This window comes from Neisseria sp. P0009.S008 (genome assembly GCF_051958615.1).
GTDB lineage: Bacteria > Pseudomonadota > Gammaproteobacteria > Burkholderiales > Neisseriaceae > Neisseria > Neisseria subflava.
The window spans coordinates 1-57,671 of sequence record NZ_JBQCVG010000004.1; the positions used below are offsets into that span (position 1 = coordinate 1).

Below are 57,671 nucleotides of genomic sequence, written 5' to 3' on the forward strand. Positions count from 1 at the left end.
ACTTGGTAGCGGCGTGCCAGGGAGGTGACGCTTTCCTTCCCCTGCGTGTAGGCCAGCCAAATGGCTTGGCGGTGGTGAGGGGTGAGACGGGTGTTTTGGTGCATGTTCATGTTTCAGTATTCTCCTGGAAATACTGTAAACAACGCTACTAGTTTCTACACAATCATTTGGAAGTTGGGAAGGTATGCAGATCGCTGACCTGCGGAAGCTAACAGAATTCAAACAACTGACCAATGACCCGGCAGCTTATAAAGCATTAAGCAATGGTGGCGAAACCTTTGAACAATTGGCAGTACGTGCAATGGCCGCCCTTTACGATATCATTAAGGTACATCAATCGGGCGCTAATATTTTAGTGATATCGCATGGCCACACCTTGCGGCTTTTATTGTCCTTATTAGGCGGAGCGACTTTGGAAAACCATCGTGATGAGGGTAAATCCGTGTCATTATTGAATACTTCTATCAGTATTGTGAAATACGATAGTGAAAGTGGTTTTCATATTGAGCAGCTTAACAATGTGGCTCATTTACAATGATCACAATCTGTTACCTAATTCACACATCGACACACTGTTAGTCTGTTAGCTCAAGCCCCAATACGCTCGTTTTAAATCTACTCATTATTTTTTATTTTAAATCTCAACCAAAGCAGCGTCTTTTCTGTATTAATGCCTCTACCGTAACTTCTAAAAAACCGTTTGTACTTAACGATTTAAACAGTTTTTTAGTATCAATTTATTTATATTCCATGCTTTTAAATACGGTCAAATTTTCAGATGTTTTTGCAAATCAACTTTAAAATCCAACTGCTTGCCCCATCAAGCTCTGCCCGTACTTAACCCTGCCTTGCCGTTTTCCCACAAAGTTTTCAGTAAAACTTTCCACGCCGACAATTTAGGATTGGGCTGTTTGCCTTGTCCGATCAAGTCCATTTGCGTCATATACCAGTTCATTTCCAGCATCGCGCCCGCTTTTTTATCAACCAACGCTACGCCCGTTTGGATGCGGTCGGTCTGCACGGTTTGGTAAGTGCCGTTTTGCATTTTGTTTGCCAAATCAGGGACTAAGGCAAACGGGCGGGCGACGCCGACCAAATCCAAATGGCCGCTGGCGAGTGCATCTTCCATGGCGTTTTGCGAACGGAAGCCACCCGTAATAATCAACGGAGCTTGGCTGAATCTCTACCAACTTCTAATGTACCGTTAGTAATACTGACATTAGAGCTAATATCACTCATGTTTCTTGGTGCAAATAAAGTGGTGCCACTCCCTCTTTGAACAAAGTCAACAATCTTAGTAGTAGGGGAAGCTGAGGTCATTTCAGGCGTGAAGTTAAAATCATCTGTTTGTGCGAAATCAAATTTGACCTTTTGAGGATTCTCTTCAAGTTTAATTTTTTCTACATCAAACGTGCCTGCTTTGTTGTTATCACCAATTTAGATGTTGGTTGTACCATTTCCTACTCTTAATGTCCCCGCAGTAAGTTTACTTTCATCTGCAACTAATACATTAACAGTATTGGTTTTAGAGCTCCAATCACTTGCGGCAACACGAATTTCGGCGTTTTTCGGGTACTGAAGCAATGAACCTTTACCGGTAACTGAAATTACCGTATTGGTGACATCTTCCGGGGTATCACGAAGCCATCCCCAAAAGTGAGGTGTCGGTTCAGTCCCTTCAAATTCACCGATTACCTGCCCACCATTGGAAACATATAAATTACCACTACCAAAGTTACCGATATTCATTGGATTATTGGCATCACTGGTTACAATGAGTTTACTGCCTTGCCCGTCAACGACAACAGTTCCTTTAGACTGGCGATGGTTGGTTATATGTAATGTCCCTTGTATATTTACAACAGAGCCCCCATCAATTCTAAGATTACCTTCATTACCATTACCACTACCAACTTGAACTAAGCCGTTAACCGTATCTGGGTTTACTTTCCCAAGGGTTTCCGGAATTCCGTCATTAGTCCCTGACCAAGTAACGCTTGCATTCGCAGCCAATGGTGCGGCTAATAGAAGCAACGTAAGTTTATTAAGTTTAAATTTTATAGTTTTTTTTTCCTCTCTGTCTCAGAATTAAGACGGGGCGCGATCATATCACTTTTTTATTGCTGAAACAAATTAGCAACCATATTATAAGAACCAAAACATCTAATAAAAAACCACCTTCAGAAGAAGGTGGTTTTTGTTTTATATATTTGTTATTTGAATTACCAAGCGTAGCTATAACCTAACACGGCTTTCGCACCGGAACGGTTACCTTTATTGCCTAGAGAATGTTCTAAACGAAGATCTGCATGAATAGCGTGATTACCGAATGGTACATTTAAACCTGCACCACCTTCCAACCAAGTGCGGGAATAATTCTCGCCATATTTGGTATCACCGATTAAGACAGATTTTGCTTTAACAAAATCATGCCATACGTTTGCGACAAAATACACGTTTGGGTTACGTTGGAAGTCTTTGCTGTGGCTTAAACGCACACCAATACGTCCACGTAAGTTGTTGTCCGAACCTTGTGCAACATCACGAACTCCATCATGGAATGATTGAAGTTTTAAGCGTTGGTAAATCAATTGGGTTTGAGGTTCAATACGCCAGTTGGAGTTGCCCAATGCAAAGCTGTGACCACCCTCAACAGATAGTGCACCACTCCAACCATGTTGTCTTACTTCTGGATTAGATACAAAATTGTATTTGTTAGTTAAGTAAGAGAATTGCGCTACTGTGTCCACATAGGCATTATTTGGTGCACGGTATAAGTGATATACACCGATATTTGCTGCTGTTGTTTTACCTTTACCGGTATATTTATCAGCAGCCACAACGCCGTTTTCAGCACGATATTGGTCGTAGAAGCGACTATCTGCACGAGAATAAGCAAAATATACACCGCTTAGAGATTGTGGTACGCCATTTTGCATTTCGCTGCGGTTAAAGTCATAACCTACTTGTGCGACATATTGTGAACTATCAACGTCTAAACGGGAACGTCCCTCGGTTTCCAAGCGTTTACCGGGAACACGCGCAGGATTTGATGGCGGTTTTCATCACTCAACACGGTAAAAATGGGAATGCACTCGCGCATTAAATTCATGGTTTGTTGCGGCATATTCGGCTTCTTGAGTTTATATGTTTAAAAACTTAAACTCATTTTAAAGGGAATGAGGGGGAATGTCAAAGGGAATTTAAGAAGGTTTTTTAAATCAGGATTATTTAACCTTAGCTGCTTAAAAGAAAAGGCCGTCTGAAAGATTTTCAGACAGCCTTTAAACATTCATTAATATCACAACCTTAACAACATAAGCCTACAGTTGCTTTGCATGTTTCACACATTCTGTATCATCCAATGATATATTGCTTCAATTGCGTCATCTTCAACATTAAGTTTTGATAGGATTAAAATCAATACCCGTAATATAACGTTGTCCAGCATGAGCTTTAATGTGCACAACAATATCAATGGTCTGCCTAAGCAGGTTTTTAATAACTTCAAACTCCAGACCACTTCCTTCTGGTGATGCTTTTACCATTAATGCCAATTGATCCCATGTTTGTTCTGTGCTACCAGCATGGCAACTTGTAATAGATCCCGGGTGTCCAGATGCACAATTTCGAATAAAATAAAATGATTCGTCACCACGTAGCTCTGCTAGAATAATTCTATCCGGCTTCATACGCAGACAGGATTCCATACAACTTTTTGCCGTAATATTTGAACTACCTTGTCCACCTTTTGAGTAAAGCAAATGAACTACATTTTCATGAGGAATAAATAGCTCCCTAGCATCCTCAATGCTGATTAGTCTCTCACTTAAAGGAATGTGATTAACCAATGCTTTCATAAAAGTAGTCTTACCACTACCAGTTGCACCTGAAACGACTATATTCTTTTTATATTCAACGGCTTTTTTAAAAAATTCTTCGTAGTTCCGATTGTTCTTCAGTTCGACTAATTCCTTATCTTGAGGAGATAATTCTCCATTTAACTCAATAATCTGACTAAAAAAACCATCTTTACTATACTGACTTAAGCTTTTTGTATGTTTTGATGGCAAACGGATCGTAATTGAAGCTTTTCCTGAATCACAGGCAGGAGGAATCACAAATTGGGCACGTTGTCCTGTTGGAAATGTCAACGATACCATCGGCTCCGCTTCTGTAATTCGCTGACCAGTATTACTTTCATTAACAACAGCAGTACAGAACTGACGTGCCCTATCAAAGTTTAGCGTATTTACTTCTACCTTTTTCCATCCCTGAGAGGTTTCTAAAAATACCTCCCCTGGTCTATTAATACAAATCTCAGTCACATCAGGATCTTTTAAGAAAGAGGTAATTCCCAATACTTCATATTGATAATCTAAGAAATCCGCTGAAATTGTTGAGTTTAATTCATCCATAGTTAAAATAAATTGATTTAAAATATACAATTATAATGAAATTTAAAACTTGAGGAAGCTTTTTATTCAAGATTAAGAAACACCTATATTCCCCGCGCTTGTACTTGTGCCAACTGTTTTTGCTGTGTTTCTAATTCAAATTGCTGAGCTGTTTCTTGTACTTTGATAATACTCTCCTCTATCGGAGTAACCGCAGCTTTCTGCATATCCACAGAAGCAGTTCTTAATTCAGGAGCCTTGTCACCAATAAGAATCTGACCATTCTCTTTGATATTGATTAAAGAAGCCCCTCGCATCTTATTTGCATATCCTTCAGCAGCCAATGCCATAGCAATATTATCTAAGCTTCTTTCATCGTAGCTAATATCCTTTTTATTACAGAATTCAGTAAAAATTTGTTTACTTTGCTGATAGATATTTTGAGCATGTTGTGGGATAGCTTCCAACTTTAAAGGCTTCACAGATTGCATATTATCCCAATCGCCAGGAACAGGAGCATGCACTATGTTGCTCTTAGGTTGATGTAAAATCTTAGTACTCTCTATTCCTGTAGCAGAATGTACTCTAATACTATTACTATCTCTGACACCACTACTATATTGGCCTGTTTTCTTTTCTTGTAAATGAATGCCTAAATCCCCATTTTTGAAATTTTTAATTTTAAGACCATTTATATCTAATGTCCCCGTATTTCTATCCCATTCATATACCATTCCAGCACTACGGTAAACGAAACGGTTTGGTTGAGATAAATCACGTACACCACCCTGTAATATATAGCCATTCAATGATACTTCACCCTTGCCGTCTGAATCTCGGATAATATCTAAATTGTCAGCACGATATTTGTCATGTCCTTTACCACCAAACAATTTATCTCTTCCAGAATTACCGGCTAAAATATCATTACCATTACCACCAATTAATACATCATTACCACTACCGCCTAATAAAATATCATTTTGATTAGTACCTTTTAGAATATCATCTCCGGCATCTCCATACATATATGCCCCACTTTTTAAATAAGTCTTAGCCCTGCCTATTAATAAACTATCACGGCTATATGATCCATCAGCAACAATTTTATTGTTGCCCTTATTTCCAAAAGTGTCATAATTTGCCATATGTTTAACAAATACTTGTTTGGAATTAGGGCTTATGGATGCTTCTTTAAAGTCTTTGGAAAAATTAGTACGGGTATTCAGGAAATGTTCAATATCAGTTTCATAATAAGTCATTCTGATTGATCCAGTTCCATTACTTGGGTACATACCATACATATTCTGGCGAGCAATTAAATCTTTAACCTCTCCAAAACTCTTACCTTTAACGTATGGGTAAAGATCACCACTAATTCCTGTACTATATGCCCTACCATTATATCTTTTTTCGTAAGCAACCATACGCGCTTCGTTAAAGATCGCCTCAGCTTCTCCATAGCCTCGCGCTTGAGCATAAGCCTTAGCAGTATCATAATAACTAGCTGATTTAGCTTGATGTTTACCTAATGCATGTCCTACCTCATGAGACATTGTTCTAGCGGTAATATATCGGATATCTTGTTCAAAATGGATACTTTTATTTTTCGGATCATAATATGCTCCTTCACGATTTTTTGGAGCAGGTTTGATATGTCCCCCTTTACTAGCGAAATGGTTAATTTGCTCCACTAATTCTGAGTCTTGCTTAATTCTATCTAGTTCAGACATTTGATTATTGAATCTTATTTTATGAAAACCAAGTGTCATCAATTCTGCTTCTGCTCTTTTATTCAGTATAATCTTTGGCATCCTAAAACTCCTTATGGCATTGGGCTCATTTTAAGATTGCTACAAAACTCTAAAGCTAAAATTGCACCTCCCCCAGAATTAGTAGCAATTATTTCACGGCCTGATTCTCTCCAATAATAATCTAGTCTTTCTTTTATTGAATCATCATCTTTTCTTTTGGCTGAATACTCAAAATCTAAATACACCCCCTCAGGTATTTCATGTGTCATAGGCTTTGGAAAAAATTTAGGGAATGCATTTTCAGGAAATATGCTACCTATTTTATCTAGGTACTCTTTTGTTTGAGTAATATATAAACTAGATTTAAGTTCAGTATGCCTGAAAACGACATACATACCTATAGATGAATGAATATCTTGATTATGTTGCATATAATCATATGCCTCTATTACGGGTATTTGCCAAATCTCTTGTAATTCACTTGCGTACATCGTATAAAGGCAGTCATCTTTAAATGCCGTATCATACATCTGCTTAATTAGATCATCCCGATTTTCCACTTTGTGCAACATACTTCGGCAACGATTGCGCACTTGTTCCATAGTTATTTCCTTTTGTATATTCTGCATCTTGGAAGAATCCTTAATATTTTTATTACTAATCTGCGGAGTACAGGAGGTCACCAAGCATACAGTTAATATGGCTGTAATCGCTGATAGTTTCATATAAATTCCTTTTTAATCATTCTGGAAATTTAATTTTCAGACGGCCTTGAGCTTTTATTACTATTACCGTTTTCCTTTTAACGAGGCAACTTTCACTGCCTCCATCAGTCGTTTGGTAAATGTTCCATCTTGGTAATAACGGATTTTCCCCACTTGCGCCGGATGTGACATACCTTCGTAAAGGATAATTTCTTTATCTTGGCTCATTGCCTTTAACTCTTGCGGCAACATCAGTGCGCGACGCTCTTCGCTTTCTGAGACACTACGTTCACGTCCACGGCTGACATTTTTTCTTTTCACTGTGGTATAACCTAGCATTTCGGAGTATTCATTTGCATCCTGCTGTTCTCTAGGTGTATAGATGATTTGCAAAGCATGGTTAGTGATAATAGTACGCGCATATTCTTTGCCATAAACAGCATCTAGCTGGGCGACTGATTGGATAATCGGAAATAGGCGAATGTTGTAACCTGCCATATAGCTGACGGAATGAGCAATAATTTCAACTTTACCAATACTTGTGAATTCGTCCATTAACAACATACATTGGTGTTTCAAATCTGGGTTGTCCTGAGGCAGCTCTTTCGTATTTTGGTTGATAAGTTGAGAGAAAAAGAGGTTAACAATGACTCTTGACTCAGCAAGTTTGTTAGGAAGAATGCCGATATAAATAGTCATTTTCTTTTTACGTACGTCAGTCAACAGAAAATCATCAGCGGAAGTGGCGGCATCAATGACAGGATTAATCCACGGGTTGAGGGGTTCTTTAAATGTACCCATGATAGAACCGAAGGTTTCTTTTTCTTGAGAGATTAAACCGGAAAAAGCAGTTTTTGTAGCCTCGCTGAGGTATGGTTGTTGTGATAGAGATGTAAAGTATTCCTTGAGTTCTGTTCCATTACCTGATGAAAGACGGTATATTTTTCCTAATGTACAGGCCGGCTCATTTTCTTTGCCCACCACGGGAAAATCAGCCATTGCTTCATACTCATCAAAACAATAAAGTGAAAACGCCAAAAACGCATTTCTTGCCTGCGCTACCCAGAACTTATCACGACTATCCCCATCAGGATATAGCATTGCAGCTATCGACATTAAATCCGATACTCGCTGGTCAGGATCGGAAGAAACATAGGTAAACGGATTCCAACGGTGCGTCCTTCCATCTTCGGCAAACGGGTTGAACAAATAGACTTCCTGACCTAATACTTCTTTGCGGTAGCCACTAGTCAAATTGAAGTTCTCCTGTTTGATGTCCAAAACCACTACCGATCCTTTATAACTTAACAGGTTCGGAATAACGATACCGACACCTTTACCCGAACGTGTTGGCGCTGCCAACAATGCGAATTGCTGGCCATTGTAATGTAACAATTTGCCGTTGTATTTACCGACGACAATTGAAGTATCCGTTTGTTTGAAAAATCCTGCTTTTGTCAAATCAGCCATCCCGGCAAATCGTGCTTCTCCATGAAGACTTTGGGAAGCTGTACGCCAAATAGGAATTAAACCAAGCAGACCAATCAGAAAAGTAAAACCAAATCCAACAATTCCTGATGTTTTAATTTGTAGTGAATATTTGGCAACCTGAGGAATATCCAGCGTATTATAATATTTGAACCATGTTGTAAGTAGTAAGGGAGTTTTATCTAAGCCTAACCATTGCAGCAGGATAAAGCCTGAAAGGTAACAGCCTAATATGAAAGAAATTAATAGTAAAACTACCGTAATAATAGATTTGTTTTTTAGAGTCATTTCAATACCTGTAAGTCAAAGTAATAGATTATTTTAGCTTTCTAGTGAAGATATTAGTTTTCAGATAGCCTAAGGTTAAGGTGATGAGTGTATTATGAAATTTATCACTCTCTTTTAGTACTATCCTTGGCAGTTTCACTGTATGTTTGAACTAAATATTTTTTGCTTTTTTTGATAATACTCATGCACACTGCTCTATACAAACTCTTAGGGATACAGCTGGCAATAGAACTATAGATAATAGTAGGACGAGAGGCTTCATCAGCAATTATCCTTTATGATAAACACATAATGATTAGGCCGTCTGAAAAAACAGACGGCCCTTTAAAATTACTGCATAACCGAACTAAAATCAATGTCCTGGGCAGTATAAATATTAATCAAGGTCCCTTGGTTGATCGTTACTGTATTAGGACGAGCATTATTTCGCTCAAGCTGGCTGATAGCCTGTTGCTTCAATGTATTGGCTGTATCACTCTCGTAAGGATTAGTGGTAGTCGATGTGTTGGTTGTAACTGTTTGTCCTTGTGGACCATATTCAGTAGCAGCATATTTAAAAGCATCTGAAATCATACTAATCAATAAAGCCGATGCCAAACGTGATCCCCAATGAGACTTAAATTTACCAACATGGCCAGCCGCACCAAGATTATCTACTCCAGGGGATTCTAGTGTTACATCAACGCCTTCTGGTGTTATGATTCGATTCCAAATGACCTCCATCCGCGGGCCAGTAGGATTGCTGGAACCATATTGTCCCATTACTTTCGAACCTTTCGGCAACAAGAGATATTTTCCACTTGCAGAGTATACAGGCTCAGTGATGATACAAGATGTAAACCCTTTTACTTCAGAAACAATTTTAGTTTCTAATACACAGCGCAGATAAGTACCCTGTAGAAGTAATTTATCCCTGTTATGCATATAACGAACAGCATTAGTTTGAGCTGTACTTGCTCCCGACTCTTTCTGAGCAGCCTCTCCATCTTGAACAAATGCATTATTCATATTAGCATACATATCACCTGTTGGAATAATCGGCTGTATAGGAAGATTAGGAGTTGTAGGAGTTGTAGGAGTTGTAGGTGGCAAAGTCTCTACTACCGAAGGGATGGATACATTTATTGGTTTCGTAGTCGATGTATCCGTTTCTGATTCAGACTTTTTTTCTTCTAGCAGGTCAACAGGTTGTGTTTCAATAACTTGAGGTTCTGGAGCCGGTAGATCTGGCACTGTAACCACCTGAGGACGTTCTGGAGGAGGGGCTTCCTCAGAGCCACTAAATTGATGGTAGGCAAATGCACCTAGTCCAGCCAGCCCAAAACCCGCAGCTACAATAAATGCAATAGCTTTTTTGTTGACTGTACGATCAACGGGGGCATTTAGCTGAGGAGCATTCTCCTCAAGTCCCGCTAGTTGTTCTTGCTCGTATTGACTTGAATATAAGTTTTGTGATGATTCACTATCTTTGTGATATTCATTATTTAGCTTATCAGACATTCTTAATTTCTCCTTAATCCAACTACATCATTTCCATGTCTCAAAACTAAGAATGGATAAGTCCCATGGACAATAACTACACTACCCTCAACATTACTGTTTAAAACAAACTCGGTTCCTTTCTCAGATTTCCGGCCATAAATGGTAGGAAAATCACCTGTGAATTTACCCTTATTCAAGTGAACATAGGTAAATCTACCATCATCATAGACCTTTAAAGGAACTAGCCAACGAGATGTGTCACTTACAGCCACATCATAATTAGTATTGTAAGTTTTAGAAGAATCATATTTCAGGCTATAACCAGCCAAAGTACTAGCACGAAGACTAAAATCTGTAGAATCGGGATATCTGAATTTAACTTGATAATTTACCCCCTTGTCTGAGGCTTCTGCCAAATTACCAACAACATTTTTTAGAACTTTAAGCTCAAAAATATATTGGTGAGCCTGGGTACGAACAATAAGATTAGTATCAACTGCATCAGACTTTGGACGCAGATAAAATACATTCTCTCTACGTACCAAATCCCATCCACCGCTTAGGCCTGCACCAAAATCTTTAACCTTTTCACGAGAATCAAGTTCAATTTGTGTAACTACACCCTGTGCAGTATGAACTGGATATGTCATATTTTCTTGAAACGTATACTCTTGAATAGCTGCAGCATAGACGCTTCCTTGCAACAACCACGATACTGCTGTCGCTAAAAACATTTTTTTTAACATTATTAATTCCCACTTTCAACAGATATAGGAGAAGTACCAGAAACATTATTGTCTAAAGATGTAGGAGCTTCTGACTGAGGAGTACTTTGCATTTGTTGCTGAGACTGACTTTCAGACAATGCTCCTACGGAAAGATAATCCGAGGATAAATCTTGAATAGCTGATTCACTAGCATCAGGATCAACACGATAAGACAACACTTGGAATCCTAGAGGATTTTTTAACCTATACTTTTCATCCATCTTCAAATTACTGTTATAAGTGTAGGTCAGAGTAGCAACATTACTATCTATGAATCTTGATATACCAGTACTCTTATTCAATAAAAATCTTTGGAATCTGACTGTCGCACTGGCATCACGACCATCAGCCTTTCCGCTATTATTAAGAACGATACTCAAAATTTTAACGCGAATTGACTGAGTTGAGCCGTAAAGATTGAACGGGCTGTTAGGATTACTTTTATTCATTAGATTACGATAACTGTCAGACACACCTGCTACCGACATAGAATAAACTGTAGCCCAATCATTATCATAAATAATTTGGCTATCAAAAGATTCTCTAGCAATAATAAAGTGAGAAATATTACTCTTATTTACCGCCTCATTTTTAGTAATATCGAAATTATTCCAATTACCAGCCAACTTGGCAACTGTTGCCTGTCCTGTATAAATATCAGCCATGACAAGATAAGGTTCTTTTTCTTTCAACGGCAAGATATAAAATAACCCCCCGAGCAAGCACAAAGAAGAAAAAGTAGCAACACCGGCAACTACCCATGCCCTTTTCTCACTTTTCTTGCGGATATCGACTAGAGTCGTTTCGAAATCCAAAGATTTTTTGACAGCTTTTTGAATTTTATCATTGGTAGTATTTTTATTTGAGTTAAACATATATTCCCATTTTAGTTTTGAGATTTAACATCAGTTTTTACTGATTTCTCATGCTTTCTCTTTTCGCTGTTTTTTACAGCAGCCCCCATTTTTTTATGCGCCATAATGACACCATTCTGAATGTAGAAAACCATTCCACGATCCTCATAGAGTTTGGATAATTCACCTAACGCATTTTCAAGATTGGTATTTCGTACAGTCAATACCTTCTTATACAATGTAAAATCAAGCGTATGGTCATAAACGACAGGCATTTTTGCCTCTTCCCCCCAACGCTCTAGCAAACCTTTTACAGTCGTATCAAGTTGCGTCACCTGATAAACATGGGGCCTAACAAGAGGAATTTCAGTTACCTGATCTGGCAATTCATTTAATTGCTTCCATGACTTTGGAAAATCTGGAGCAGACTGGCTTGCGCAACCCACCACTAGCACGCCTACACCCACAGACAGCAACAACGTTCTTAAAAGAAACATACATAGCACCTTAATAAAACAACTGTAGTAACAACCAAAGCACCTTAACCAAAAGTTAAGAAAGACAATTTACGCTTGGTTATTTTTATTGATTAAAATCTTGTGAATTATTTTAATCTGTGCTAAATTTCGCGTCAATACAAATTCATATTTTCATCTCTACTATCATGTTTTTTTCCTGCACTGACTTAGCTGTTCCTCATGACGTCATGCATCATGTTGTGAGAGTTGAATCCTCAGGCAATCCATATGCCATAGGTGTTGTAGGTGGCCGACTACAAAGACAACCAAAAAATTTAGCTGAAGCAGTTGCTACTGCCAAGATGTTGGAACAAAAAGGATTTAACTTCTCCTTGGGACTAGCTCAAGTCAATCGATACAACTTGAAAAAATACGGATTGCATTCCTACGAACATGCGTTCCAAGTATGCCCAAACGTAAAGGCTGGCTCTCATATATTGCGAGAATGCTACAATCGTGCGAAAGACTGGGGAAAATCTTTCAGCTGCTATTATTCCGGCAACTTTGTAACAGGATATAAGCATGGATATGTGCAAAAAATTTTTTCATCCATGAGGCAAGGGAGAAAAACTCTTCCACAAAATGCTATCCCTGTCATCAGTAATACCTCAAATGCTCCTCGCACTATAGTACAAATGACAGCGCAACAGCCTAACCGCCAAAATTCGACAATCGCAACTAATCCACAATCATATCCGGTCACTGTCTCCAAAAACCGACATAACCTGCAAGACAATAACACTGCACCAAGCAATATTTATACAGATAGTGCAGCAGTCTTTTAGACAATACGATTTTTTTCCACATCAACCTGTAATAAACATAGGAAATTTCAAATGAAAAACACTCAGATCCAAAAAAAATCCCGCTTTACTGCTGAAAACGTTGCAACAGCAGCTTTTGTTGCTGCAGCATTTTTAGCGCCAGCTGTAGGTATGGCAGCCGATGATTTCACCTCAGCTTCTGGTGGTGCATGTAAATTTATTAAAAACATCCATACCGTATTGAACTTGATGTCTGTCGCTGTCGTAACCATCGCCATTATCTTTGCCGGTTATCAAATTGCTTTTGCTCACAAACGCATTTCCGACGTCGCACCTATTTTAATTGGTGGTGTGTTGATTGGTGCAGCTGGTCAAATCGCAAAAATGCTGGTTGGTAATGCAGACTCCTGCTCTGCAGGTACAACTTCAGCAATGATGCAAGTATTGCAATTCTTCGCATAATTATTCATTATGCAAAAAAACATCGTTTTTCGAGGATGTACTCGCCCGGCAACCTTTCTCGGCGTACCCTATATACCTTTCTTTATAGGAGCCGGTTCAGGATTATTAATGGGAATGTACTTCAATTTGTTTTTTTTGCTAACCATCCCATTCATCATTCTGATTATGAGGCAGATGGCCAAGCGAGATGACATGATTTTTCGTTTTTTAGGCTTACGTCTGAAATTCAGGCTTAAAGCCAGAAATCGAGAAGAGTTTCCTGACACATGGTGCTTCTCGCCTAACGAGTACCGCAACAATCCTCCCAAACAATGACAACAAAACGTCCGACAGATACTTTTGTCTGTCGGACAATTCCAACACAAAAAACAAATAAAATGTTTACTCCTGACGCATCAATCAGTCAATTCGTATCCCTCTCCACTCATGTCTCTCCAACCATTGTTAAAACCACTGGTGGAGATTACCTGACAACATGGCATCTATCTGGCCTTCCCTTCGTAGGTCGTGAAGAATGGGAGCTTGAGCACAAGCACAATACATTTAACCGTCTGCTCCAATCCTTGCGTGCACCCGACTACGTAAATGTCGCCTTTTGGGTACATGACATTCGACGTCATCGTAGTATCGATTTACGTCCTGAATTTCAAGAGTCTTTCAACCAAAGCCTCTCTAATCGTTATTTCTCTCGACTCTCCCAAGAAAAGCTCATGAATAACGAGCTTTACTTGACCATGATCTATCGCCCAGTTGTTGATGGCAAAAAATTCGTTGATAAATCGGGTAATATCGATCGTCTGAAGGCCGAGCAGGAACAAGCTATTGGTACACTTAACGAATTAGCAACCAACCTTGAGGCTGTTCTCAAAGACTACCATCCATACCGACTTGGTATGTATGAAGGTAAAAACGGGACTGTATTCTCTGAAACCCTCGAACTTTTCGGTTACATCCTTAACCGCATTAACGAGCCAGTTCCCGTACTACCAGCCCCAGTTTACAACTACTTACCCCTTAGTCGACATCTTTTTTCTGCCAAAACCGGCGACTATATCGTCCGTACTCCTGAGGGTAAAAACCACTATGGTGCCATACTCAACCTTAAAGAATATCCTGATGGTACCTACCCTGGGATACTGAATGGTCTCAAATATTTGGATGTTGAATACGTCATCACCCATAGCTTCAGCCCAATGAGCCGATACGATGCTATGAAAACTCTCGAGCGCACTCGTGGCATGATGATCTCTTCCGGCGACAAATCCTTTACCCAAATTGCAGAACTCGACCATGCAATGGACCAGCTCGCATCTGGCAATTTTGTTCTTGGTGGCTACCATTTTAGCCTTGCTATCTATGCCGACAGCCAAGAGCAACTTTCCCAAAACATTGCCTCTGCCCGAGCCGAACTTTCCAATGCAGGCTTTGTAACGACTAAAGAAGACTTGGCCGTCTGCGCCGCATATTATGCCCAGCTTCCAGGCAACTGGAACTACCGCACCCGCATTGCCAATCTCTCATCGTTAAATTTCTTGGGCCTCTGTCCTCTTCACAACTTTGCCGTTGGTAAACGTGAGGGCAACCCATGGGGGCAATGCGTTACCGTTCTTCAAACAACCAATGGTCAGCCCTACTACTTCAACTTCCATGCAACCCTTGAAGGTGAAGATTCTGAAGGTGAAAAAGCCATTGCCAACACCATGGTTATTGGTAAGTCTGGTACAGGTAAAACAGCTCTTATCAACTTCCTCCTTAGCCAGGTACAAAAATACGATCCCAAACCCACTATCTTCTTCTTCGATAAAGACCGTGGTGCCGAGATCTTTGTCAGAGCTTGCGGCGGTGCTTATATGGCGCTGGAAAGCGGTCAGCCTACCGGCTTCAACCCCTTCCAATGCGAAAATACAGAGGCAAATGTCCAATTCCTCTGTGGCCTTATGAAGCAATTAGGTGGCAAGGCGCACTATTCAGCAGCAGAAGACGACGACATCCTGCGCGCCGTCCGAGCCATGCTTGATACCCCACCAGCGCTGCGCAGTATTTCTAACTTCCAAAAATCGCTGCCCAATACCGGCGACGATTCCCTCTATGCCAATATCCGCAAATGGACTAGAGGAAACAGTCTCGGCTGGGTCTTTGATAACCCTCAGGACAAAATCGACTTCAGTGGTGCCAACATCATCGGCTTCGACTACACCGACGTGATTGAAAACCCACAGGTACGCGATCCAGTCATCGGTTATCTTATCCATCGAATGGAAGAGCTTATCGATGGTCGCCGCTTTATCTACATCATGGATGAATTCTGGAAAATTCTTGATGGCGAAGGCGGCTTGAAAGAGTTTGCCAAAAACAAACAAAAAACCATCCGTAAGCAAAACGGTATGGGTATCTTTGCCACCCAGTCACCAGAAGACGCCCTCAAAAGCGACATTTCCGCCGCTCTGATTGAGCAGACAGCTACCATGATACTGCTGCCAAATCCAAATGCAGATAAAAAAGATTACATCGATGGACTGAAGCTGACCGACTCAGAATTTCAAGTAGTCAAAAGCCTGGATGAGCGCAGCCGCTGCTTCTTGGTCAAACAAGGCCATGCGTCTGCAGTATGTCAACTTAACCTGCGTGGATTTGATGACGAATTGGCTGTTATCTCCGCCAGTACCGACAACATCGACATTATGGACGGCATCATTAAGCAAACAGCCGAACGTTTGGGCGTCGAAATCGATGCAGTAAGACCACAGGATTGGTTACAGACTTTCTACGAAGAGCGTAAGGGTTCCGGTAAGAAAGCTGCTGCGAATGTGATGCGTAATGCGGATTAAGCCAATTTGACTAAAAATGAGACAGGGTTGTCTAAAGACTGTAAGTCTTCAGGCAACCCTAAGACAGGAAATTTAAATATTTTAAAATTAACCGATTTAAAGAAAGATTGAATTGTAATGAAAACTAAAATGAAACGGATAATCGCCTCAGTTTTAGTGGGGGCGACAATGCTTACTTCCATGCCGATAGCTAATTCATATGTATTGCCTGTTATTGATGGGGCCAAAATGATGCAAGATGCTATTAACTGGGCGATGGATGCGGCAGACCGCGCCGTTACGCTATCCAACTGGGTCACTCAGCTGCAAAACTGGCGTACCCAGTTGCAACATTGGGTACGCGGTCAAATGGAACAGATTCCAGAATTGAAAGAGCTACTCGATAAAAAAGAAGAAAACGCAATTAAAAAAATGTTCCAAAACCGTAAGGATCGCTGTAATAGAATTGCTAATCAGACATCAAAAAATTTATGTATTAGTACAGTAACTCTTGAAGAGCGAAAATTTACGCTTCTACGAAAAATGGAAACAGAAATTAACCAAACTTTTTCGCAGATAAATGCCACCTCGATTAAAAAACAAAATTCCAATGCCCAAGGACAAAGTAATACGGCAGCCTCTGCCGAAGCCGAAGTCATCGCAAAATTGCAGCAGTTGGAAATCATATTGAAAAATTACCAATCGGCAATAAAATCTATCGACCAAATGCTTGATCAATACAAATGGGCAAGGGTAAATCTGACCAAAGACCAGCTCTCAGGCTCGAACCACAGCAACCTGACCAAAGCGTCAGCTTCGCTCGTTTTACAAAGTAAGGTAAAAAAATTCCACGATGAAGCAAAAGCAAAAAGAGCCATCAGCACTGGCTATAAACTCCGCTAATTTTAATGTTATTTTTACCCAAACTATTTAACAGGAAAACATCATCATGATGGATCTTCTCCTTTATTCCAGTATTCGTGACTATATCTATGCACGAATAAGCTTCTTTACTGAACATGTATTGTCTAAAAACCTAACGCTTGTTTTTACCATTATCGTTGCCTTATTGACTTTATGGATAATGATCCAAGGTTATCTGATTGCAACCGGCAGAAGTCAGGAAGGCCTAAAAGGCTTTGTGTACGGTCTCGGCAAAACCTATCTCATCGTAGCCGTTGCACTGGGAGTAGCAGCCGGCAGTGATTTTAGCGTACGGGTTCTGACCGATACCCTTTCAGACGGCATTTCCCAAATCATGACCGGCGACAGCGATGTCGGCAGTAAATGTCTGACACAAGACAGTAAATCCATCATAGGCTGCCGAATAGACCAAAACCTGACGGCAACCCAAAGCATGATGGGCATACTTGACGGTATCGATACTGCCGACAGCGAATATCTCGAAGGGAAAGTGACACAGGCAAGATGGTTTGTCGGCGTCGGTACCGCAGGGCCTGCCATCGTAGCAGGTACCATGCTAATCATGTTCCGCATCGCCATGGCTCTCTTTATCGGCTTTGCGCCCATCTTTATTTTATGCCTTCTGTTCAAAAAAACAGCACCCCTGTTTCAAAAATGGCTATACTATGGACTGGCAACCATCTTTTCCAGCGTGATGCTTGGCGTCATGGCTGAAATCTCTATGGATCTAGTAGCCAATATCGCCATTACCGATGCAGTATCCAATATTGCTTCGGCACTGATCGGTGGAAACGTCGGCGGTATTATGCAGACAGTTACCCAACAGCTGGGCTTGGGTCTGATGCTTTCTACCCTATTGATTACCGTACCGCCTATGGCAGGTGCCTGGTTTAATGGTATGATGTCTACATACTCTGGATACAATGCAATGCAGGGTTGGGGAACGGGTCAACCTGCTACTCCGCCGGGGATGAATAATCAACAGCAGCAGGCTAATTATAATACGCAGAATTTCTCCAAAACTTCTGACAGTACTCCACCAACTAATGTCCAACAATCAGTATGGACGACTGGTGGAAATCAGCCTGGAAGCACAACCACCGATGCTATAAAATCTGCAAGTCAGCCTGGAAAAGGACCAAATCAATCATAATAATAGTTCTATGATTGCCATATATTGACTATTGACAAAAAATCTAACAAAAGATTGGATCTAAAATGAAAAAATTGCTCATTATATTATTAGGGCTAGTAAGTCTTAATGTTTATGCAAATGGCTGTGGAGGCGAATATCAACCTGCAACTGGTACCTGCCGTATTATCGATAGCTCTGGTCGGCAAATTATATATAATGTCGGCAGACCTCAGTCTTCCAATAGCGGCTCTACCCAACCCCAAATTATCAACATCGATGTCCCTTCAAAATACGGTGCTTGGGCATTTAATCCTAAAACTGGTATTGCAGGTGGCGCACTTGATATGAATTCTCGTGAGGAAGCAGAAAGAGAAGCCATTAAAACCTGTGAGCGAGGAGGTAGAAATAAACCATGTAAGATAGGTGTTCGTGTACGAAATGGTTGTATTGCCGTTGTTCAAGGTAAATTGGGAAAAAAAGTAAAAACCTTCTATGGAACGGAACGTTTCCCTGGTGATGCCGAGCCATCTGCTTTGAGAAAATGTCACGCATCTGGAAGCTCTCAATGTTCTATCGTTGCCAACGAAGGTTGTTCATTGCCTAAATTTTAATAGACAGAGGCTATCTGAAATTTCAGATATCTACCTTTACTAATTCCATTCAATAACAGAGTAAATTATGAAATTCATTTCAACAATTACTGTCTTGGCGATGGGCTTTTCTTCAGTTGCCTCTATGGCATCCAATCCCCTCAATCCTCCGCAGATGGGTGGTGATGAGCGTTTGGCTTGCGAAGCACTTATGTGCTTGGTCAATCCGGCATCTCAACCATCTGAATGCCAATCTGCTTTAAGAAAATTCCACTCTATCAAGCATAAACATGGACACGATACGATTACCGCACGACGCAATTTCCTAAAAAAATGCCCTGCTCAGGATCGTTCTGGTTTTGATGATTTTATTGATTCAATCATTAAATAATTTTTACTTACAAAAGGCCGTCTGATATTCAGACGGCCTTTTCTCTTATAAAGAGCGGTCAAATCTAAAAGCTTTTTCAAATTGCCCTCAGAATCCAAATATTTGTTTTGCCAAAATTATTTACACTAAAATCTTACAGACTTAATCTCATCTTTGCCTATATAGGTTATGGCTTTTATTTGGACATAAAATACCGCCTGAAACAACTTAGCACCATCTGCAAAGTGAGTCGGACAAATAAAGAATGGTTTGTTTTGTTCTGATTCTTCCCTTTTTACCCCACCCAAACAGACGTCATGCTGAGCGAGCCTGCAATCAGCTTATCGTTGAAAAACGTAATATTGTCTTGCGGTTCGCGTAATGCCATGATGTACAGCAACGGCAAGTAATGATCCGGCGTTGGTACGGAAAGCTTGGCTTTTTCGCCTAGCTGATCATAATGCACCAGAGTTTCATCATCTCGTGTTGCAATTGCCTGATTGACCGTTTCACGAAAAGCAAACGCCCAGTCATACCCTGCACCGATTTGATCAATATGTTCCCAGCTTATTGCCCTCAAATTATGCACAATGTTGCCGCTGCCGATAATCAACACGCCTTGTTCTCGCAAAGCAGCTAACTTTTTCGCCAAGTTGAAATGCCATTCTGCCGATTGCAAACGATTAAGACTCAGTTGCACCACAGGAATATCGGCATCGGGATAGAGATATTTCAACACCGCCCATGCGCCATGATCAAAGCCTCGTGTTGGGTTCAGCTCGACATTTTCCGGCTGTAATAATGACCGTACTTGCTCCGCCAACTCAGGCGAACCAGGCGCAGGATATTGCACTTGACTGAGTTCATCGGGGAAGCCGTAGAAATCGTAAATCATTTCAGGGCGTTTGCCAGACGTAACCTGTAAACGGCTGCTGTACCAATGCGCTGAAATCATCAAAATGGCTTTTGGTTTGGCAAACTTTTGCGTAATTAGGCTAAAATTCTGATTGAACGGGTTTTCTTTATCTAACGCATTCATCGGACTACCATGCCCGACAAACAATACAGGCATTTTTTTCATGATTTACTCCTCGTTATCGGATACAGCAAATTGTACGGATAAATTTTTATTCAAAAAATACCGGTTTATGAACAACATTTTTTACTAATAAGAAATCATGACTGATAGGGGCTTGAGTTTCTGAGAGAATATGTAGGATAAGGATTTATATAAAAGGCCGTCTGAACATTTTATTTCAGACGGCCAAAAATTTCTTTATTTCTGTATTGACAGAAATAAAAGATAAAAATAGAATACCATCACTATGAAACTGAATCCGACCACTGAAAAATTTATCCTCCATTGGGGTGAAATGGGTACCAAATGGGGCGTAAACCGTACCGTTGCGCAAATCCATGCCCTGCTCTACATCTTAGGCAGACCGATGAACGCCGAAGAAATCACCGAAACGCTCGGCGTAGCGCGCTCCAATGTCAGCACCAGTATTAAAGAGCTGCAAAACCTGAGACTGGTTCATACCGTGCATATCTTGGGCGACAGGCGCGATCATTTTGAAACTTCGGATGATGTCTGGACTTTGTTCCGCACCATCGCAGAAGTGCGTATGCAGCGTGAAATCGAACCGACGCGGCAATTTTTGCAAAGCCTGATCGACAGCCCTGAATTTAGTCAGGAAAATGAAACTGCCAAGCAGCGAATCCAACAAACCCATGATTTCATCAGTACGCTGACCGTGTGGGCAAATGAAATGCTGAAGCTTTCTACTTCAACCATGGTGAAAATTCTGAAAATAGGCGCGGGGATACAGAAATTTTTCCGTTGATGGCAATGGACTTGTGAGCAATAAACACAGGCAATATTATTTTAGGATATGGAAACATGCTCATGGCAGCCTTGTATGGGCATGTTTATCTGAAGCTTAATGTTCCTTTGTAGATTTTGAATCACTTGATATGGATTTCCCACCCAAAGAAACAATCCCGAAGCCTATCCAAAATTTTTTACGCTATAATTTCGCTTTTAACAGAAATTATAGAAATTTCAGACTGATTATATTTTTGAACTGAAATGAAATTAGGAAACCAATATGCCTGACAACACTACGCACAATCTCCCCGCCTATCTGCCTTACTCGATGGGGCTGCTATGGCTCTGGAGCGGTACCCAGCCTCTGTTTTTCATGCCTGAAATGTCATTGGATTTGCTGCATTCGGTCGGCATTCCCGATCCGTTGCAATGGCCGACATTAATTGCCGCTTCGCTGCTGGACATCGGTTTTGCCTTTTTATGCTTCAGCTGCTTTCGTGCCCGTTCCGAAATATGGTTGCTGCAATTGATAACCGTCGCGGCATACAGCCTGATTATTGCCTTTAGATTGCCCGAGATGTGGGCGCATCCATTTGCGCCTTTGGTAAAAAATCTGCCGATTATGGCTACTTTATTTTTCCTGTATCAATCCGTAGGAGATAAAAAATGAACACCTATTTAATCGTTAAAACCCTGCACATCATCTCGGCTACCTTAATGGTCGGCACCGGTTTTGGTACAGCATTTTACCTCTTTTGGGCAAACCGCAGCGGTTCGGTTGCCGCGCAGTCGGTCGTCTCGCATTGGGTCATCAAAGCCGATTGGTGGTTTACGACCCCCGCCGTCATTTTCCAACCCTTATCCGGCTTATGGATGCTGTATGAACGCGGCTACACTGTTGCCACTATGCTGGAACAAAATTGGGTATGGATGACGTTTGCCTTATACATCTTTTCAGGCATTTGCTGGCTGCCCGTTGTCTGGCTGCAAATCCGCATGGCCAAGATTGCCGAACAAGCGCATAAAGAAAACGCAGACACCATTCCGGAACCCTACTGGCGTTACGCTAGACGCTGGGAATTGCTCGGCTACCCTGCCTTTTGCGCCACTATTGTGATTTACTTCCTGATGGTGATGAAACCGATTTAAAGGTTTTCAGACAGCCACAGCAACAATATAAAGAAAAACATATGAACATCATCATTTTCGGAGGCAGCGGCTTTATCGGCAGCCGTACCGTTCAAATCCTCAAAGAACAAGGTCACCAAGTTTGTACGCCCGACCGCCGCGCCTTCGATTTTCTTCATCCCAATGAAACAGCCGCACGCCGTTTATTGGAAGGACAAGACGTCCTCATCAACTGCATCGGCATCATGAGCCGTCATGCCGAAATACTAGAAACCGTACACCACCATACGCCCAAACAGCTCGTCGCATGGGCAAAATCAGCAGGCATCAAACACTGGGTGCAACTATCCGCACTGGGTGCCGATCCATCTCAATCCATCAACTTTGTCGGCAGCAAAGGACGTGGCGATAATGCCATTGCTCAAAGCTGCATACCGATTGCCATAGCCAGACCATCCGTCGTTTACGGGCGAGGAGGAACCAGCTGCGAACTGTTCATCAAACTAGCTCGCCTCCCTTTACTTCTCCTACCGGAAGGCGGCCGCTTTCACTTGCAGCCTGTACACCTTGCCGATGTTGCCGAAGGTTTGGCGAAACTTGCCGTCCAAACCGACACCGACCATAGCATCATCAATATGACCGGCAGCCAAACGCTGACTTTGGCGGAATACCTGACCATCCTCCGTCAAACACTGCACCATAAACCGCCACAACGTATCCTACCCATTCCCCTGCGCCTGATTGATCCAGCGCTACCGTTGGCAAACATCCTCAGCAACGGCATCATCAGCCGCGACAGCTTTGCCCTACTCAAGCAAGACTCATGCGCCGACTATTCTAATTTTGCAGCTTTACTAGGCAGGGAACCATTGGCAGCAAAAAACTTTGCCGGTTGCCTATAATTTGTTTAGTTTTAAAATGACAAAACAAAGGCCGTCTGTTTGTTGTTCAGACGGCCTAAAGCTTTTATAAAATACTTCTTTGCAAAACAATTCACACTTTTATCGGCTTATTGCTTCTACCTACCCAACTACAAAGGCTGGGCCAAATCGTTTTCCGTGTTGTAGCTGATAAAATCCTGCTCATGAGGGAAATGGACAACCCGCGCGCGCTGTTGCTGCAGCCAGCCGCGGATGCTGCGCATTCCTGAATAAAGGTATGGCACGGTGCTTTGCAGGATTTGCGGCCGGATAAACATCACGCTGTAATGCGGTCTGGCAGGGGTCTCCACATAAAACGCATTGCACAATGGCGTGCGCCGCGCGATGGTTTCAAATTGGGAAACCAAGTTTTCCGGCAAACGCGGCATATCGCAGGATACGATTAACAGCCAATTGGCAGTGGCAATTTGTAAATCGTTGGCGGCAGTACATAAGGCGGCTAGAGGGCCGTAATGCTGCCATTGGCGCGCATCTGAGAAAACGTGCGCGCTGCGTTGGGCGTAAGATTCAAGGTTGCGATTGGCACTGATGGCGATGTGGCTGACTTGGGGGCGGATTTTTTCGATAACATGATCTATCAAGGCTTTGTTGTGCCATTGCACCAACCCCTTATCGACACCTCCCATCCGGCTTCCCTGCCCGCCGGCCAATATCAGTGCGAAAATTTTCATTTTGGTAGTCCTTTGCGAAGCAGAGTATGGAGTATGGTTCAAGATGTTGTGTTTATTGGATAAGTTTCAAGGTTTCAGGCCGTCTGAAACCTTATTTTTATGATTTAATTCACTTGAGATGAATTTTATCATAACATGATTTTACATTAAACCCCTGTTTTTTCTTATCATAACCATACAATTATTTTAGACAGGTTGTTTATAGACCGAAAGAATGATATTTTTATAAGATTATCGGATTAGTTTCCTGCGTGCTTTATGCGATTATTCTCCGGATCTTCAGACGGCCTGAGCCTGTCTTCGCGTTTAAAACTGCTGACTTTTTTATGGGTCAGTTCGGCTTTTTTGTCGATTGTCTTTACCCTACTGCTTTCTTGGCGTTTGGAAAGCGCGGCCAAAACGATTGAAGATGCGGGCAGTTTGAAAATGCAGGTGTATCGTTTGGCTTATATGGCAAGCGTCCGTACACCCAATGCGCAAATTGACAACCAAATCAAAGAATTTGAGCGTACGCTGGCCAATGTGACGCAAAGCGATGCTATTCATCCGCTGATTCCGTCTCAAATGCCGTTAGCTTACGACTTGATTCAATCGATGCTGTTGATTGATTGGGAATCCAACATCAAGCCGTCTTTGCAACATTACGAGCGTCCGACCCAAATCGGCCTGTATCGTTTTGCCGGCAACATCGAGCTGTTTTTACAGGCGATGGAAAATGCCAACGAGCAAAATACTTTGTGGCTGCGCCGTTTTCAAATGGCAATGATGCTGATGATTGTTGTGGCTGCAGGCTTGATGATTGTTTGGCATTATTCATGGATTATCCGGCCCTTGGAAAAACTGCGCGATGGTGTAGAGACCATCAGTAAAGGGCATTTCGGCGTTCAAATCGAGACAGACCAGATCCGTGAGTTTGCCCAAGTTAGCAAGGGCTTCAACCAAATGAGCCGCCGTCTGCATACGCTTTATACAGACTTGGAAGGACAGGTTGCCAAACAAACCCAAGACTTGGCGCGGCAAAACCGTGATTTGACCCTGCTCTACCAAACCACGCGCAATCTGCACCAAACTTTTACGCCCCAACAGGCGGCAGAAGAATTTCTGGCTCAGATTCTGCCGGCGTTTTCCGCTTTGGGCGGTACGGTATATCTTTCCGATGAAGAACGCAAACGCTCTGACTTGGCGGCAAGCGTCGGTGAAACCGAAGAAGGAAATCGTGTAGAATTTCCGATCGTTTATCAAGACGAACAGCTCGGCGTACTGACCCTATATTTTTCAGACGGCCATATGTCTGATGAGCAAGACAAAAAACTGCTGCATACTTTAAGCGGACAGTTGGGTATTTCCATCGCCAACAACCGCATGGAACAAGAGCGCCGACTGCTTGCTGTCTTGCAGGAGCGTAACTTGATTGCGCAAGGTTTGCATGACAGCATCGCGCAAGCTTTGACCTTTTTGAATTTGCAGGTACAAATGCTGGAAAGCGCGTTTGCCTCAGACCAACGCGAGCAGGCCGAAGAAAATATCGGCTTTATCAAAGACGGCGTGCAGGAATGCTACGAGGACGTACGCGAACTTTTGATGAATTTCCGCACCAAAATCAGTAATAAAGATTTTCCTGAAGCGGTAGAATCGCTGCTGGCGCGTTTTGAACGACAAACCGGTATTCCAGTTGATTTAAAATGGCAGGACGACGGGCAGGCTTTGAATTATGATGAGCATTTGCAGATCATCTTCATCTTGCAGGAAAGCCTGTCCAATATTCGGAAGCACGCGCGTGCGCAACATGTCAGTGTCGAAATTGCCAACCACGGCGATTTTGTCATGACGATTCGTGACGACGGCGCAGGCTTTAATAAAGAACACCTATCAAACCGGCCTTCAGGCGAACATGTCGGCTTGGGCATTATGCAAGAACGCGCCCAACGGATTAACGCAGAATTGGCCATTACATCGCAGATTGGGCAAGGTACAGTTGTTATGCTGACTTTGCCGCAACAAATGAGAACAGCATCATGACGATTAAAATTACCCTTATTGACGACCACACCCTATTTCGCAGCGGTATCAAGGCCTTGCTTTCGCGCCAGCCTGATTTTGAAGTCATCGGCGAAGCTTCAGACGGCCTAGCCGGCGTAAAAATGGTTGAGCAGCTCAAGCCTGATGTGGTCTTGCTAGACTTGGATATGCCGGTTATGAACGGCCGCGAAGCATTGGCTCAAATTTTAAGTATCAATCCGCAGCTGACCGTCATCATGCTGACTGTTTCCGAAGACAGCGATGATTTGACCGAATGTATGCGTATGGGCGCAAAAGGCTTTTTGCTGAAAAACATCAACGCCGACTTCCTATTGGAAAGCATCCGCAAAGCTGTCGATGGCGACAACGTCTTTTCTCCAGAAATGACCAGCCGCTTGGTGCAATCGCTGATTTCTCCATCGCCTTCCCGCTCCGACCATCTGCTGGAGCAACTGACCCCGCGCGAGATGGAAATCTTGGGCTATCTTGCCGCCGGACACAGCAACAAAATCATTGCCCGCCATTTGAATCTGGCAGAGTCAACCGTCAAAGTGCATGTGCAAAACCTGTTGCGCAAGTTAAACCTAAGCAGCCGCGTCCAAGCAGCGGTTTATGCGGTGCAACACAAAGTACCGCAACCGGTATTGTCTTAATCAGGCCGTCTGAAACCTTCTTTTTAAAAGGTTTCAGGAAAAACGTTTATTCGCTATAATCACGCCGATTTATATGCAGGGTTGTCTGATTCTTTCAGACGGCCTTTTTATTTGATTTTTCACTGATTTAAAACAACATGTCCGAAAACATTCCAGAAAATACACCCGAAAATACCGTTCCGGAAGAACACAAACGCAGCATCCGCAGTTTCGTCTTACGCCAAGGCCATATGACCGCGGCCCAACAGCGCGCCATTGATACGATGTGGCCGCAATTTGGTGTGGACTTTCAAGATGCTCCTTTGGATTTGAACCGCGCTTTTGGACGGGACAATCCTAAAGTATTGGAAATCGGTTTCGGTATGGGCGTTGCGACAGTGGAAATCGCCAAACGTTTGCCCGATACCGACTTTTTAGCGATTGATGTTCACGGCCCGGGTGTCGGTAATATTTTGAAGCTGATTGAGGAAGAACACATTTCCAATATCCGTGTGATGCGTCATGATGCGGTGGAAGTAGTGGAAAAGATGCTGGAAGACGGTTCTTTAGACGGCATTCATATTTTCTTCCCTGACCCTTGGCACAAAAAACGCCACAATAAACGCCGCTTGGTACAAGTGCCGTTTGTTGAAAAGCTGCTGCCCAAACTCAAAAGCGGCGGCTATGTCCATATGGCGACCGACTGGGAAGAATACGCCGTGCAAATGCTGGAAGTTTTGAGCAGTTTCGATGCTTTGCAAAACACGGCTGCCGATTATGCCCCTACACCTGATTATCGTCCTGAAACCAAATTTGAAGCCCGAGGCAAACGATTGGGTCATGGCGTTTGGGACTTGGTGTTCCGTAAGAAATAAAGCCAAACATAAAACACAAGGCCGTCTGAAAAATTTCAGACGGCCTTTTATCTTATTGATTAAGCCAAGAAAAGTTTATAAGCCGGATTATCGGTTTCTTCTTTATAAACATAACCCAAGCTCTCTAAAAAGTCGGTAAAGGCTTCATTGTCGCTTTCCGGCACATCGATACCGACCAAAATACGGCCGTAATCCGCACCATGATTGCGATAATGGAACAAGGTAATATTCCATTCGGCGCGCATATGGTTCAAGAAGCGGGACAATGCGCCGGGACGCTCAGGAAATTCAAAGCTGACCAAGCGTTCGCTGGAAACTTTTTCCGTCCGTCCCCCGACCATGTAACGAATATGGATTTTGGCGATTTCGTCATTGGTCAGGTCAACATTCGGCAAGCCTGCGTCAGCCAGTTGTTTGCTGATGACGGCCAAGTCTTGCGCACCGGCAGTTTGCAGGCCGACAAAAATATGAGCATTGTTGTCGTTGCCGTAGCGATAGTTGAACTCGGTAATATTCCGACTACCCAAGACATTGATAAACTTGAGGAAGCTGCCTTTTTCTTCAGGAATGGTAACGGCAAAAATACCTTCGTTGCCCTCGCCCAGTTCACTGCGTTCAGAAACATGGCGCAGGCGGTGGAAGTTCATGTTGGCACCACTAGTGACCGCAACCAAATTTTGACCTTGGATATTGTTTTTCGCAACATAAGTCTTCAGGCCGGCAAGGGCCAATGCACCCGCAGGCTCAGTAATGCTGCGCGTATCGTCAAAAATATCTTTAATCGCGCCGCACAACATATCCGTATTGACCGTAATAATTTCGTCCAACAGCTCTTTACACAAGCGGAAGGTTTCCTCGCCCACCACTTTAACAGCCGTGCCGTCTGAAAACAGGCCAACATCTTTCAAATGTACGATTTCCCCTGCCTCAACCGATTGCTTCATACAGCAAGAATCATCGGTTTGCACGCCAATGACTTTAATTTCAGGGCAAACCTGTTTAATAAATGCCGCCACGCCAGCCGCCAAACCGCCGCCGCCAATCGGCACAAAAATCGCATTGATATTGCGGTGTTGACGGAGGATTTCCATGCCGATGGTTCCCTGACCCGCAATCACATCAGGATCATCAAACGGCGCGATATAGGTCAGTTTTTCCTTTTCTGCCAACTCCATCGCATAATCATAGGCATCGTTGTAAGACACACCTTTCAATACCACTTCACCGCCACGGCTCTTTACTGCATCAATTTTGATTTTCGGCGTAGTTTCCGGCATCACGATGACGGCGCGGCAACCCAAATATTGAGCCGATAAAGCCACACCCTGCGCATGGTTGCCCGCGCTTGCTGCAATCACGCCGCAATCCAAGGCTTCTTTTGGCAGCTTCGCCATTTTGTTGTACGCGCCGCGAATTTTGAACGAAAACACCGGCTGCAAATCTTCACGTTTGAGCAAAACCTGATTGTTCAGACGGCCTGACAGACTACGTGCCAAATCCAAAGGCGTTTCTACGGCCACATCATAAACGGAAGCGGTCAAAATACGGGTTAGATAATCAGAAAGAGGAAGGGAATGGTTCATGGTATTTTAGTGTTCGGAAATAAATTGCAATTTGGTCAAATCGACCGGAGGAAAAAGTTAAAACCATACCCCTGAGGTCGTCTGAAGGCAAGAAAAATCTTAGCAAAGCCTAAATGAGACGGTATAATGTCCGCTTAATATCTATTTAATATGCCAAACTGTTTGCCTCATAACAGTGTCCACTCATATTCAAATCTACAAATAATGATGAAAAAAACGCTACTTAGCTTAATTTTTGCTGCCCTCCTGAATACTCCTGCCCTCGCTGCCGACCCGGTTGCATCCGCACCTGTCGTACAAAGCGAGGCTCAAACGCAGCCACTGCTGCACAGTATCAACAGCCCGACAACGCCGCCGGAAATTGCGGCGACTGCCTATATCGTTACCGACCTGCACAGCAAGCAAACCTTGGCATCCAACAATGCCGACACGCCTATCGAGCCTGCCGCGTTGACGCAAATGATGACCGCCTACCTTGCCTTTAAAGCACTGGAAAACGGTACGCTTGAGGCAGGACAAATGTTGACCGTTTCCAATGCTGCATGGAAAGTCGAAGGTTCGCGCATGTTCCTCGATCCCAAAGTTCCTGTCAGCGTCAGCTCCTTGATTAAGGGTACAACCATCCAATCGGCCAACGATGCCGCCATTACCCTTGCTGAAGCCCTTGGCAACGGCTCTATCGATGAATTCGTCAAACAAATGAACGAAGAAGCCAAACGCTTGGGCATGAAGCACACCCACTTCAACAACCCGACCGGTATTTCTTCTAACGGCCATGTTTCAACCGTTGGCGACCTTGCCATCTTGGCTGCCGCGCTCATCAATGACTATCCGAAATATTATCCTTTATTTGCAAACAAATCTTTCAAATACAATAATATCGAGCAGCCCAACCGCAATCTCCTACTCTATCGCGACAGCAGTATCGACGGTTTGAAAACCGGCTATAGCGAAGGCGCAGGCTACCATCTCGCCGCTTCCAGCAAACGCAACAACCGCCGTATTGTTTCCATTCTTGCCGGTGCCGAATCTACTGAAGCGCGCGCCAGCGAAAGCAGCAAACTGCTCAACTGGTCATTACAGGCATTTGATACGCCTAAACTTTACAACGGCGGAGAAGTGATTTCCCAAGTCAAAGTTTACAAAGGCAGCACCAAAGCGGTAGATATCGGTTTCTTGGACGATGTTTACATTACCATTCCCCACGATACCGGCAAAAACGTCAAACCAATCTTAGAAACGCTTCAGCCCGTCCTCGCCCCGATTGAAAAAGGCCAAGTATTGGGCAAGCTGAAAGTCATGAAAGACGGTAAAATTATTGCCGAAAAAGACGTCGTCGCCCTGACCGGCGTAGAAGAAGGCAGCTGGTTGCGCCGTATGTGGGACGCGATTGTGTTGTGGTTTAAAAGTTTATTCAGTTAATCCTCTTTCTATCAAAACATAAATAAAGGCCGTCTGAAATTTTCAGACGGCCTTTTGTATATCTGTTTTATGGCTTTAATAAAAATTCCTAACAAGAAATTTATCCATTTTAATTTTAGCAGTTTCAGTGATTGATAATATTAAACGCTTCAAAAAAATACCGTCTGAAAACACAACGGTTTTCAGACGGCATTTCAATACCTTAATAGTCTATCAGTATGAGTTTAAACTAAGCCTTTTTTCTCCAGATAGCTTTCGTAATCGCCCAAGTAGTGTTCATATCCGCCTTTGCCATCCAATTCGATGATTTGGGTAGCCAATGAAGATACAAACTGACGGTCATGTGATACGAAAATCAGTGTGCCGTTGTATTTTTCCAGCGCCATGTTCAAGGATTCGATGCTTTCCATGTCCATGTGGTTGGTCGGTTCGTCCATGACTAAAACATTGGGTTTTAACAGCAACAGTTTGCCGTACAGCATACGGCCTTTTTCTCCACCTGAGAGAACCTTCACTTTTTTCACCACATCGTTGCTGCCGAAGAGCAAGCGGCCCAAAGTGCCACGGATGACTTGTTCGTCATCGCCTTCCTGCCCCCATTGGCGCATCCATTCGCTCAGGTCCATATCGACGTCGAAGTCGTTTTCATGGTCTTGCGGATAGTAGCCGACACTGGCTTTTTCCGCCCATTTGATGGTGCCTTCGTCCGGCAGCAGGCCGTCTGAATATTCGGGGTTGTACGCGCCTGCCAAGAGTTTCAGCAAGGTAGATTTACCCGCGCCGTTCGGGCCGATGATGGCGAGGCGCTGGCCTGCTTCAAGGATGAAGTTCAGGTTTTTAAACAACTGGGTTTCAAAGCGTTTGGCCAGTTTTTCAACTTCCACAGCCTGACGGTGCAACTTGGCTTTTTCGTCGGCTTCAAAACGGATATATGGGTTTTGACGAGTAGAAGGTTTGACTTCGACCATCTCCGATTTGATTTTGTCTGCCTGTTTCAGACGGCTGGTTGCCTGACGGGCTTTGGATTTGTTGGCGGAGAAGCGAGCAACGAACTCTTGCAGCTCTTGCAGTTTCTCTTTGGCTTTGGCGTTGTCTTTCAGGGCGCGCTCACGCGATTGGGCAGAAGCGAGCATATAGTCGTCGTAGTTGCCCGGATAGATGGTGATGGTGTTATAGTCCAAATCCGCCATGTGTGTGCAGACTTCGTTCAAAAAGTGACGGTCGTGCGAGATGATGATCATGGTGGAGTCGTATTGGTTCAACACGCCTTCCAGCCAGCGGATGGTGTTGATGTCCAAGTTATTGGTCGGCTCGTCAAGCAACAATACATCAGGTTTGGAGAACAGGGCTTGCGCCAGCAATACGCGCAGCTTGAAGCCCGGGGCGACTTCCGCCATGGTCGCATTGTGCAAATCTTCGGAAATGCCTACGCCGCTCAACAGTTCGGCGGCGCGCGCTTCGGCGGTATAGCCGTCGTATTCTGCGAACTTGGCTTCCAGTTCGGCAGCTTTCATGTAATCGTCTTCGGTGGCTTCGAGGTTGGCGTAAATCGCGTCGCGTTCGGTCATCGCCGCCCACATTTCGGTGTGCCCCATCATCACCACGTCCAGCACGCGCATGTCTTCGTAGGCAAACTGGTCTTGGCGCAATTTACCCAAGCGTACGCCGTTTTCAATCGCGACTTCGCCCGCAGTCTGTTCCAAATCGCCGCCGAGGATTTTCATGAAGGTGGACTTGCCTGAGCCGTTGGCGCCGATCAAGCCGTAACGGTTGCCTTCGCCGAATTTGACGGATACGTTTTCAAACAGCGGCTTTGCGCCGAACTGCATGGTGATGCCGTTAGTAGAAATCATTATTCGTAAAACCTTTATAAATAGAATGTTATAATCGGACGCGATTGTAGCATATTTTTGCAAAGACCTCAGGATTGAGGCCATGGCAAATGTGTCCAATACCCGATACAAGATGAAAACAGGCAGCGCTTCACGCAAAAACGCGTTGTAGTCAGCATTTCAGGCCGTCTGAAACGGAGAAACGATATGGAAACGCACAAAATCTATTACGCCGTGATTATTTTGGTATGTGCCGCCTCCATGCTGCTCAGCCCGTTTTTCTATATCCGCCGCACGCGCTCTGGCACTGAATTACGACGTGCGCCCAGACAGTGGAAACCCATCCTCTTCGCCAACATCATCATGATTGCGGCTTTATTTGTTTGGTGGAAATGGTTTTAAGGAAAAATAAAAAATGAACAAACTCTGGATCAGCACATTACTGCTCGCTTTGGCAACTGCGGTTTCCGCCGCGCCTATTTTTGAATGTACCGATTCTGCCGGCCGCAAAGTCTATACCCAAGCCGGCGGCAAAAACTGCAAAGCCAGCAATATCGGCAAACCGTCCGTATATACTTCTGCGCCTGTTTCAACACCGGCAACGCCGATTTCCCCAAGCAAAGCCGAGCAGGCAGAAGAAGCTGTCGCCCCGGTCAATCCGACTGATGTCGGTGCGGCCAAGCGTGCTTTAGATACCGCCAAGAAAAATTTGGAAGAAGGCAAAAAAGTGCGTTATGGCAATGAACGCAACTATGCCCGCTATCTCGATCGGATCAACGGTTTGGAAAAAGCCGTCCGCTCGGCTCAGGAAAACTATGATGCGGCGCAACGCCAGCCTGCATCTCAAGATCCTGTTGCCTATTAATCCTTACCACACCAGCAAGGTCGTCTGAAATTTGATGTTCAGACGGCCTTTTCATCTTTTCAATATAACAAAATCGTCTTTATACCAAACAAAGTATTCTTTCCAGTTTTCAGACGGCCTTGTTAAAGTAAGCGTGTATTAAATTCTGACGATTGCCATTATGTTGTTACTCAAAACGCCTTCTGTATTGCCGGGTTTCAAACTCAGCCTGGGTTTGACGGTTTTATGCCTGTCGCTTTTGGTGGTTTTGCCGTTTGCGATGATGGCGGCCAAAGCGGCGGAAATCGGCTGGAGCGGATTTTGGAACACGATTACCGAACCCAATGTCTTGGCGGCCGTCTGGCTGAGTTTGCGGATGTCGTTTTATGCGATGTTGACCAATATCGTGTTCGGCACGTTGGTCGCCTGGGTATTGGTGCGTTATGAATTTCTGGGCAAAGGGTTAGTAAACGCTTTGGTCGATTTGCCGTTTGCGCTGCCGACAGCGGTAACAGGCATTGCGTTGGCAACCCTGTATGCGCCCAATGGCTGGATAGGCCGTTTTTTCGAGCCTTTAGGCATCAAAATCGCCTTTACGCCCATCGGCATTTGGATTGCGCTGATTGTCGTCAGCCTGCCCTTTATCGTCCGCGCCGCGCAGCCGGTATTGGAAGAGTTGTCGGGAGAATATGAAGAAGCGGCGGCAACTTTAGGCGCAAGCCGTTGGACTACGTTCCGCCGCGTCCTCTTGCCTGAAATCACACCGGCCCTGTTGACCGGCGCAGGCATGATGTTTGCCCGCTCAACCGGCGAATACGGCTCGGTCATTTTTATCGCGGGCAATATTCCGATGGTGTCTGAAATCCTGCCCTTGATTATTACCGGCAAACTGGAGCAATACGATGCTCAGGGCGCATCAGCCGTTGCTCTGTTTATGCTGATGATTTCGTTTGTCATCCTGTTGATTTTGAACATCATGCAATGGACTTTGAGCCGCCGCGCCGGAGCGAAGGTTTAACAAACAATAGGCCGTCTGAAACATCAAGCAAACATTTTTCAGACGGCCTAGACAGATACAAGAATAAACAGAGACTTCACTAACATGAAAACCCATTCCACCAATCCAAACCTGAGCGAACCGCGCTGGCTGCGCGTATTGCTGACTGCTACCGCCTTGGGCTTTCTGCTGCTGATGCTGGTCGTACCGCTTGTCGCCGTATTTTACGAGGCCTTAAAAGGCGGTTGGGATTTGTACCTGCAATCCTTGACCGATCCCGAAGCATGGTCTGCCATCAAATTGACGCTGATTACCGCGCTGATTGTCGTTCCCGTCAATGCCGTATTGGGCGTAGCAATGGCGTGGCTGTTGACCCGTTTTGACTTCCGCGGCAAGCAGTTGCTGACTACCCTGCTCGATTTGCCGTTTTCCGTATCGCCCGTGGTGGCCGGTTTAATGTTTGTCTTATTGTTCGGCGCGCACACGGCATTGGGCGGCTGGCTGGAAGCGCAAGGCATACAGATTATCTTCGCCATCCCCGGCATTATTCTGGCGACGCTGTTCGTTACCTTCCCCTTTGTCGCACGCGAAATTATTCCTTTAATGCAGGCGCAGGGCGACAGCGAAGAACAGGCCGCGCTGATACTCGGCGCAAGCGGCTGGCAGATGTTCTGGCGCGTTACCCTGCCCAACATCAAATGGGCGCTGCTCTACGGCATCATCCTTACCAACGCCCGCGCAATGGGCGAGTTCGGCGCGGTCAGCGTGGTATCGGGACACATCCGCGGCGAAACCAACACCATCCCGCTTTTGGTCGAAATCTTTTACAACGAATACAACTTCACCGGCGCATTCGCCCTCTCAGGCGTATTGGCACTTTTAGCCTTGGCCACCTTGCTGGTACAAAACATCATCACAAAATTACAAGATAAAAAACTCGCCGCCGCCGAAAGGAACGCAGCATGAGCATCACCATTCAAAACTTAAACAAACACTTCGGAGCGTTCCACGCGCTGAAAAACATCAACCTCAACGTCCCCACCGGCAAACTCGTTTCCCTGCTCGGCCCTTCCGGCTGCGGCAAAACCACGCTCCTGCGCATTATCGCCGGATTGGAAAATGCCGACGGCGGCCAAATTCTCTTTGACGGCCAAGACGTTACCGCCAAGCATGTGCGCGAGCGCAAAGTCGGCTTCGTGTTCCAACACTACGCCCTTTTCCGCCACATGAACGTGTTTGACAACGTCGCCTTCGGTTTGACCGTATTGCCCAAGTCCGAACGCCCGTCCAAAGAACAAATCCGCACCAAAGTCGAAGAATTGCTGAAACTCGTGCAGCTCTCCCACCTCGCCAAATCCTATCCGCACCAACTCTCCGGCGGCCAACGCCAACGCATCGCCCTCGCCCGCGCCCTCGCTGTCGAACCCAAACTCCTGCTTTTGGACGAACCCTTCGGCGCGCTAGATGCCAAAGTGCGCAAAGAATTACGCACTTGGTTGCGCGACATCCATCACAACTTGGGCGTAACCAGCATTTTGGTGACGCACGACCAAGAAGAAGCCCTCGAAGTTTCCGACGAAATCGTCGTCATGAACCACGGCAAAATCGAACAAACCGGCAGCGCCGAAGCCATTTACCGCAAACCTGAAAACGCCTTCGTTACTGAGTTCCTCGGCGAAACCGACGCTTTTGAAGGCAGAATCGAAAAAGGCATCTGGCACTACAACGGCTTCGCGTGGAAATTAGACGCTCACTACAAATGGCAGGAACAAACCGCCACCGGCTACATCCGCCCGCACGAATGGCAGCTTGCCGACGAAAATGAAACACCGATGATTCGTGCCAAAATCGAAAAAATTCACGCCGTCGGCGCATTGACGCATATTTTAGTCAAACACGACAAACAAGACGTACATATCACGCTGGCAGGCAGCGATGCCGCGCGTTACCAAATCGCCGAAGACAAAGAATTGAAGCTGATTCCGAAACAGGTTTATGTCTTTTCTCAAAATGAACTGATTGAATATTCGATTTGAAACTAAATCATAAGGCCGTCTGAAAATCTGCTTTCAGACGGCCTATCATCTTATTTAAACCTGCCAATCAATCGGCTCTAAACCATGTGCCTGCAAATAAGCGTTTGCCTGCGAAAAATGTTTGCAGCCGAAAAAGCCGCGATATGCCGATAAAGGCGAAGGATGCGGCGCAGTCAATACCAAATGGCGGTTGCGGTTGATAAACGCGCCTTTCTTCTGCGCATGGCTGCCCCACAGCATAAAAACTAAATGTTCGCGTTCCTTATCCAATTGTCGGATGACTTCATCGGTAAACGCCTCCCAACCAAAAGTCGCATGAGAATGCGCCGAACCGGCACGGACAGTCAACACCGTGTTCAACAGCAACACGCCCTGTTCCGCCCAATGCTGCAAATAGCCGTGTTGCGGAATTTGAAAGCCCTCAATATCCGTCGCCAGCTCTTTATAAATATTGACCAACGACGGTGGCACCGCAATTTCAGGTTGCACGGAAAACGCCAAACCATGAGCCTGACCCGCACCGTGATACGGGTCTTGCCCCAAAATCACTACTTTTACATTTCCAAATTCAGTCGTCCGAAAGGCATTGAATACATCGCGTTCAGGTGGATAAACGGTTATCCCCGCCTGCCTTTCATGGCGTACCTTCTCCAAAATCGTTTGAAAATACGCCTTTTCTTTTTCCGCACCAATTGCCTCGTGCCAAGTCTGCATTATTTGCCGCTCCGTATTTGAACGGACTTATTATAACTGAAATAAATTTCAACCTTAGCCTTTTCATTTCAAGCTGTTGCCATTATGATAAGGATTCTCAAAAGATTATTAAAAGGATATGCCGCATGACGATATGGTTTGTTGCCGCCGCCGTTGTTCTGATTGTCGAATTATTTATCGGAACGGTTTATCTTTTGGTAGTCAGCGTAGCGCTGGTCGCCGCCGGAATCATGTACGGATTAAGCGGACACTTTTCTGCCGCCGTTTTGACTGCCGCCATCATCAGTGCACTCGGTATCTGGCTGGTACACGGCCGTCTGAAAAATCAGTTGGCTCCCCAAGTGCTTAACGATGATTTGGATATTGGGCAAAACGTCCGCATCCTACGCCACCTGCATGACAATATTTACGAAGTCGCCTACCGCGGCACACATTGGCAGGCACAAGCCGAACGGCCTCAAGATACTTTTCAGACTGCCTCAAGCGCAGTCATTACCGCCAAAAACGGCAATCTTCTGATTATCCGCACACTCTCCCAACCATCATCATAAGGAAACGTTATGGAATTTCTGCTCAGCCCCATCGTCCTCTTCTTCATCGTCGTTGTTGTTTTTGGTTTCAAATCCTTTATCGTTGTACCGCAGCAGGAAGTTTATGTGGTCGAACGATTAGGCCGTTTTCACAAAGCGCTGACTGCAGGTCTGGACATCCTTATCCCATTTATCGACCGCGTCGCCTATCGTCACTCGCTGAAAGAAGTTCCTTTGGATGTTCCCAGCCAAGTCTGTATTACCCGCGACAACACTCAGCTGACTGTGGACGGCATCATCTACTTCCAAGTCACCGATCCAAAACTCGCTTCATATGGTTCCAGCAACTACATCATGGCGATTACCCAGCTTGCGCAGACAACTTTGCGCTCTGTCATCGGCCGCATGGAATTGGATAAAACCTTTGAAGAGCGCGATGAAATCAACAGCATTGTTGTTGCTGCTTTGGACGAAGCGGCAGGCGCATGGGGTGTGAAAGTCTTGCGTTACGAAATCAAAGACTTGGTTCCGCCGCAAGAAATCCTCCGCTCAATGCAAGCGCAAATTACCGCCGAACGTGAAAAACGCGCGCGTATTGCCGAATCCGAAGGCCGTAAAATCGAGCAGATCAACCTTGCCAGCGGTCAGCGCGAAGCAGAAATCCAACAATCCGAAGGTGAAGCGCAAGCCGCCATCAACGCGTCAAACGGTGAAAAAATCGCCCGTATCAACCGCGCTCAAGGTGAAGCCGAAGCCCTGCGCCTGGTGGCCGAAGCCAACGCCGACGCCATCCGCAAAATCGCCGAGGCTGTCCGCTCCGAGGGCGGTGCTGAAGCCGTCAACCTGAAAGTTGCCGAGCAATACGTTGCCGCCTTCAGCAATTTGGCTAAAGAAAGCAACACGCTGATTATGCCTGCCAACGTTGCCGACATCGGCAGCTTGGTCTCCGCCGGTTTGAAAATCATCGACGGCAACAAGCCTAAAGCCTCATAATAGCGTTCTGACTCAGGCCGTCTGAAAACCCAATACGGCTTTTCAGACGGCCTTTTTATATCGTTCGATTTTTATATGAATACACAAACCATCAAAACCTATCTTGTCGGCGGCGCCGTCCGCGACCATCTTTTAGGCCTGCCCGTCAAAGACCGCGATTGGGTAGTCGTCGGTGCAGATGCACAAAACATGTTGGCTCAAGGCTATCAACCTGTCGGCAAGGATTTTCCCGTCTTTCTCCATCCGGACAGCCACGAAGAATACGCCCTCGCCCGTACCGAGCGCAAAACCGCCAAAGGCTATGCCGGATTCAGCTTTCATGCCGATAAAGACGTTACGCTGGAACAAGACCTGATGCGCCGCGACCTGACCATCAATGCCATGGCTCAAGATTCAGACGGCACGATCATCGATCCTTTTGGCGGACAACAAGACTTGGCGGCCGGCATCCTGCGCCACGTTTCGCCTGCCTTTGCCGAAGACCCCGTGCGTATTTTGCGTATCGCCCGTTTTGCCGCGCGTTATGGTTTTCAAATTGCCGATGAAACCATGTCGCTGATGCGGCAAATGGTAGAAAACGGTGAAGCCGATGCCTTGGTTGCCGAACGCGTCTGGCAGGAATTGGCCAAAGGCTTGATGGAGAAAAATCCGCGCCGAATGATTGAAGTTTTACGCGAATGCGGCGCACTCAAAGTTTTGCTGCCCGAGCTTGATGCCCTTTTCGGCGTACCGCAACGCGCCGACTATCATCCCGAAATCGACAGCGGTATTCATACGCTGATGGTTGTACAACGAGCCGCAGAAATGAACCTGTCCCTCGCCGAACGCTATGCCGCCTTATTGCACGACTTAGGCAAGGCAAAAACACCGGCCGACATCCTGCCCAAACACTACGGACACGACGTCAACGGCGTCGAACCCGTCCGCGAAGTCAATCAACGCCTGCGCGCACCCAAACACTGCGCCGAGCTTGCCGAACTTGTCTGCCGTTGGCACATCATGCTCCATCAAGTCGGGCAGTTCAAAAGCAAAACCATTTTGAATGTTTTGAAAAAAACCGACGCATTCCGCCGCCCCGAACGTTTTCAGACGGCCTTAAACGTCTGCGTGGCCGACAAACAAGGCCGTCTGAACCTTGAAGACGCCCCCTATCCGCAACGCGAACACTGGCTGGCCTTACTTGAGGCCGCCAACCAAGTAGATGCAGGCAAAATTGCCGCCGAGTGCCGCACACAAGGGAAAGCCCATTTAATTGCCGAACAAATCGATCATGCACGCTTGGCGCAAATTAGGCCGCTGCAAAAAGCGTATCAGGCTGAAAAAGTAGGAGGCTATTGATGGTATAGACAAGCTTTGAAACAGCCGCCACGATATCCGCTATAATCCTCACCTTGACCATCTTATTTCAACAATAAAAATCATGACTATCCAGACCGATTTACTTCACGAAAAAATCAGCAATGAAGATTATCAGCGCCTCATTATCAAACACAGCGAATCTTTCAGCGACGGCGAAATCCGCCTATTAAACGAAATCCTTGAAAAATTCCGCTTTGATGTCGTACAGGCGCAAGCTTTGGCGCAAGCCGTCATGCAGCAGGTGCGCTTCGATCCAAACGACTACCATATCGACAGCGATGATGAAGACACAACCGGCATCTGTCCGCACTGCATCAATCCACCCATGCCGCCCCTGCGCGATTATTTGGTTTGGCGCGAAACTCGCGGCTAAAAATTTTCCTAATCGATTTTGATAAGTTATTAATCATTCACTATCGAATAAGGCCGTCTGAACAGGTGTCATCGTTACATATGTTCAGACGGCCTTTTGTAAATAAATGTTCACAATTAGGATAAATCAGTATAATCTGCGCCATTTGAATTTTCTTCGGAGCTTTTATGAACCAGCTTAAAACGGCGGTAGCCGGTGCGCAGATTTTGTTTGTCGCATTCGGTGCCATGGTGCTTGTGCCGCTTCTGACGGGACTGAACCCGGCTTTGGCATTATTGGGCGCAGGCTTGGGCACTTTGTTGTTCCAATTGGTTACCAAACGTAAAGTGCCGATTTTCCTCGGCTCTTCTTTTGCCTTTATTGCACCGATTATCTACTCCATCGGCGAATGGGGCCTGCCTTCTACCATGTTCGGCCTGTTTGCGGCAGGTTTCATGTACTTTGTCTTTGCCGCGCTAATTAGATGGCGCGGTCTAGATGCGGTACACAAGCTGTTGCCGCCCGTGGTTATCGGTCCGGTGATTATGGTAATCGGTTTGTCCGTGGCCGCTGCAGCCAGCAGCATGGCCATGGGTCAGGCGGATGGAAAACAGGTCATCGACTATATCGACTCGCTGATTCTGTCCGGCTTTACCTTTGCGGTAACCGTCATTGTTTCTGTCTTCGGCAGCAAAATGATGAAGCTGATTCCGATTCTGATCGGCGTGGCTTCAGGCTATGTGTTGGCTTTGATCATGGGCTTGGTCGATACCAGCGCCATCATCAACGCTCCTTGGTTTGCCGTCCCTCATTTTGAAACGCCTCAAGTCAACTGGCAGGCTGCCTTGTTTATGTTGCCCGTTGCCATCGCCCCGGCCATCGAACACATCGGCGGCATTATGGCCATCGGTAATGTAACCGGCAAAAACTACACTAAAGACCCGGGCTTGGACAAAACCCTCGCCGGCGACGGCTTGGGCGTGTGCGTGGCCGGTTTGATCGGCGGCCCGCCTGTGACCACTTACGGTGAAGTGACCGGCGCGGTGATGATTACCAAAAACAGCAACCCCGTTATCATGACTTGGGCGGCAATTTTTGCGATTTTCATGGCATTTTTCGGTAAGTTCAACGCGTTTTTGGCTTCGATTCCTATGCCGGTTATGGGCGGCATTATGTTGCTGCTGTTCGGTACAATCGCCTCTTTGGGCATCAAAACATTGATTGATGCGAAAGTCGATTTGATGCAGCCGAAAAATCTGGTTATCGTCAGTTCCGTATTGACGACAGGTATCGGCGGCATGATTATCAAAGTAGGTACTTTGAGCTTCGCCGGTGTAGGTTTATGCGCCGTATTGGCCATTATCCTGAACTGCGTTTTGCCCAATACAAAATCAGAAGAAGCATAAATAGCTGGCTCATAAACTCAAAGGCCGTCTGAAAATGAGATTTCAGACGGCCTTTTTATTACGCTTTATACAATGAAAAATGCCGGAGACTTAACCATCTCCGGCATTTTTGAATAAGGTGGCGAGCCGAACCCCCGGCACTGGCTCATCAGAGTGGGCTGCTGGCTTCCGCCCCTGACCCGGTGTTCCGAATTACCATGCGGGGAGACCCGCCATAGAAGAAACGCATTATAGCGGTTTTACAGAAAAACTCAAGCGATAAAATCTGTCAGGCCGTCTGAAAATCATTTACATGACAAGATTGTAAACAATATTACCTAGTTGAAAATCATTCCCATTGAAATGTTTATTGTCTTTTCCGTTGAAAAATATCGAAAATTACACTACATTAACACTTTACGCCATCAAGAAGAAATTGCATTTTTCAGACGGCCTTTAATATAAAAACATTACATCCATCAACGGAACACGACCATGACCACGACTACTGCCCCTCAGCGTATTCGAGAAATTCCCTATAACTATACTTCTTATACCGACCGCGAAATCGTCATCCGACTGTTGGGCAACGAAGCGTGGCAAATCCTGCAAGACCTGCGCGGTCAACGCAAAACAGGACGTTCGGCACGAATGCTGTTTGAAGTATTGGGCGATATTTGGGTGGTCGTGCGTAATCCGTATCTGGTCGATGATTTGCTGGAGCATCCGAAACGCCGCGCCGCGCTGGTGCGGGAAATGCGCCACCGCTTAAATGAAATCCGCAAACGCCGCGACGATAATCGGCAAGTGGATGTCTTGGTTGCAGCAGCAGAAAAAGCAGTCGAGCGTTTTGATAGCAGTTTTGATGAAACCAGCCAAAAACGCCATCAAATTTTGGATCGCTTAAGCAAAATTACCAAGCCGCACAATATTATGTTTGACGGATTGGCTCGAGTAACGCACGTTACCGATGCGACTGACTGGCGCGTGGAGTATCCGTTTGTTGTCGTTAATCCTGATACCGAGGCAGAGATCGCGCCTTTGGTGCGCGCTTTAATTGAGTTGGACTTGGTCATTATCCCACGCGGTGGCGGTACCGGCTACACTGGTGGCGCAGTACCTTTAGACGCAAACAGCGCAGTCATCAATACCGAAAAACTCGACAAGCATCGCGGCGTCGAATATGTTGAGCTGGCAGGCTTGGACGGCAGACATCCGATTATCCATTGTGGCGCAGGCGTAGTAACCCGCCGGGTGGAAGAAACCGCGCATCAGGCGGGTTTGGTGTTTGCCGTTGATCCGACTTCCGCCGATGCGTCTTGCGTGGGCGGTAATGTGGCGATGAATGCAGGTGGCAAAAAAGCTGTGCTGTGGGGTACTGCCTTGGACAACCTCGCCTACTGGAACATGATCAACCCTCAAGGCGAATGGTTGCGTATCGAACGCGTTCGCCACAATTTTGGCAAAATCCACGATGAAGAAATCGCCTTGTTTGATGTACATACGTTGGATTCAGACGGCCGCAATATCGTCAATACCAAACGCTTGGAAATCCCCGGCCACAAATTCCGCAAAGTCGGTTTGGGCAAAGACGTTACCGACAAATTCTTGAGCGGTCTGCCCGGCGTGCAGAAAGAAGGCACAGACGGCATCATCACCAGCGTCGCCTTCGTATTGCACAAAATGCCGAAATACACGCGTACTGTATGTATGGAATTTTTCGGTACAGTCGCCACCGCAACGCCTTCCATCGTCGAAATCCGCGATTTCCTGCTTACCCATGAAAGCGTTCGGCTGGCGGGTTTGGAGCATTTAGACTGGCGTTACGTCCGCGCCGTCGGTTATGCCACCAAAGCGGCAGGTAAAGGCCGACCTAAAATGGTCTTGCTGGCAGACGTGGTTTCCGATGACGAAGCCGCCGTACAGGCAGCCGCCGAACACATCTGCAAACTTGCCCGCGCCCGCGACGGCGAAGGCTTTATCGCCATATCTCCAGAAGCGCGCAAAACCTTCTGGCTTGACCGCAGCCGCACCGCCGCCATCGCCAAACATACCAACGCCTTTAAAATCAACGAAGACGTAGTGATTCCGCTGGAGCGGCTCGGTGAGTATTCAGACGGCATCGAGCGCATCAACATTGAGCTTTCCATTCAAAACAAACTCAAACTCTGTGCCGCCTTAGAGCAATATCTGTCCGGCAAACTCCCCATCGACAAAATGGGAACAGACCTGCCAACCGCCGAACTATTGGGCGAACGCGGCAAACACGCCCTAGCCCACGTTTCCGCTGTCAAAGCGCGTTGGGAATGGCTGCTTGCTAACTTAGACGCGCCGCTTGCCGACTATAAAGCACGCTATGGCGCAGCCGTCCACGCTGCGCCCGAAGCCAAAAACAATGAAAGCTGCTTTATTGCCTTCCGCGATTTCCGCCTGCGCGTGTCTGTCAAAGCGGACGTAATGAAGCCGCTTTCTGAAATCTTCAGCGGCAAAACAGATACCAAAATTATCCAAGGCTTGGGCAAAATCCACGCCAAAACCGTACGCAGCCGCGTCTTCGTCGCCCTGCATATGCACGCCGGCGACGGTAACGTTCACACCAATATTCCGGTTAACTCAGACGATGCCGAAATGCTTCAGACGGCCTACCGTTCTGTGGAACGCATCATGAAAATCGCCCGTTCGCTCGGCGGCGTAATTTCCGGCGAACACGGCATCGGCATTACCAAGCTCGAATTCCTGACAGATGAAGATTTGCAACCGTTTTGGAATTACAAAAACCAAGTCGATCCCAAACACACCTTCAACCGTCACAAACTGATGAAAGGCTCGGACCTGCGCAACGCCTACACGCCATCCTTCGAGCTTTTAGGTGCGGAATCGCTGATTATGGAAAAATCAGACCTCGGCACCATCGCCGATTCCGTCAAAGACTGCCTGCGCTGCGGCAAATGCAAACCCGTTTGCTCTACTCATGTTCCACGTGCCAACCTGCTGTACAGCCCACGTAACAAAATCCTCGGCGTAGGCTTGCTGACCGAAGCCTTCTTATACGAAGAGCAAACCCGCCGCGGCGTTTCCATCAAACACTTCGAAGAACTCATGGACATCGGCGACCACTGCACCGTGTGCCACCGCTGCGTCAAACCTTGCCCTGTTAACATCGACTTCGGCGACGTTACCGTAGCCGTCCGCAACTACCTTGCCGATTCCGGCCACAAACGATTTGCGCCTGCGGCTTCAATGGGCATGGCATTTTTGAACGCCACAGGCCCGAAAACCATCAAAGCCCTTCGCGCCGCCATGATACAGACCGGCTTCCCTGCGCAAAACTTTGCCTACAAAATCGGCAAGCTTCTTCCGATTGGCACTAAAAAGCAAAAAGCCGAACCGAAAGCCACCGTCGGCACCGCCTCAATCAAAGAACAGGTTATCCACTTCATCAACCGTCCTTTGCCGAAAAGCGTACCTGCTAAAACTCCGCGCTCCATGCTGGGTATAGAAGACGACAAGAGTATTCCTATCATCCGCAATCCGGCTTCTCCTGAAGATGCCGAGGCCGTATTCTACTTTCCAGGTTGCGGTTCCGAACGTCTGTTCAGCCAAATCGGGCTTGCTGTTCAAGCTATGCTCTGGCATGTCGGTGTACAAACCATCCTGCCGCCGGGCTATATGTGTTGCGGCTATCCGCAAGACGCAGGCGGCAATAAGGCTAAAGCCGAAGAAATGAGTACCAACAACCGCGTGGCTTTCCACCGTATGGCAAACACCCTTAACTACCTCGACATTAAAACCGTCGTCGTCAGTTGCGGTACCTGCTACGACCAACTGGAAAAATACCGTTTTGAAGAAATCTTCCCAGGCTGCCGTATCATCGACATCCATGAATATCTGCTTGAAAAAGGTGTGCAGCTAAACGGCGTACAAGGTCAGCAATACCTCTACCACGACCCTTGCCATACCCCGATCAAAACCATGAATGCCACCCAAATGGCCAGCAGCCTGATGGGACAGAAAGTCGTCTTAAGCGACCGCTGCTGCGGCGAGTCCGGTATGTTTGCCGTCAAACGACCCGACATTGCCACTCAGGTCAAGTTCCGCAAACAAGAGGAAATTGAGAAAAACCTCAAAGAGCTGCCTCAGGGCGAACCCGTCAAAATGCTTACCTCCTGCCCAGCCTGCCTGCAAGGCCTGAGCCGCTACGCCGACGACAACAATATGCCTGCCGACTACATTGTCATCGAAATGGCGAAACACATCCTCGGCGAAAACTGGCTGGATGAGTTTGTAAAAAAAGCCAATAACGGCGGTGTAGAAAAAGTATTGCTCTAAGGACTTAGACAAAAACTTTTGGATGTAATAAAGGCCGTCTGAAAATCTTTCAGACGGCCTTTTTATTCAAAAGAATCAAAATACAATAATCAAATCAAATGCCTTTACAAATAGCGATGCTACACCAGCAGTATTCAATAAAAAATAAAACTTGAGGCTTTTATCCCCCAGGTTTTATTTTCAAGTCTTATGCTTTTTCTTGCTGACGTTTTCTTTCTGCCATCATCTCATGCAATGTTTGCTTGGCAGGTTTCATCGGAACATGGTTATTGGTCCAGCTTAACTGCTTGCTTGGCGTCAATGCACGGAATTTGGTAGCAGCCCAGCCGAATGCTCGATAAGCCTTACTGCCGCTGAAAATGCCGTTAAACGTACGCCACGCCATTTGCTCGCCGAAGGTATGCGATGCGCCTTGACCACGGATAGGATGAGGAACGGTTTCTGTTGGCGAACGTTGCGCTTCAACACGCAGACGTTGCATTTGTTCGGTAATCGGAATGCGTACCGGACAAACCTCAACACAGGCGCCACACATGGTACATGCAGTCGGCAGATCGCGTGTCGCATCCAAGCCTAACAAATGCGGAGAGATAATCTCGCCAATCGGGCCGGGATAAGTCGTACCGTAGGCCGCGCCACCGATACGGGTATAAACCGGACAGTGGTTCATACACGCACCGCAACGGATACATTGCAAGGTACGGCGCATTTGATCTTCTGCATACGCTTGACTACGGCCGTTATCAAGCAGTACCAAGTGCATTTCTTGAGGGCCGTCCAGCTCTTCGCTACGGCGAGGACCGGTAATCATATTAAAATAAGTGGTAATGTTCTGACCGATGGCGGAGCGTGGCAGCAGGCTGTACAAAGGCGGAACATCCGACAGCTTCGCAACCACTTTTTCAATACCGGTAATGGCGATGTGCACAGGCGGTACAGTGGTACTCAAGCGGCCGTTGCCTTCATTTTCGACCAGACACAAAGTGCCCGTTTCAGCAACGGCAAAGTTCACACCGCTCAAACCGACATCGGCAGTGCTGTAAATATCGCGCAATGCTTTACGCGCAAATCCAGTCAACTGGTCTACATCATCTGTTAATGGAGTGCCGAGGTTTTGATGGAAAAGCTCGCTAACCTGCTCTTTGGTTTTATGAATGGCAGGCATCACGATATGGGTTGGTTTCTCGCCGGCCATTTGAACGATAAACTCGCCCAAGTCGCTCTCAATCGCTTTGATGCCTTGATCTTGCAGATAATGGTTCAGCTCAATCTCTTCGCTGACCATAGATTTGCCTTTCACCATCAGCTTACCGTTTTTATCGGTAATGATGTTGTGAATGATTTGGCAGGCTTCGGCAGGTGTTTCTGCCCAGTGGACTTTAACGCCCAACTTGGTCAGGTTTTCTTCCAGCTGTTCCAATAATGCAGGCAATTTGGACAACGAACGTTGACGGACATGCTCACACAAGTCACGCAGGCTTTGCAGCTCTTCTTCATCTGTCAAAACGGCTTTGCGCTTGGTCATCAGCATGTCCATCGCTGTGCGCAAGCTTTTACGCAAAGGTTTGTCTTGCAAAGAAATCGCGGCGTTTTGCTTGAACGTTTCCGGCTTCATATGGAATTTAATGGTTTGGGAACTCATGCTTTTTCCTCCAAATCGGCAGGGGAAATGTGATCAGGCAGAACGGCCAAAACCACCAAATCGCGCGGGCCGTGTGCACCATAGGCCAAAGTCAATTGAATATCAGCAGTCTTAGACGGGCCGGAAATCAAAATAACGTTGGTAGGCATGCCTTTTTCTACCAGTTTTTCGCCTTCAACAGCATTATGTAATTCGTTGTACATTTTGCTGGTGTCAAACAAGCAGAAATGCACAGGCGGAACCAAACTCAGGCTGCGTGGCTCGACAGGACTGGACTCCAGCATAATCGTACCGGTACGGGCAATACCGCATTTAGAGCCGCTAAAACCAGCCTCAATATCGGTAAAGAATTCGTTTTTCCAGTCGTCGATTTTTCGCTCAAAACCACGCGGTTCAATATCGGTATCGGCCAAAGCTGCACGGGCCAGCTGACCATGTTCTGTTTCCAATGGAAGCAGAATGTTTTTCAAGCCCTTGCCTTCGGCGGCTTGACGGAATACTTGCGGCCAGTTGGATTTGGTAACCCAATAGATTTCAGTTTTGACGGCACGCATGGCAGCCGCCCAATGTTTCAAGCGTTCGACATCGTTTGCCCAAGAAACACCCATTTCACGGTAATAATCGAAAACCGGCGGTTCTTCCATCGGCAAGGCATCGGCTTTTTTCAATTTCGCTAAAATATTTTCGCGCGCGCTCATGCTTTACCTCCGGTGCGTTCCAACAGGAAAGATGCAATATGTTTCGGACGTGGCATATTGGGTTCGTCTTTAGCGATTTTGCCGCCAATATTCATCATGCAACCGCAGTCCGCGCTGATGATTTCAGTTGCGCCGGTTTCTTTCAGCGCGGCAACTTTGTCGGTTACCATCGCTCCGGAAATATCGGCTTGTTTCACAGAGAATGTACCGCCAAAACCGCAGCACTCGCTTTCATGGTCGTGAACGATACGTTCAACATTTTCCATGCCGTCGATCAACTGCCAGCCTGACAAATGTACATTCATCTCGCGACGCGCCGCGCAGGAAGTATGAACAGCCACTTTAACCGGCTCGCCTTTATCTTCAGGTTTGTAACCAATCGCCAGCAGGAAGTGGGTAAATTCAATGATACGATTGGCGCAATCAATGGCTTTTTGCTCGTACTCGGTACCTTTGAACAAAGTCGGCCAGTGGTGTTTCATCATGCCGCCGCAAGAACCGGAAGGCACGACAATCGGCCAATTTTCAGGGAATAAATCCAGTTGCGCTTTGGCAACATCAAAGGCTTCTTTAGGATGACCTGACGAATAGGCCGGTTGACCGCAGCAGCTTTGCTCCATTGGATAATGGACACGGATACCCTGTTGTTCGATTAAAGTGATGGCATCCATACCGGCTTCAGGCATAAAAAGGTCGAGAACGCAAGTACCGAAGAAATAAGCATCGGTTGGCTTGCTGTCGAATACAGTGATTTGTGGTGGTTTGATTGCGCTCATTTTTTTGGAACGGGACAACCCGTTTTCTTGTGTAAAAATCAGATGGATACTTTAAGTAATTGCTTGTAATGGGTCAAGTCTAATTTTAAAAAATAATATTAAAAAAGCATGACAAACCAGACAAACACCTTTTCCTTATTAACTTGATAATCTACATAATAACCACTATCAATAAGAAAACTGATGGATTCATTTTTTAATGAATGAAGCTCGTACATTCTCTCTTTATTTAAAACACAATAACTGCCTCTTTATAGAATCTTGATTTACATCAGAAGTCATGAACTTAATCTCTATGACTCATTTTTAAACAAAATAAGCGACCCATTATGCTGTACATATGTTTCAGACGGCCATATCTGAATAAAAAGATGTCTAAGATAATAAAAATAAAAGTTTTTCTCACAAGACTCAGGCCGTCTGAAAGATAAGTTCGTCAAAAGGCCGCTTTCCATATGCTCAACCTTACTTTTAATCAAAATCAAACACTTGAAAAATCATCCTTCTTAACCTTGAAAACTCTATGCACACTCAAGCACTTCCAGTATCATTGAGGCAGTTTCTTGACGCAAAATTACAGTCTTGGCCGCCCACGATCGGCATGGATTTGCAAAAGAAGTGAAACCAAGCTTCAAAACAATTTCACCTTAACTTCGGAGTAGGCATTATGTTGACCCAGACTCAACAGGTTGATTTGACCTTGCATCACCTTAAAGAACGCACCCTATCGATTTATACCCCCGAACAGCGTGCAAGTATCGAGACATCTGAAGACTGGAAACAGTTTGACAGACGACTTGAGGAACACTTCCCAAAACTGATGCACGAGCTGGACAATGTTTACAACAACAACGAAGCCGTCCTCCCCATGCTGGAGCAACTGATTGCCCAAGCATGGCAAAGCTATTCCCAACGCAACTCATCCTTAAAAGATATCGATATCGCGCGCGAAAACGATCCTGACTGGATTTTGTCCAACAAACAGGTTGGCGGCGGGTGCTACGTCGATTTGTTCGCAGGCGATCTGCAAGGCTTGAAAGCCAAAATTCCTTATTTCCAAGAATTGGGCCTGACCTATCTGCACCTGATGCCCCTGTTTAAATGTCCTGAAGGCAAAAGCGACGGCGGCTATGCAGTCAGCAGCTACCGCGATGTCAATCCGGCTTTGGGCACAATAGACGACTTGCGCGATGTCATTGCCGCACTGCACGAAGCAGGTATTTCCGCCGTTGTCGATTTCATCTTTAACCACACTTCCAATGAACACGAATGGGCAAAAGGCTGCGCCGCCGGCAATCCGCTTTACGACAATTTCTACTACATCTTCCCTGACCGCTGGATGCCCGACCAATACGACCGCACCCTGCGTGAAATCTTCCCCGACCAACATCCGGGCGGCTTCTCCCAACTGGAAGACGGACGCTGGGTATGGACGACGTTCAACTCCTTCCAATGGGACTTGAATTACAGCAACCCATGGGTATTCCGTGCCATGGCAGGCGAAATGATGTTCCTTGCCAACTTGGGCGTTGATATTCTGCGCATGGATGCCGTTGCCTTTATTTGGAAGCAAATGGGCACAAGCTGCGAAAACCTGCCTCAGGCACACGCTCTGATTCGCGCGTTTAACTCCGTAATGCGTATCGCAGCGCCAGCCGTGTTCTTCAAATCCGAAGCCATCGTCCATCCTGACCAAGTTGTCCAATACATCAGCCAAGACGAATGCCAAATCGGCTACAACCCTCTGCAAATGGCATTGTTGTGGAACACGCTTGCCACACGCGAAGTCAACCTACTCCATCAAGCACTGACCTACCGCCACAACCTGCCCGACCATACTGCATGGGTTAACTACGTCCTCAGCCATGACGACATCGGCTGGACGTTCGCCGACGAAGACGCATCACAATTCGGCATCCACGGCTACGACCACCGCCAATTCCTCAACCGCTTCTTCGTCAACCATTTTGACGGCAGCTTCGCACGCGGTGTACCGTTCCAATACAATCCAAGCACAGGCGACTGCCGCGTCAGCGGTACAGCCGCAGCATTGGTTGGCTTGGCTCAAAACGATCCGCATGCCGTTGACCGCATCAAACTCTTGTACAGCATTGCTTTGAGTACCGGCGGTCTACCGCTGATTTACCTAGGCGACGAAGTGGGTACGCTCAATGACGACGACTGGTCGCAAGACAGCAATAAGAGCGACGACAGCCGCTGGGCACACCGTCCTCGGTACAATGAGGAGTTGTACAACCAACGCCATGACAGCTCGACCACTGCCGGTCAAATCTTCCAAGGTTTGCGCCATATGATTTCCATCCGCCAAAGCAATCCGCGCTTTAATGGCGGCAGATTGGTCACCTTTAACACCAACAACAAACACATCATCGGCTATATGCGCAACAACGCGCTTTTGGCATTCGGCAACTTCAGCGAACATGCGCAAACCATCAGTGCGCACACCCTGCAGGCCATGCCGTTTAAAGCGCATGATTTAATCAGCGGCCAAACCGTTTCTCTGAATCAGGACTTAGTACTGCAACCCTATCAAGTCATGTGGCTTGAAATTGCATAAGCTGAATTTTTTATACATCATTCAAGGCCGTCTGAACAAATCAGCGTTCAGACGGCCTTTTAAGGCATAAGATGTATTTTGTATTTTGGGCAGTTTCGCTTAGAATGCACGCTTTAATACCAAATGACACACTTAAGTCAGGAGTAAAAATCCATGTTGAAAAAATTCGTACTCGGCAGCATCGCTGCAGTAGTTTTGGCTGCTTGCGGCGGAGAAGGCAGCAACTCAGCTTCTTCTGCTCCGGCACAATCCGGTGCGGCCTCCGGTTCACTGATTGAGCGTATCAACAACAAAGGTACCATCACTGTCGGTACGGAAGGTACTTACGCACCATTCACCTACCACGACAAAGACGGCAAATTGACCGGCTACGATGTTGAAGTAACCCGCGCAGTTGCCGACAAACTGGGCATCAAAGTTGAATTTAAAGAAACTCAATGGGACTCCATGATGGCAGGTTTGAAAGCCGGCCGTTTTGACGTAGTCGCCAACCAAGTCGGCCTGACCAGCCCTGAGCGTCAAGCGACTTTTGACAAATCCGAGCCTTACAGCTGGAGCGGTGCCGTATTGGTTGCCCGCAAAGACAGTAACATCAAATCTATCGATGACATCAAAGGCGTGAAAACCGCACAATCCCTGACCAGTAACTATGGAGAAAAAGCCAAAGCTGCAGGCGCAGAACTCGTACCGGTAGATGGTTTGGCACAATCGCTGACCCTGATTGAACAAAAACGCGCGGATGCGACTTTAAACGATGAATTGGCAGTTTTAGACTATCTGAAGAAAAACCCGAATGCGGGCGTGAAAATCGTTTGGTCTGCGCCTGCCGATGAAAAAGTCGGTTCCGGCTTGATTGTCAATAAAGGCAATGACGAAGTCGTGGCGAAATTCAGCACGGCAATCAACGAACTGAAAGCCGACGGCACGCTGAAAAAACTAGGCGAACAATTCTTCGGAAAAGACATCAGTGTTAAATAATTTCCTTGCCTCTCTGCCGTTTATGACGGAAACACGTGCTGATATGCTCATCAGCGCGTTTTGGCCTATGGTCAAAGCCGGCTTTGCAGTATCTTTGCCTTTGGCGATCGCTTCTTTCGTTATCGGCATGATTATTGCCGTAGCCGTTGCTTTGGTGCGAATCATGCCCTCCGCCGGCATTTTCCAAAAATGCTTGCTGAAGCTGGTTGAATTTTATATTTCCGTCATTCGTGGTACGCCGCTGTTGGTGCAGTTGGTCATCGTATTCTATGGTTTGCCTTCCGTCGGCATCTATATCGACCCGATTCCTGCCGCCATCATCGGCTTTTCGCTCAATGTCGGCGCATACGCTTCCGAAACCATACGCGCGGCAATTTTGTCCGTACCTAAAGGCCAATGGGAAGCAGGTTTCTCCATTGGTATGACCTATATGCAGACTTTCCGCCGCATTGTCGCACCGCAGGCATTCCGCGTTGCTGTACCGCCTTTAAGCAACGAGTTTATCGGCTTGTTCAAAAACACCTCGCTTGCCGCAGTGGTAACGGTAACGGAGCTTTTCCGTGTCGCTCAAGAGACAGCAAACCGTACTTATGACTTCTTGCCGGTTTATATCGAAGCCGCATTGGTCTATTGGTGTTTCTGCAAAGTGCTGTTTCTGATTCAGGCGCGTTTGGAAAAACGTTTCGACCGCTATGTCGCCAAATAAGGAGTTGTCATGATTAAAATCCGCAATATCCATAAGACCTTTGGCGAAAATACCATTTTGCGCGGCATCGATTTGGATGTCGGCAAAGGACAGGTGGTGGTTATCTTAGGCCCTTCCGGCTCAGGCAAAACTACGTTTTTACGCTGTTTAAATGCTTTAGAAATGCCTGAACAAGGTCAGATCGAGTTTGACAATGCGCAGCCGTTAAGCATTGATTTTTCAAAAAAACCAAGCAAACACGATATCTTGGCACTGCGCCGCAAGTCCGGCATGGTGTTCCAACAATACAACCTCTTTCCGCACAAAACTGCGTTGGAAAACGTCATGGAAGGGCCGGTTGCCGTACAAGGCAAGCCTGTCGCCAAAGCGCGTGAAGAGGCTGTCAAATTGCTTGAAAAAGTCGGTTTGGGCGATAAGATTGACCTCTACCCCTACCAGCTTTCCGGCGGTCAACAGCAGCGCGTCGGCATTGCCCGCGCATTGGCGATTCAGCCTGAACTGATGCTGTTTGACGAGCCGACTTCCGCGCTCGACCCTGAATTGGTACAAGATGTTTTGGATACCATGAAGGAATTGGCACAAGAAGGCTGGACCATGGTTGTCGTTACGCATGAAATCAAATTCGCCTTGGAAGTGGCAACCACCGTTGTCGTGATGGACGGCGGCGTTATTGTCGAACAAGGCAGCCCGCAAGATTTGTTCAATCATCCCAAACATGAGCGGACACAAAAATTTCTGCGCCAAATCCGTGCGGACAATGCCGATCTTCAAATTTAATTAAAACAACAGACAATTTGAAAGCATTTCCGGCTGTCATTTCATAAAGGCCGTCTGAATAAGTGAAATAGAAATCGTTGATTTCGTCTTCATACTTGTTCAGACGGCCTTTTATATATCTTTTCAGGTAAAATAACGCCTTTCGTTTTACTCATTCCCTTGCCTGCCATCATGATAGAAATTAAAAAACTCACCCTGCAACGCGGTTTGAAAGTCCTGCTTGATAAAGCCGATGCCGTAATCAACCCCGGCCAACGCGTTGGATTAATCGGTAAAAACGGTACGGGAAAATCCAGCCTGTTTGCGCTGATAAAAGGTGAAATCACTCAAGATGGCGGCGAAATCCTTATCCCCAAAACATGGCTTCTGGCTTCCGTCTCTCAAGAAACGCCTGATTTAGATATTTCCGCTTTAGACTACGTTTTACAAGGCGATGCCGAATTGCAGGCTTTTCAGACAGCCTTGGCCCAAACAGAAGCGCAAAACGACGGCATGAAGCAAGCCGAATATCACGCCAAACTTGAAGAAATCGATGCCTATACCGCTCCGGCACGCGCCGCCAAACTGCTTAACGGCTTGGGTTTCTCACAAGAAGAACATACCCGCCCCGTCAAATCCTTCTCCGGCGGCTGGCGTATGCGCCTCAACCTTGCCCAAGCGCTGATTTGTCGTGCTGATTTGCTGCTTTTAGACGAACCGACCAACCACTTGGATTTAGAAACCGTACTGTGGCTGGAAAACCATCTCGCCTCCCTGTCCTGTACGCAAATCATCATCTCCCATGACCGCGACTTCTTGAATGCCACCACAACGCAAACCATCGAACTGTCGCAACAAAAACTGACCCAATACGGCGGCAATTACGATTTCTACCAAGCCGAACGCGCTCAACGTTTGGCGCAACAACAAGCCGCCTACGTCAAACAGCAGGCGCAAATCAAACATCTGCAATCCTTTATCGACCGTTTCAAAGCCAAAGCCACAAAAGCCGTGCAAGCCCAAAGCCGCATGAAGGCATTAGCCAAGCTCGAACGCATCGCCCCTGCACATTTGGATAGCGAGTTTTCCTTTGAGTTTGCCAATCCGACTCATCTGCCCAATCCATTGTTGAAACTTGACCATGCCGACTTAGGTTATGGCGACAATACCGTTTTGCACGATATCACCTTGTCTCTGGAAAGCGGCGCACGTTACGGCCTGTTGGGCGTTAACGGCAGCGGTAAATCTACATTTATCAAAGCATTGGCAGGAGAAATCAATTTACTTTCCGGCAGCATCGTCCGCTCCGAAAAGCTCAATATCGGCTATTTTGCCCAACATCAACTGGATACTTTACGCGCCGACCAAAGTCCGGTTTGGCATATCCAACAGCTTTCGCCCGAAGTCCGCGAACAGGAAATCCGCAACTTTTTAGGCGGTTTCAACTTTGTCGGCGATATGGCGGTTCAAAAGACTGAACCGTTCTCCGGCGGCGAAAAAGCGCGGCTCGCCCTAGCCATGATTATCTGGCAAAAACCTAATTTGCTCCTGCTTGACGAGCCGACCAACCACCTAGACTTGGATATGCGCCACGCCCTGACACTTGCCCTGCAAAGTTTCCAAGGCGCATTGATTGTCGTTTCGCACGACCGCAGCCTGCTTGAAGCGACTACCGACAGCTTCCTCCTTATCGACAAAGGCCGTCTGAACAACTTCGACGGCGATTTGAACGACTACCGTCAATGGCGATTGGCACAAGAAAACGCAGCAGCTGCCCCCGCCGCAGCTGCACAAAGCCAAAGCCGTAAGGATACAAAGCGCATAGAAGCACAAATCCGTCAGGAAAAAGCCAAACGCAGCAAACCGATTCAGCAGAAAATCGACAAAGCCGAAAAAGAAATCGCACGATTGACTGATATTCAGACGGCCTGTGAAGCATTTTTGGCACAAGAATCTGCTTATTCAGAAGAAAATAAACCCAAATTACAAGAGACACTCGCACAATTAACAGAAACTAAAGTAAAATTAACGCAACTGGAAGAAAACTGGCTGCAATGGCAGGAAGAGCTTGAGCAAATCCAAGTTGATGTCGAAGCCGAGTTTTCCCAATAAAAATAGAGCTATCAGGCCGTCTGAAATAAAACACAATACGGAAAAACATGACTTCAACCATCAAACAAGCCGGATACTTCCTCGTATCCTCTTTCGTCTTGAGCATTTCTCTTCGCGCAGCCGCTGCAGTTTATTCCTGCAGCAACGGCAGCTATACTTCCGAACCCAAATCCTCCTGCGCACAGGCCGAATTGCCTAAAATCAGCGGCCATCAAGGCAGCGGTTACCATCTCAACATCCGCAGTCTCAATGCCTCTGATGAACGTGCAAGTGCAAAGCCTAAGAAAAAGGCACGCGTGGAAAAATCCGATAAACAAGAGAAAAAAGCCGACAAACCGAGCAAAAACAAAAACAGTGCAAAAGCTAAAAAACAGCAGCCCATGCCGTCTGAACAAGAATAAAATGCTCAACTGCAACGAATCAGCCCTACCTGAATCATGAAAAAATATCTGCTTACCCTATCCCTGCTGCCGCTTGCTGTTTTCAACAGCCAAGCCCACGCCGCAAAAATCTACACCTGTGAAGTCAACGGCTCGATTGTCTATACCTCGCGTCCAAGCGGCAACTGCCAAGCCGTCAATGATTTACCGATTGTCGGCAAATACAGCAGCAGCCGATACGACACTCCGGTTAGTGATGCGCCGACACTCGATGCACCGACATCACAAACGGCTCCGGCAAAAAGCAAAAATACGGCTGCAAAATCCAACCATAAGGCAACACCCAAACCTGCCCCTGTCCGTACTGCTTCTGAAACGGCTCCTCCTCCGGTTCCAAAATCCTCCGGCGTCAACAGCCGCCGCTCTATTTTGGAAACCGAGTTATCCAATGAACGCGCGGCTTTGGCCGATGCCAAAAAGCAACTGAGCCAAGCGCGGACAGCCAAAGGCGGTAGCGTCAATCAACAGGCCATCAGTACATTGCAAGGTGCGGTTTTGGATAGGGAGAAAAACATTCAAGCCCTCCAACGTGAACTGGGCAGAATGTAAGTCCAAATCGATCAAAACATCAGGCCGTCTGAACAGGTAGACACGAAATCCAAAATTTTCGTCGCGCCAAACAGACGGCCTGAATCCTATAATGATTACGCCCGTTTCAATTTCTTGTGCCTAGTAAATACGGTATAATTTGCCCTTTACGCACATTACCTCCGGTCTTTTCAGACGGCCTTTATCTCATGACTGCAAAATCTTCTAAAACCCAAACAAAAAAACGCGTCTCTACCAAACCGGCAGCCAAACCGACCACACGCAAATCCACCAAAGCACAAACTCTAGCCGACAATAAAGTCTCTCAACGCCTGAAAGCCGCCAAAGAGCTGCAAAAAAACGAAGAAAAAAAAGCGCGTCCCGAGCATGTCGTCAACTTGATTAATGATGCTTTATGGCTGTTTGGCTTGGTTATCACCATTTATCTGGCCATTTCCCTGGCCAGCTTCAGCATGGACGACCCTGCATGGTCACGCAGCGTTCCCAAAAGCAGTGATGTCGCCAACCTCGGCGGCCTCTTCGGCGCATATCTTTCCGATGTCGGATATTATCTGTTCGGCTTATCGTTTTGGTGGTGGATAGCCGCCTCTTGCGTTTTTCTCTACAAAAATTTCCGCCCCATGAAAAAGCAGGAAAACCACAAGCCCTACAATCACGGCGTA

General features: G+C 46.0%; 54 protein-coding genes, 1 other RNA gene and 3 pseudogenes (1 of these 58 running past the window's edge). 36 read left to right on the forward strand and 22 right to left on the reverse strand.

The window, feature by feature from the left end; all coding sequences use genetic code 11:
• A pseudogene (locus tag ACTHSQ_RS04005) lies at positions 1–110 on the reverse strand (IS481 family transposase); the annotation flags it as partial.
• A gap of 74 nt (positions 111–184) precedes the next feature.
• Here ACTHSQ_RS04005 and ACTHSQ_RS04010 point away from each other — a divergent pair.
• Positions 185–538 carry a histidine phosphatase family protein gene (locus ACTHSQ_RS04010; RefSeq protein WP_003686480.1) on the forward strand — a complete coding sequence of 118 codons (354 nt, stop codon included), beginning with the start codon at positions 185–187 and terminating at the stop codon, positions 536–538.
• 282 nt (positions 539–820) lie between these two features.
• Here the strand turns inward: ACTHSQ_RS04010 and ACTHSQ_RS04015 are convergent, their stop codons facing one another.
• From ACTHSQ_RS04015 to ACTHSQ_RS04070, 12 genes and pseudogenes are all read right to left on the reverse strand, one after another.
• Positions 821–1,165, reverse strand: a complete 345-nt coding sequence (locus ACTHSQ_RS04015; RefSeq protein WP_003686500.1) for a hypothetical protein — start codon at positions 1,163–1,165, stop codon at positions 821–823.
• Between the two features lie 272 nt (positions 1,166–1,437).
• Positions 1,438–2,013, reverse strand: coding sequence for a hypothetical protein (locus ACTHSQ_RS04020; RefSeq protein ID WP_440371279.1), 576 nt, complete (start codon positions 2,011–2,013; stop codon positions 1,438–1,440).
• Positions 2,014–2,222: 209 nt separating this feature from the next.
• Positions 2,223–3,023 carry an autotransporter domain-containing protein gene (locus ACTHSQ_RS04025; protein ID WP_003683470.1) on the reverse strand — a complete coding sequence of 267 codons (801 nt, stop codon included), beginning with the start codon at positions 3,021–3,023 and terminating at the stop codon, positions 2,223–2,225.
• A 14-nt stretch (positions 3,024–3,037) separates the two neighbouring features.
• Positions 3,038–3,127, reverse strand: a pseudogene (locus ACTHSQ_RS04030) (ArsR/SmtB family transcription factor); the annotation flags it as partial.
• Positions 3,128–3,398: 271 nt separating this feature from the next.
• Positions 3,399–4,418: a P-type DNA transfer ATPase VirB11 gene (gene virB11 / locus ACTHSQ_RS04035; protein WP_003683661.1), complete on the reverse strand. Its 1,020-nt coding sequence runs from the start codon at positions 4,416–4,418 to the stop codon at positions 3,399–3,401.
• An 83-nt stretch (positions 4,419–4,501) separates the two neighbouring features.
• Positions 4,502–6,211, reverse strand: coding sequence for a calcium-binding protein (locus ACTHSQ_RS04040; RefSeq protein ID WP_440371280.1), 1,710 nt, complete (start codon positions 6,209–6,211; stop codon positions 4,502–4,504).
• 11 nt (positions 6,212–6,222) lie between these two features.
• Positions 6,223–6,876, reverse strand: coding sequence for a hypothetical protein (locus ACTHSQ_RS04045; protein WP_224783486.1), 654 nt, complete (start codon positions 6,874–6,876; stop codon positions 6,223–6,225).
• 63 nt (positions 6,877–6,939) lie between these two features.
• Entirely contained in the window at positions 6,940–8,631 is a 1,692-nt protein-coding gene (locus ACTHSQ_RS04050) for a type IV secretory system conjugative DNA transfer family protein (RefSeq protein ID WP_003683443.1), read from the reverse strand.
• 330 nt (positions 8,632–8,961) lie between these two features.
• Positions 8,962–10,131, reverse strand: coding sequence for a TrbI/VirB10 family protein (locus tag ACTHSQ_RS04055; protein ID WP_070748295.1), 1,170 nt, complete (start codon positions 10,129–10,131; stop codon positions 8,962–8,964).
• A gap of 2 nt (positions 10,132–10,133) precedes the next feature.
• On the reverse strand, positions 10,134–10,859 hold the full coding sequence (locus ACTHSQ_RS04060) for a TrbG/VirB9 family P-type conjugative transfer protein (protein WP_003683393.1): 726 nt from the start codon (positions 10,857–10,859) through the stop codon (positions 10,134–10,136).
• Between the two features lie 2 nt (positions 10,860–10,861).
• Complete coding sequence (locus ACTHSQ_RS04065; protein WP_003683260.1) at positions 10,862–11,755, reverse strand: virB8 family protein; 894 nt, start codon at positions 11,753–11,755, stop codon at positions 10,862–10,864.
• A gap of 11 nt (positions 11,756–11,766) precedes the next feature.
• Complete coding sequence (locus ACTHSQ_RS04070; protein ID WP_036472431.1) at positions 11,767–12,231, reverse strand: hypothetical protein; 465 nt, start codon at positions 12,229–12,231, stop codon at positions 11,767–11,769.
• Between the two features lie 167 nt (positions 12,232–12,398).
• Between ACTHSQ_RS04070 and ACTHSQ_RS04075 the strand changes: the two genes are divergently transcribed.
• The 8 genes from ACTHSQ_RS04075 (at position 12,399) to ACTHSQ_RS04110 (ending at position 19,325) form a co-directional block, all read left to right on the forward strand.
• On the forward strand, positions 12,399–13,037 hold the full coding sequence (locus ACTHSQ_RS04075) for a lytic transglycosylase domain-containing protein (protein ID WP_081451764.1): 639 nt from the start codon (positions 12,399–12,401) through the stop codon (positions 13,035–13,037).
• 51 nt (positions 13,038–13,088) lie between these two features.
• On the forward strand, positions 13,089–13,478 hold the full coding sequence (locus ACTHSQ_RS04080; protein ID WP_003683398.1) for a TrbC/VirB2 family protein: 390 nt from the start codon (positions 13,089–13,091) through the stop codon (positions 13,476–13,478).
• 9 nt (positions 13,479–13,487) lie between these two features.
• The gene (locus ACTHSQ_RS04085; RefSeq protein WP_036472428.1) at positions 13,488–13,793 is read left to right on the forward strand and encodes a type IV secretion system protein VirB3; all 306 of its coding nucleotides are present in this window, start codon (positions 13,488–13,490) and stop codon (positions 13,791–13,793) included.
• 62 nt (positions 13,794–13,855) lie between these two features.
• The gene (locus tag ACTHSQ_RS04090; RefSeq protein WP_036472425.1) at positions 13,856–16,306 is read left to right on the forward strand and encodes a VirB4 family type IV secretion/conjugal transfer ATPase; all 2,451 of its coding nucleotides are present in this window, start codon (positions 13,856–13,858) and stop codon (positions 16,304–16,306) included.
• A 117-nt stretch (positions 16,307–16,423) separates the two neighbouring features.
• Entirely contained in the window at positions 16,424–17,188 is a 765-nt protein-coding gene (locus ACTHSQ_RS04095) for a hypothetical protein (protein WP_440371281.1), read from the forward strand.
• Between the two features lie 46 nt (positions 17,189–17,234).
• Positions 17,235–18,362, forward strand: coding sequence for a type IV secretion system protein (locus tag ACTHSQ_RS04100; RefSeq protein WP_440371282.1), 1,128 nt, complete (start codon positions 17,235–17,237; stop codon positions 18,360–18,362).
• Positions 18,363–18,427: 65 nt separating this feature from the next.
• Complete coding sequence (locus ACTHSQ_RS04105; RefSeq protein WP_083318783.1) at positions 18,428–18,955, forward strand: DUF4189 domain-containing protein; 528 nt, start codon at positions 18,428–18,430, stop codon at positions 18,953–18,955.
• Positions 18,956–19,022: 67 nt separating this feature from the next.
• Positions 19,023–19,325 carry a TrbM/KikA/MpfK family conjugal transfer protein gene (locus ACTHSQ_RS04110; RefSeq protein WP_154953609.1) on the forward strand — a complete coding sequence of 101 codons (303 nt, stop codon included), beginning with the start codon at positions 19,023–19,025 and terminating at the stop codon, positions 19,323–19,325.
• A 274-nt stretch (positions 19,326–19,599) separates the two neighbouring features.
• On the opposite strand, the gene ygiD is transcribed toward ACTHSQ_RS04110, so the two are convergent.
• Positions 19,600–20,385 (reverse strand): 4,5-DOPA dioxygenase extradiol, encoded by a 786-nt coding sequence (gene ygiD, locus ACTHSQ_RS04115; protein ID WP_003683447.1) that lies wholly within the window; start codon positions 20,383–20,385, stop codon positions 19,600–19,602.
• A gap of 244 nt (positions 20,386–20,629) precedes the next feature.
• Here ygiD and ACTHSQ_RS04120 point away from each other — a divergent pair, with 244 nt between their 5' ends.
• The 4 genes from ACTHSQ_RS04120 (at position 20,630) to ACTHSQ_RS04135 (ending at position 23,162) form a co-directional block, all read left to right on the forward strand.
• Positions 20,630–21,148 carry a GbsR/MarR family transcriptional regulator gene (locus ACTHSQ_RS04120; RefSeq protein ID WP_154953610.1) on the forward strand — a complete coding sequence of 173 codons (519 nt, stop codon included), beginning with the start codon at positions 20,630–20,632 and terminating at the stop codon, positions 21,146–21,148.
• A 264-nt stretch (positions 21,149–21,412) separates the two neighbouring features.
• Positions 21,413–21,802, forward strand: coding sequence for a DoxX-like family protein (locus ACTHSQ_RS04125; protein WP_154953612.1), 390 nt, complete (start codon positions 21,413–21,415; stop codon positions 21,800–21,802).
• Complete coding sequence (locus tag ACTHSQ_RS04130) at positions 21,799–22,281, forward strand: DUF2269 family protein (protein WP_070632959.1); 483 nt, start codon at positions 21,799–21,801, stop codon at positions 22,279–22,281. Before ACTHSQ_RS04125 ends, ACTHSQ_RS04130 begins: the two co-directional genes overlap by 4 nt.
• Before the next feature lie 41 nt (positions 22,282–22,322).
• Complete coding sequence (locus tag ACTHSQ_RS04135; protein ID WP_440371283.1) at positions 22,323–23,162, forward strand: NAD-dependent epimerase/dehydratase family protein; 840 nt, start codon at positions 22,323–22,325, stop codon at positions 23,160–23,162.
• Positions 23,163–23,290: 128 nt separating this feature from the next.
• On the opposite strand, the gene mobA is transcribed toward ACTHSQ_RS04135, so the two are convergent.
• Positions 23,291–23,872: a molybdenum cofactor guanylyltransferase MobA gene (mobA, locus tag ACTHSQ_RS04140; RefSeq protein ID WP_154953616.1), complete on the reverse strand. Its 582-nt coding sequence runs from the start codon at positions 23,870–23,872 to the stop codon at positions 23,291–23,293.
• A gap of 258 nt (positions 23,873–24,130) precedes the next feature.
• Between mobA and ACTHSQ_RS04145 the strand changes: the two genes are divergently transcribed.
• The 3 genes from ACTHSQ_RS04145 to trmB all read left to right on the forward strand — a co-directional run bounded on the left by ACTHSQ_RS04145 (position 24,131) and on the right by trmB (position 27,398).
• Positions 24,131–25,891 (forward strand): histidine kinase, encoded by a 1,761-nt coding sequence (locus ACTHSQ_RS04145; RefSeq protein ID WP_440371284.1) that lies wholly within the window; start codon positions 24,131–24,133, stop codon positions 25,889–25,891.
• On the forward strand, positions 25,888–26,544 hold the full coding sequence (locus ACTHSQ_RS04150) for a response regulator (protein ID WP_049333503.1): 657 nt from the start codon (positions 25,888–25,890) through the stop codon (positions 26,542–26,544). Before ACTHSQ_RS04145 ends, ACTHSQ_RS04150 begins: the two co-directional genes overlap by 4 nt.
• Positions 26,545–26,681: 137 nt before the next feature.
• Complete coding sequence (gene trmB / locus ACTHSQ_RS04155) at positions 26,682–27,398, forward strand: tRNA (guanosine(46)-N7)-methyltransferase TrmB (RefSeq protein ID WP_003683649.1); 717 nt, start codon at positions 26,682–26,684, stop codon at positions 27,396–27,398.
• 59 nt (positions 27,399–27,457) lie between these two features.
• Here the strand turns inward: trmB and ilvA are convergent, their stop codons facing one another.
• Positions 27,458–28,981: a threonine ammonia-lyase, biosynthetic gene (gene ilvA / locus ACTHSQ_RS04160; RefSeq protein WP_440371285.1), complete on the reverse strand. Its 1,524-nt coding sequence runs from the start codon at positions 28,979–28,981 to the stop codon at positions 27,458–27,460.
• A 204-nt stretch (positions 28,982–29,185) separates the two neighbouring features.
• On the opposite strand from ilvA, the gene ACTHSQ_RS04165 reads away from it, so the two are divergent.
• Positions 29,186–30,403, forward strand: a complete 1,218-nt coding sequence (locus ACTHSQ_RS04165) for a D-alanyl-D-alanine carboxypeptidase family protein (RefSeq protein ID WP_003683484.1) — start codon at positions 29,186–29,188, stop codon at positions 30,401–30,403.
• A 224-nt stretch (positions 30,404–30,627) separates the two neighbouring features.
• Here the strand turns inward: ACTHSQ_RS04165 and ACTHSQ_RS04170 are convergent, their stop codons facing one another.
• Positions 30,628–32,256, reverse strand: a complete 1,629-nt coding sequence (locus ACTHSQ_RS04170) for an ABC-F family ATPase (protein ID WP_070712944.1) — start codon at positions 32,254–32,256, stop codon at positions 30,628–30,630.
• A 186-nt stretch (positions 32,257–32,442) separates the two neighbouring features.
• On the opposite strand from ACTHSQ_RS04170, the gene ACTHSQ_RS04175 reads away from it, so the two are divergent.
• The 5 genes from ACTHSQ_RS04175 to ACTHSQ_RS04195 all read left to right on the forward strand — a co-directional run bounded on the left by ACTHSQ_RS04175 (position 32,443) and on the right by ACTHSQ_RS04195 (position 36,112).
• On the forward strand, positions 32,443–32,637 hold the full coding sequence (locus ACTHSQ_RS04175; protein ID WP_070632972.1) for a hypothetical protein: 195 nt from the start codon (positions 32,443–32,445) through the stop codon (positions 32,635–32,637).
• A gap of 13 nt (positions 32,638–32,650) precedes the next feature.
• Positions 32,651–33,100, forward strand: coding sequence for a DUF4124 domain-containing protein (locus ACTHSQ_RS04180; protein WP_049352227.1), 450 nt, complete (start codon positions 32,651–32,653; stop codon positions 33,098–33,100).
• Positions 33,101–33,260: 160 nt separating this feature from the next.
• Positions 33,261–34,097 (forward strand): sulfate ABC transporter permease subunit CysT, encoded by an 837-nt coding sequence (cysT, locus tag ACTHSQ_RS04185; RefSeq protein ID WP_440371286.1) that lies wholly within the window; start codon positions 33,261–33,263, stop codon positions 34,095–34,097.
• Positions 34,098–34,181: 84 nt separating this feature from the next.
• Positions 34,182–35,042 carry a sulfate ABC transporter permease subunit CysW gene (gene cysW, locus ACTHSQ_RS04190; protein ID WP_049328527.1) on the forward strand — a complete coding sequence of 287 codons (861 nt, stop codon included), beginning with the start codon at positions 34,182–34,184 and terminating at the stop codon, positions 35,040–35,042.
• Positions 35,039–36,112, forward strand: coding sequence for a sulfate/molybdate ABC transporter ATP-binding protein (locus ACTHSQ_RS04195; RefSeq protein ID WP_440371287.1), 1,074 nt, complete (start codon positions 35,039–35,041; stop codon positions 36,110–36,112). Before cysW ends, ACTHSQ_RS04195 begins: the two co-directional genes overlap by 4 nt.
• 54 nt (positions 36,113–36,166) lie before the next feature.
• Here the strand turns inward: ACTHSQ_RS04195 and ung are convergent, their stop codons facing one another.
• The gene (gene ung / locus ACTHSQ_RS04200; RefSeq protein WP_440371288.1) at positions 36,167–36,826 is read right to left on the reverse strand and encodes a uracil-DNA glycosylase; all 660 of its coding nucleotides are present in this window, start codon (positions 36,824–36,826) and stop codon (positions 36,167–36,169) included.
• 125 nt (positions 36,827–36,951) lie between these two features.
• On the opposite strand from ung, the gene ACTHSQ_RS04205 reads away from it, so the two are divergent.
• From ACTHSQ_RS04205 to ACTHSQ_RS04225, 5 genes are all read left to right on the forward strand, one after another.
• Positions 36,952–37,377, forward strand: coding sequence for an NfeD family protein (locus tag ACTHSQ_RS04205; protein ID WP_003683491.1), 426 nt, complete (start codon positions 36,952–36,954; stop codon positions 37,375–37,377).
• Positions 37,378–37,386: 9 nt separating this feature from the next.
• Positions 37,387–38,349, forward strand: a complete 963-nt coding sequence (locus ACTHSQ_RS04210; RefSeq protein WP_440371289.1) for an SPFH domain-containing protein — start codon at positions 37,387–37,389, stop codon at positions 38,347–38,349.
• 75 nt (positions 38,350–38,424) lie between these two features.
• Positions 38,425–39,687 (forward strand): multifunctional CCA addition/repair protein, encoded by a 1,263-nt coding sequence (locus ACTHSQ_RS04215; protein WP_003683685.1) that lies wholly within the window; start codon positions 38,425–38,427, stop codon positions 39,685–39,687.
• 82 nt (positions 39,688–39,769) lie between these two features.
• Positions 39,770–40,081, forward strand: coding sequence for a hypothetical protein (locus ACTHSQ_RS04220; protein WP_003683532.1), 312 nt, complete (start codon positions 39,770–39,772; stop codon positions 40,079–40,081).
• Positions 40,082–40,248: 167 nt separating this feature from the next.
• Entirely contained in the window at positions 40,249–41,466 is a 1,218-nt protein-coding gene (locus ACTHSQ_RS04225) for a uracil-xanthine permease family protein (RefSeq protein WP_003679234.1), read from the forward strand.
• 117 nt (positions 41,467–41,583) lie between these two features.
• Here ACTHSQ_RS04225 and ffs read toward each other — a convergent pair.
• Positions 41,584–41,680: signal recognition particle sRNA small type (gene ffs / locus ACTHSQ_RS04230), an RNA gene on the reverse strand.
• A gap of 260 nt (positions 41,681–41,940) precedes the next feature.
• Between ffs and ACTHSQ_RS04235 the strand changes: the two genes are divergently transcribed.
• Positions 41,941–45,774, forward strand: a complete 3,834-nt coding sequence (locus tag ACTHSQ_RS04235; protein WP_440371290.1) for a DUF3683 domain-containing protein — start codon at positions 41,941–41,943, stop codon at positions 45,772–45,774.
• Positions 45,775–45,961: 187 nt separating this feature from the next.
• Here ACTHSQ_RS04235 and ACTHSQ_RS04240 read toward each other — a convergent pair whose 3' ends face one another.
• From ACTHSQ_RS04240 to ACTHSQ_RS04250, 3 genes are read right to left on the reverse strand one after another with little or no spacing between them, the layout of a single operon-like run.
• Positions 45,962–47,416 (reverse strand): LutB/LldF family L-lactate oxidation iron-sulfur protein, encoded by a 1,455-nt coding sequence (locus ACTHSQ_RS04240; protein WP_049344815.1) that lies wholly within the window; start codon positions 47,414–47,416, stop codon positions 45,962–45,964.
• Positions 47,413–48,114 carry a LutC/YkgG family protein gene (locus ACTHSQ_RS04245; RefSeq protein WP_049344814.1) on the reverse strand — a complete coding sequence of 234 codons (702 nt, stop codon included), beginning with the start codon at positions 48,112–48,114 and terminating at the stop codon, positions 47,413–47,415. The genes ACTHSQ_RS04240 and ACTHSQ_RS04245 overlap by 4 nt, the downstream gene beginning before the upstream one ends.
• On the reverse strand, positions 48,111–48,890 hold the full coding sequence (locus tag ACTHSQ_RS04250) for a (Fe-S)-binding protein (RefSeq protein ID WP_049344813.1): 780 nt from the start codon (positions 48,888–48,890) through the stop codon (positions 48,111–48,113). Before ACTHSQ_RS04250 ends, ACTHSQ_RS04245 begins: the two co-directional genes overlap by 4 nt.
• Before the next feature lie 667 nt (positions 48,891–49,557).
• Here ACTHSQ_RS04250 and ACTHSQ_RS04255 point away from each other — a divergent pair.
• From ACTHSQ_RS04255 to ACTHSQ_RS04290, 8 genes and pseudogenes are all read left to right on the forward strand, one after another.
• On the forward strand, positions 49,558–51,468 hold the full coding sequence (locus ACTHSQ_RS04255; RefSeq protein ID WP_440371291.1) for an alpha-amylase family protein: 1,911 nt from the start codon (positions 49,558–49,560) through the stop codon (positions 51,466–51,468).
• A gap of 153 nt (positions 51,469–51,621) precedes the next feature.
• Positions 51,622–52,446: an amino acid ABC transporter substrate-binding protein gene (locus tag ACTHSQ_RS04260; RefSeq protein WP_154953645.1), complete on the forward strand. Its 825-nt coding sequence runs from the start codon at positions 51,622–51,624 to the stop codon at positions 52,444–52,446.
• Complete coding sequence (locus ACTHSQ_RS04265; protein WP_191620639.1) at positions 52,436–53,152, forward strand: amino acid ABC transporter permease; 717 nt, start codon at positions 52,436–52,438, stop codon at positions 53,150–53,152. The genes ACTHSQ_RS04260 and ACTHSQ_RS04265 overlap by 11 nt, the downstream gene beginning before the upstream one ends.
• Positions 53,153–53,161: 9 nt before the next feature.
• Positions 53,162–53,929, forward strand: coding sequence for an amino acid ABC transporter ATP-binding protein (locus tag ACTHSQ_RS04270; RefSeq protein WP_107810991.1), 768 nt, complete (start codon positions 53,162–53,164; stop codon positions 53,927–53,929).
• Between the two features lie 171 nt (positions 53,930–54,100).
• The gene (locus ACTHSQ_RS04275) at positions 54,101–56,020 is read left to right on the forward strand and encodes an ATP-binding cassette domain-containing protein (RefSeq protein WP_440371292.1); all 1,920 of its coding nucleotides are present in this window, start codon (positions 54,101–54,103) and stop codon (positions 56,018–56,020) included.
• A 47-nt stretch (positions 56,021–56,067) separates the two neighbouring features.
• Positions 56,068–56,421: a nucleolar protein gene (locus tag ACTHSQ_RS04280; protein ID WP_440371293.1), complete on the forward strand. Its 354-nt coding sequence runs from the start codon at positions 56,068–56,070 to the stop codon at positions 56,419–56,421.
• 36 nt (positions 56,422–56,457) lie between these two features.
• Entirely contained in the window at positions 56,458–57,009 is a 552-nt protein-coding gene (locus tag ACTHSQ_RS04285) for a hypothetical protein (protein ID WP_440371294.1), read from the forward strand.
• A gap of 188 nt (positions 57,010–57,197) precedes the next feature.
• Positions 57,198–57,671: pseudogene (locus ACTHSQ_RS04290) on the forward strand (DNA translocase FtsK 4TM domain-containing protein) (its annotated part continues 229 nt past the right edge of the window); the annotation flags it as partial.

Excerpts from the sequence above, each read along its gene's own strand:
- ACTHSQ_RS04070 (WP_036472431.1), bottom strand. The coding sequence starts at position 12,231 with ATGTTTCTTTTAAGAACGTTGTTGCTGTCTGTGGGTGTAGGCGTGCTA.
- ACTHSQ_RS04270 (WP_107810991.1), top strand. The coding sequence starts at position 53,162 with ATGATTAAAATCCGCAATATCCATAAGACCTTTGGCGAAAATACCATT.
- ACTHSQ_RS04045 (WP_224783486.1), bottom strand. The coding sequence starts at position 6,876 with ATGAAACTATCAGCGATTACAGCCATATTAACTGTATGCTTGGTGACC.
- ACTHSQ_RS04175 (WP_070632972.1), top strand. The coding sequence starts at position 32,443 with ATGGAAACGCACAAAATCTATTACGCCGTGATTATTTTGGTATGTGCC.
- ACTHSQ_RS04225 (WP_003679234.1), top strand. The coding sequence starts at position 40,249 with ATGAACCAGCTTAAAACGGCGGTAGCCGGTGCGCAGATTTTGTTTGTC.
- ACTHSQ_RS04125 (WP_154953612.1), top strand. The coding sequence starts at position 21,413 with ATGCCTGACAACACTACGCACAATCTCCCCGCCTATCTGCCTTACTCG.
- ACTHSQ_RS04280 (WP_440371293.1), top strand. The coding sequence starts at position 56,068 with ATGACTTCAACCATCAAACAAGCCGGATACTTCCTCGTATCCTCTTTC.
- ACTHSQ_RS04150 (WP_049333503.1), top strand. The coding sequence starts at position 25,888 with ATGACGATTAAAATTACCCTTATTGACGACCACACCCTATTTCGCAGC.
- ACTHSQ_RS04080 (WP_003683398.1), top strand. The coding sequence starts at position 13,089 with ATGAAAAACACTCAGATCCAAAAAAAATCCCGCTTTACTGCTGAAAAC.
- ACTHSQ_RS04130 (WP_070632959.1), top strand. The coding sequence starts at position 21,799 with ATGAACACCTATTTAATCGTTAAAACCCTGCACATCATCTCGGCTACC.
- ACTHSQ_RS04095 (WP_440371281.1), top strand. The coding sequence starts at position 16,424 with ATGAAAACTAAAATGAAACGGATAATCGCCTCAGTTTTAGTGGGGGCG.
- ACTHSQ_RS04075 (WP_081451764.1), top strand. The coding sequence starts at position 12,399 with ATGTTTTTTTCCTGCACTGACTTAGCTGTTCCTCATGACGTCATGCAT.
- ygiD (WP_003683447.1), bottom strand. The coding sequence starts at position 20,385 with ATGAAAAAAATGCCTGTATTGTTTGTCGGGCATGGTAGTCCGATGAAT.
- ACTHSQ_RS04085 (WP_036472428.1), top strand. The coding sequence starts at position 13,488 with ATGCAAAAAAACATCGTTTTTCGAGGATGTACTCGCCCGGCAACCTTT.
- ACTHSQ_RS04105 (WP_083318783.1), top strand. The coding sequence starts at position 18,428 with ATGAAAAAATTGCTCATTATATTATTAGGGCTAGTAAGTCTTAATGTT.
- ACTHSQ_RS04065 (WP_003683260.1), bottom strand. The coding sequence starts at position 11,755 with ATGTTTAACTCAAATAAAAATACTACCAATGATAAAATTCAAAAAGCT.
- ACTHSQ_RS04110 (WP_154953609.1), top strand. The coding sequence starts at position 19,023 with ATGAAATTCATTTCAACAATTACTGTCTTGGCGATGGGCTTTTCTTCA.
- ACTHSQ_RS04010 (WP_003686480.1), top strand. The coding sequence starts at position 185 with ATGCAGATCGCTGACCTGCGGAAGCTAACAGAATTCAAACAACTGACC.
- ACTHSQ_RS04145 (WP_440371284.1), top strand. The coding sequence starts at position 24,131 with ATGCGATTATTCTCCGGATCTTCAGACGGCCTGAGCCTGTCTTCGCGT.
- mobA (WP_154953616.1), bottom strand. The coding sequence starts at position 23,872 with ATGAAAATTTTCGCACTGATATTGGCCGGCGGGCAGGGAAGCCGGATG.
- ACTHSQ_RS04165 (WP_003683484.1), top strand. The coding sequence starts at position 29,186 with ATGATGAAAAAAACGCTACTTAGCTTAATTTTTGCTGCCCTCCTGAAT.
- ACTHSQ_RS04195 (WP_440371287.1), top strand. The coding sequence starts at position 35,039 with ATGAGCATCACCATTCAAAACTTAAACAAACACTTCGGAGCGTTCCAC.
- cysT (WP_440371286.1), top strand. The coding sequence starts at position 33,261 with ATGTTGTTACTCAAAACGCCTTCTGTATTGCCGGGTTTCAAACTCAGC.
- cysW (WP_049328527.1), top strand. The coding sequence starts at position 34,182 with ATGAAAACCCATTCCACCAATCCAAACCTGAGCGAACCGCGCTGGCTG.
- ACTHSQ_RS04055 (WP_070748295.1), bottom strand. The coding sequence starts at position 10,131 with ATGTCTGATAAGCTAAATAATGAATATCACAAAGATAGTGAATCATCA.
- ACTHSQ_RS04250 (WP_049344813.1), bottom strand. The coding sequence starts at position 48,890 with ATGAGCGCAATCAAACCACCACAAATCACTGTATTCGACAGCAAGCCA.
- ACTHSQ_RS04245 (WP_049344814.1), bottom strand. The coding sequence starts at position 48,114 with ATGAGCGCGCGCGAAAATATTTTAGCGAAATTGAAAAAAGCCGATGCC.
- virB11 (WP_003683661.1), bottom strand. The coding sequence starts at position 4,418 with ATGGATGAATTAAACTCAACAATTTCAGCGGATTTCTTAGATTATCAA.
- ACTHSQ_RS04090 (WP_036472425.1), top strand. The coding sequence starts at position 13,856 with ATGTTTACTCCTGACGCATCAATCAGTCAATTCGTATCCCTCTCCACT.
- ACTHSQ_RS04170 (WP_070712944.1), bottom strand. The coding sequence starts at position 32,256 with ATGATTTCTACTAACGGCATCACCATGCAGTTCGGCGCAAAGCCGCTG.
- ilvA (WP_440371285.1), bottom strand. The coding sequence starts at position 28,981 with ATGAACCATTCCCTTCCTCTTTCTGATTATCTAACCCGTATTTTGACC.
- ACTHSQ_RS04220 (WP_003683532.1), top strand. The coding sequence starts at position 39,770 with ATGACTATCCAGACCGATTTACTTCACGAAAAAATCAGCAATGAAGAT.
- ACTHSQ_RS04240 (WP_049344815.1), bottom strand. The coding sequence starts at position 47,416 with ATGAGTTCCCAAACCATTAAATTCCATATGAAGCCGGAAACGTTCAAG.
- ACTHSQ_RS04060 (WP_003683393.1), bottom strand. The coding sequence starts at position 10,859 with ATGTTAAAAAAAATGTTTTTAGCGACAGCAGTATCGTGGTTGTTGCAA.
- ung (WP_440371288.1), bottom strand. The coding sequence starts at position 36,826 with ATGCAGACTTGGCACGAGGCAATTGGTGCGGAAAAAGAAAAGGCGTAT.
- ACTHSQ_RS04215 (WP_003683685.1), top strand. The coding sequence starts at position 38,425 with ATGAATACACAAACCATCAAAACCTATCTTGTCGGCGGCGCCGTCCGC.
- ACTHSQ_RS04285 (WP_440371294.1), top strand. The coding sequence starts at position 56,458 with ATGAAAAAATATCTGCTTACCCTATCCCTGCTGCCGCTTGCTGTTTTC.
- ACTHSQ_RS04100 (WP_440371282.1), top strand. The coding sequence starts at position 17,235 with ATGATGGATCTTCTCCTTTATTCCAGTATTCGTGACTATATCTATGCA.
- ACTHSQ_RS04135 (WP_440371283.1), top strand. The coding sequence starts at position 22,323 with ATGAACATCATCATTTTCGGAGGCAGCGGCTTTATCGGCAGCCGTACC.
- ACTHSQ_RS04050 (WP_003683443.1), bottom strand. The coding sequence starts at position 8,631 with ATGACTCTAAAAAACAAATCTATTATTACGGTAGTTTTACTATTAATT.
- ACTHSQ_RS04210 (WP_440371289.1), top strand. The coding sequence starts at position 37,387 with ATGGAATTTCTGCTCAGCCCCATCGTCCTCTTCTTCATCGTCGTTGTT.
- ACTHSQ_RS04180 (WP_049352227.1), top strand. The coding sequence starts at position 32,651 with ATGAACAAACTCTGGATCAGCACATTACTGCTCGCTTTGGCAACTGCG.
- ACTHSQ_RS04040 (WP_440371280.1), bottom strand. The coding sequence starts at position 6,211 with ATGCCAAAGATTATACTGAATAAAAGAGCAGAAGCAGAATTGATGACA.
- trmB (WP_003683649.1), top strand. The coding sequence starts at position 26,682 with ATGTCCGAAAACATTCCAGAAAATACACCCGAAAATACCGTTCCGGAA.
- ACTHSQ_RS04120 (WP_154953610.1), top strand. The coding sequence starts at position 20,630 with ATGAAACTGAATCCGACCACTGAAAAATTTATCCTCCATTGGGGTGAA.
- ACTHSQ_RS04275 (WP_440371292.1), top strand. The coding sequence starts at position 54,101 with ATGATAGAAATTAAAAAACTCACCCTGCAACGCGGTTTGAAAGTCCTG.
- ACTHSQ_RS04255 (WP_440371291.1), top strand. The coding sequence starts at position 49,558 with ATGTTGACCCAGACTCAACAGGTTGATTTGACCTTGCATCACCTTAAA.
- ACTHSQ_RS04205 (WP_003683491.1), top strand. The coding sequence starts at position 36,952 with ATGACGATATGGTTTGTTGCCGCCGCCGTTGTTCTGATTGTCGAATTA.
- ACTHSQ_RS04235 (WP_440371290.1), top strand. The coding sequence starts at position 41,941 with ATGACCACGACTACTGCCCCTCAGCGTATTCGAGAAATTCCCTATAAC.
- ACTHSQ_RS04260 (WP_154953645.1), top strand. The coding sequence starts at position 51,622 with ATGTTGAAAAAATTCGTACTCGGCAGCATCGCTGCAGTAGTTTTGGCT.